The 50762-nt window shown below is 52.7% G+C and carries 49 protein-coding genes and 3 tRNA genes; 23 read left to right on the top strand and 29 right to left on the bottom strand.

From position 1 onward, the window contains the following. Positions 1-62 precede the first annotated feature (62 nt). Together OGV71_RS11025 and arcA are read left to right on the top strand one after the other, a co-directional pair. Complete coding sequence (locus OGV71_RS11025; RefSeq protein ID WP_001254932.1) at positions 63-1214, top strand: IS30-like element IS30 family transposase; 1152 nt, start codon at positions 63-65, stop codon at positions 1212-1214. A 120-nt stretch (positions 1215-1334) separates the two neighbouring features. Next, positions 1335-2051 (top strand): two-component system response regulator ArcA, encoded by a 717-nt coding sequence (gene arcA, locus OGV71_RS11020; protein ID WP_001194359.1) that lies wholly within the window; start codon positions 1335-1337, stop codon positions 2049-2051. Positions 2052-2111: 60 nt separating this feature from the next. On the opposite strand, the gene creD is transcribed toward arcA, so the two are convergent. From creD to creA, 4 genes are read right to left on the bottom strand one after another with little or no spacing between them, the layout of a single operon-like run. After that, positions 2112-3473 (bottom strand): cell envelope integrity protein CreD, encoded by a 1362-nt coding sequence (gene creD / locus OGV71_RS11015; protein ID WP_204584143.1) that lies wholly within the window; start codon positions 3471-3473, stop codon positions 2112-2114. A 57-nt stretch (positions 3474-3530) separates the two neighbouring features. Then, positions 3531-4955: a two-component system sensor histidine kinase CreC gene (creC, locus tag OGV71_RS11010; RefSeq protein ID WP_204584145.1), complete on the bottom strand. Its 1425-nt coding sequence runs from the start codon at positions 4953-4955 to the stop codon at positions 3531-3533. Beyond that, entirely contained in the window at positions 4955-5644 is a 690-nt protein-coding gene (creB, locus tag OGV71_RS11005; RefSeq protein ID WP_071685420.1) for a two-component system response regulator CreB, read from the bottom strand. The genes creC and creB overlap by 1 nt, the downstream gene beginning before the upstream one ends. A gap of 12 nt (positions 5645-5656) precedes the next feature. Then, positions 5657-6130 carry a protein CreA gene (gene creA / locus OGV71_RS11000; RefSeq protein ID WP_003018998.1) on the bottom strand — a complete coding sequence of 158 codons (474 nt, stop codon included), beginning with the start codon at positions 6128-6130 and terminating at the stop codon, positions 5657-5659. Positions 6131-6341: 211 nt separating this feature from the next. Between creA and robA the strand changes: the two genes are divergently transcribed. Then, positions 6342-7211: an MDR efflux pump AcrAB transcriptional activator RobA gene (robA, locus tag OGV71_RS10995; RefSeq protein WP_003837295.1), complete on the top strand. Its 870-nt coding sequence runs from the start codon at positions 6342-6344 to the stop codon at positions 7209-7211. Here the strand turns inward: robA and gpmB are convergent. Beyond that, positions 7208-7855 (bottom strand): 2,3-diphosphoglycerate-dependent phosphoglycerate mutase GpmB, encoded by a 648-nt coding sequence (gene gpmB / locus OGV71_RS10990; protein WP_003019006.1) that lies wholly within the window; start codon positions 7853-7855, stop codon positions 7208-7210. The genes robA and gpmB overlap by 4 nt on opposite strands. Positions 7856-7907: 52 nt before the next feature. Here gpmB and yjjX point away from each other — a divergent pair, with 52 nt between their 5' ends. Beyond that, positions 7908-8423, top strand: coding sequence for an inosine/xanthosine triphosphatase (yjjX, locus tag OGV71_RS10985; protein WP_003019009.1), 516 nt, complete (start codon positions 7908-7910; stop codon positions 8421-8423). Positions 8424-8478: 55 nt separating this feature from the next. Here yjjX and trpR read toward each other — a convergent pair whose 3' ends face one another. Then, a complete protein-coding gene (gene trpR, locus OGV71_RS10980; RefSeq protein ID WP_003019012.1) occupies positions 8479-8805 on the bottom strand; it encodes a trp operon repressor in 327 nt (108 codons plus the stop codon). Positions 8806-8894: 89 nt separating this feature from the next. After that, positions 8895-10832: a murein transglycosylase gene (sltY, locus tag OGV71_RS10975; RefSeq protein ID WP_204584147.1), complete on the bottom strand. Its 1938-nt coding sequence runs from the start codon at positions 10830-10832 to the stop codon at positions 8895-8897. A gap of 331 nt (positions 10833-11163) precedes the next feature. Between sltY and ettA the strand changes: the two genes are divergently transcribed. Then, the gene (gene ettA / locus OGV71_RS10970) at positions 11164-12831 is read left to right on the top strand and encodes an energy-dependent translational throttle protein EttA (RefSeq protein ID WP_204584149.1); all 1668 of its coding nucleotides are present in this window, start codon (positions 11164-11166) and stop codon (positions 12829-12831) included. A gap of 99 nt (positions 12832-12930) precedes the next feature. Here the strand turns inward: ettA and nadR are convergent, their stop codons facing one another. The 3 genes from nadR to serB all read right to left on the bottom strand — a co-directional run bounded on the left by nadR (position 12931) and on the right by serB (position 16611). Continuing rightward, positions 12931-14160, bottom strand: coding sequence for a multifunctional transcriptional regulator/nicotinamide-nucleotide adenylyltransferase/ribosylnicotinamide kinase NadR (nadR, locus tag OGV71_RS10965; RefSeq protein WP_003019021.1), 1230 nt, complete (start codon positions 14158-14160; stop codon positions 12931-12933). A gap of 88 nt (positions 14161-14248) precedes the next feature. Next, complete coding sequence (gene radA / locus OGV71_RS10960; RefSeq protein WP_001728171.1) at positions 14249-15631, bottom strand: DNA repair protein RadA; 1383 nt, start codon at positions 15629-15631, stop codon at positions 14249-14251. A gap of 11 nt (positions 15632-15642) precedes the next feature. After that, positions 15643-16611, bottom strand: a complete 969-nt coding sequence (gene serB / locus OGV71_RS10955) for a phosphoserine phosphatase (protein ID WP_003019027.1) — start codon at positions 16609-16611, stop codon at positions 15643-15645. A 115-nt stretch (positions 16612-16726) separates the two neighbouring features. On the opposite strand from serB, the gene OGV71_RS10950 reads away from it, so the two are divergent. Beyond that, a complete protein-coding gene (locus OGV71_RS10950) occupies positions 16727-17368 on the top strand; it encodes a YtjB family periplasmic protein (protein WP_003019032.1) in 642 nt (213 codons plus the stop codon). A gap of 37 nt (positions 17369-17405) precedes the next feature. Then, the gene (lplA, locus tag OGV71_RS10945; protein WP_257651257.1) at positions 17406-18422 is read left to right on the top strand and encodes a lipoate--protein ligase; all 1017 of its coding nucleotides are present in this window, start codon (positions 17406-17408) and stop codon (positions 18420-18422) included. A 100-nt stretch (positions 18423-18522) separates the two neighbouring features. On the opposite strand, the gene deoD is transcribed toward lplA, so the two are convergent. The 4 genes from deoD to deoC form a co-directional block, all read right to left on the bottom strand. Continuing rightward, positions 18523-19242 (bottom strand): purine-nucleoside phosphorylase, encoded by a 720-nt coding sequence (deoD, locus tag OGV71_RS10940; RefSeq protein ID WP_000224864.1) that lies wholly within the window; start codon positions 19240-19242, stop codon positions 18523-18525. Positions 19243-19345: 103 nt separating this feature from the next. Further along, on the bottom strand, positions 19346-20569 hold the full coding sequence (gene deoB, locus OGV71_RS10935; protein ID WP_003019037.1) for a phosphopentomutase: 1224 nt from the start codon (positions 20567-20569) through the stop codon (positions 19346-19348). Positions 20570-20620: 51 nt separating this feature from the next. After that, positions 20621-21943: a thymidine phosphorylase gene (gene deoA / locus OGV71_RS10930; protein WP_003845626.1), complete on the bottom strand. Its 1323-nt coding sequence runs from the start codon at positions 21941-21943 to the stop codon at positions 20621-20623. A 112-nt stretch (positions 21944-22055) separates the two neighbouring features. Then, complete coding sequence (deoC, locus tag OGV71_RS10925) at positions 22056-22835, bottom strand: deoxyribose-phosphate aldolase (protein WP_003019042.1); 780 nt, start codon at positions 22833-22835, stop codon at positions 22056-22058. Positions 22836-23096: 261 nt separating this feature from the next. Here deoC and OGV71_RS10920 point away from each other — a divergent pair, with 261 nt between their 5' ends. Both OGV71_RS10920 and OGV71_RS10915 read left to right on the top strand, forming a co-directional pair. Further along, a complete protein-coding gene (locus OGV71_RS10920; protein WP_204584153.1) occupies positions 23097-24647 on the top strand; it encodes a YjjI family glycine radical enzyme in 1551 nt (516 codons plus the stop codon). After that, a complete protein-coding gene (locus OGV71_RS10915; RefSeq protein ID WP_204584155.1) occupies positions 24619-25482 on the top strand; it encodes a YjjW family glycine radical enzyme activase in 864 nt (287 codons plus the stop codon). Before OGV71_RS10920 ends, OGV71_RS10915 begins: the two co-directional genes overlap by 29 nt. A gap of 36 nt (positions 25483-25518) precedes the next feature. On the opposite strand, the gene OGV71_RS10910 is transcribed toward OGV71_RS10915, so the two are convergent. From OGV71_RS10910 to holD, 8 genes are all read right to left on the bottom strand, one after another. Next, on the bottom strand, positions 25519-26295 hold the full coding sequence (locus tag OGV71_RS10910; RefSeq protein WP_204584157.1) for a metal-dependent hydrolase: 777 nt from the start codon (positions 26293-26295) through the stop codon (positions 25519-25521). Next, complete coding sequence (locus OGV71_RS10905; protein ID WP_003837277.1) at positions 26292-27365, bottom strand: patatin-like phospholipase family protein; 1074 nt, start codon at positions 27363-27365, stop codon at positions 26292-26294. The genes OGV71_RS10910 and OGV71_RS10905 overlap by 4 nt, the downstream gene beginning before the upstream one ends. Before the next feature lie 121 nt (positions 27366-27486). Continuing rightward, a complete protein-coding gene (locus OGV71_RS10900) occupies positions 27487-27648 on the bottom strand; it encodes a DUF1328 domain-containing protein (protein WP_003019081.1) in 162 nt (53 codons plus the stop codon). A gap of 127 nt (positions 27649-27775) precedes the next feature. Beyond that, entirely contained in the window at positions 27776-28393 is a 618-nt protein-coding gene (osmY, locus tag OGV71_RS10895; RefSeq protein ID WP_048216855.1) for a molecular chaperone OsmY, read from the bottom strand. 308 nt (positions 28394-28701) lie between these two features. Further along, on the bottom strand, positions 28702-30291 hold the full coding sequence (gene prfC, locus OGV71_RS10890; protein ID WP_003019086.1) for a peptide chain release factor 3: 1590 nt from the start codon (positions 30289-30291) through the stop codon (positions 28702-28704). Positions 30292-30383: 92 nt separating this feature from the next. Then, a complete protein-coding gene (yjjG, locus tag OGV71_RS10885; RefSeq protein WP_003019088.1) occupies positions 30384-31064 on the bottom strand; it encodes a pyrimidine 5'-nucleotidase in 681 nt (226 codons plus the stop codon). Positions 31065-31078: 14 nt separating this feature from the next. Continuing rightward, complete coding sequence (rimI, locus tag OGV71_RS10880) at positions 31079-31525, bottom strand: ribosomal protein S18-alanine N-acetyltransferase (protein WP_003019092.1); 447 nt, start codon at positions 31523-31525, stop codon at positions 31079-31081. Next, the gene (holD, locus tag OGV71_RS10875; RefSeq protein WP_204584159.1) at positions 31494-31907 is read right to left on the bottom strand and encodes a DNA polymerase III subunit psi; all 414 of its coding nucleotides are present in this window, start codon (positions 31905-31907) and stop codon (positions 31494-31496) included. The genes rimI and holD overlap by 32 nt, the downstream gene beginning before the upstream one ends. A gap of 103 nt (positions 31908-32010) precedes the next feature. On the opposite strand from holD, the gene rsmC reads away from it, so the two are divergent. The 4 genes from rsmC (at position 32011) to OGV71_RS10855 (ending at position 33582) form a co-directional block, all read left to right on the top strand. After that, the gene (rsmC, locus tag OGV71_RS10870; RefSeq protein ID WP_003829990.1) at positions 32011-33042 is read left to right on the top strand and encodes a 16S rRNA (guanine(1207)-N(2))-methyltransferase RsmC; all 1032 of its coding nucleotides are present in this window, start codon (positions 32011-32013) and stop codon (positions 33040-33042) included. A gap of 221 nt (positions 33043-33263) precedes the next feature. After that, a tRNA-Leu gene (locus OGV71_RS10865) sits at positions 33264-33350 on the top strand. A gap of 28 nt (positions 33351-33378) precedes the next feature. After that, positions 33379-33464, top strand: a tRNA-Leu gene (locus OGV71_RS10860). A gap of 32 nt (positions 33465-33496) precedes the next feature. Beyond that, a tRNA-Leu gene (locus tag OGV71_RS10855) sits at positions 33497-33582 on the top strand. Positions 33583-33622: 40 nt separating this feature from the next. Here the strand turns inward: OGV71_RS10855 and OGV71_RS10850 are convergent. Then, positions 33623-33898: a DUF1435 domain-containing protein gene (locus OGV71_RS10850; RefSeq protein ID WP_200054861.1), complete on the bottom strand. Its 276-nt coding sequence runs from the start codon at positions 33896-33898 to the stop codon at positions 33623-33625. 216 nt (positions 33899-34114) lie between these two features. On the opposite strand from OGV71_RS10850, the gene OGV71_RS10845 reads away from it, so the two are divergent. Beyond that, positions 34115-35191, top strand: coding sequence for a GGDEF domain-containing protein (locus OGV71_RS10845; RefSeq protein ID WP_003019105.1), 1077 nt, complete (start codon positions 34115-34117; stop codon positions 35189-35191). A 108-nt stretch (positions 35192-35299) separates the two neighbouring features. Then, positions 35300-36088: a siderophore-iron reductase FhuF gene (gene fhuF / locus OGV71_RS10840; RefSeq protein ID WP_003837247.1), complete on the top strand. Its 789-nt coding sequence runs from the start codon at positions 35300-35302 to the stop codon at positions 36086-36088. A 29-nt stretch (positions 36089-36117) separates the two neighbouring features. Here the strand turns inward: fhuF and OGV71_RS10835 are convergent, their stop codons facing one another. Further along, positions 36118-37461 (bottom strand): PTS sugar transporter subunit IIC, encoded by a 1344-nt coding sequence (locus OGV71_RS10835; RefSeq protein WP_204584161.1) that lies wholly within the window; start codon positions 37459-37461, stop codon positions 36118-36120. A 366-nt stretch (positions 37462-37827) separates the two neighbouring features. Between OGV71_RS10835 and OGV71_RS10830 the strand changes: the two genes are divergently transcribed. After that, positions 37828-38286 carry a YbaK/EbsC family protein gene (locus OGV71_RS10830; RefSeq protein ID WP_003019114.1) on the top strand — a complete coding sequence of 153 codons (459 nt, stop codon included), beginning with the start codon at positions 37828-37830 and terminating at the stop codon, positions 38284-38286. A gap of 57 nt (positions 38287-38343) precedes the next feature. Here the strand turns inward: OGV71_RS10830 and bglJ are convergent, their stop codons facing one another. Further along, entirely contained in the window at positions 38344-39021 is a 678-nt protein-coding gene (bglJ, locus tag OGV71_RS10825; RefSeq protein ID WP_016149510.1) for a DNA-binding transcriptional activator BglJ, read from the bottom strand. Beyond that, positions 38982-39707: a helix-turn-helix transcriptional regulator gene (locus OGV71_RS10820; RefSeq protein WP_003019119.1), complete on the bottom strand. Its 726-nt coding sequence runs from the start codon at positions 39705-39707 to the stop codon at positions 38982-38984. Before OGV71_RS10820 ends, bglJ begins: the two co-directional genes overlap by 40 nt. Positions 39708-40169: 462 nt before the next feature. Here OGV71_RS10820 and OGV71_RS10815 point away from each other — a divergent pair, with 462 nt between their 5' ends. The 6 genes from OGV71_RS10815 (at position 40170) to opgB (ending at position 45898) form a co-directional block, all read left to right on the top strand. After that, the gene (locus OGV71_RS10815) at positions 40170-40946 is read left to right on the top strand and encodes a threonine/serine exporter family protein (RefSeq protein ID WP_003019122.1); all 777 of its coding nucleotides are present in this window, start codon (positions 40170-40172) and stop codon (positions 40944-40946) included. Continuing rightward, positions 40937-41410 (top strand): threonine/serine exporter, encoded by a 474-nt coding sequence (locus tag OGV71_RS10810; RefSeq protein WP_003019127.1) that lies wholly within the window; start codon positions 40937-40939, stop codon positions 41408-41410. The genes OGV71_RS10815 and OGV71_RS10810 overlap by 10 nt, the downstream gene beginning before the upstream one ends. A gap of 123 nt (positions 41411-41533) precedes the next feature. Next, complete coding sequence (dnaT, locus tag OGV71_RS10805; protein ID WP_003019130.1) at positions 41534-42073, top strand: primosomal protein DnaT; 540 nt, start codon at positions 41534-41536, stop codon at positions 42071-42073. A gap of 2 nt (positions 42074-42075) precedes the next feature. Beyond that, positions 42076-42813 (top strand): replicative helicase loader DnaC, encoded by a 738-nt coding sequence (gene dnaC / locus OGV71_RS10800; RefSeq protein ID WP_003019133.1) that lies wholly within the window; start codon positions 42076-42078, stop codon positions 42811-42813. Positions 42814-42883: 70 nt separating this feature from the next. Beyond that, positions 42884-43375 carry a YjjA family protein gene (locus OGV71_RS10795; RefSeq protein ID WP_204584163.1) on the top strand — a complete coding sequence of 164 codons (492 nt, stop codon included), beginning with the start codon at positions 42884-42886 and terminating at the stop codon, positions 43373-43375. 231 nt (positions 43376-43606) lie between these two features. After that, positions 43607-45898 (top strand): phosphatidylglycerol--membrane-oligosaccharide glycerophosphotransferase, encoded by a 2292-nt coding sequence (opgB, locus tag OGV71_RS10790; RefSeq protein ID WP_204584165.1) that lies wholly within the window; start codon positions 43607-43609, stop codon positions 45896-45898. Between the two features lie 43 nt (positions 45899-45941). Here the strand turns inward: opgB and OGV71_RS10785 are convergent, their stop codons facing one another. Together OGV71_RS10785 and OGV71_RS10780 are read right to left on the bottom strand one after the other, a co-directional pair. Then, positions 45942-47387 carry a tagaturonate reductase gene (locus tag OGV71_RS10785; RefSeq protein ID WP_204584167.1) on the bottom strand — a complete coding sequence of 482 codons (1446 nt, stop codon included), beginning with the start codon at positions 47385-47387 and terminating at the stop codon, positions 45942-45944. A gap of 13 nt (positions 47388-47400) precedes the next feature. After that, positions 47401-48423 (bottom strand): zinc-binding alcohol dehydrogenase family protein, encoded by a 1023-nt coding sequence (locus OGV71_RS10780; protein ID WP_032948468.1) that lies wholly within the window; start codon positions 48421-48423, stop codon positions 47401-47403. Between the two features lie 136 nt (positions 48424-48559). Between OGV71_RS10780 and OGV71_RS10775 the strand changes: the two genes are divergently transcribed. Then, positions 48560-49474, top strand: coding sequence for a GntR family transcriptional regulator (locus OGV71_RS10775; RefSeq protein ID WP_086550806.1), 915 nt, complete (start codon positions 48560-48562; stop codon positions 49472-49474). Positions 49475-49713: 239 nt separating this feature from the next. Here the strand turns inward: OGV71_RS10775 and OGV71_RS10770 are convergent, their stop codons facing one another. Beyond that, the gene (locus tag OGV71_RS10770) at positions 49714-50694 is read right to left on the bottom strand and encodes an IS5-like element ISKpn26 family transposase (RefSeq protein WP_000019445.1); all 981 of its coding nucleotides are present in this window, start codon (positions 50692-50694) and stop codon (positions 49714-49716) included. Between the last annotated feature and the right edge of the window lie 68 nt (positions 50695-50762).

Here is a 50762-nt window from a genome sequence, read left to right as displayed (position 1 = left end):
TGTAGATTCAATTGGTCAACGCAACAGTTATGTGAAAACATGGGGTTGCGGAGGTTTTTTGAATGAGACGAACATTTACAGCAGAGGAAAAAGCCTCTGTTTTTGAACTATGGAAGAACGGAACAGGCTTCAGTGAAATAGCGAATATCCTGGGTTCAAAACCCGGAACGATCTTCACTATGTTAAGGGATACTGGCGGCATAAAACCCCATGAGCGTAAGCGGGCTGTAGCTCACCTGACACTGTCTGAGCGCGAGGAGATACGAGCTGGTTTGTCAGCCAAAATGAGCATTCGTGCGATAGCTACTGCGCTGAATCGCAGTCCTTCGACGATCTCACGTGAAGTTCAGCGTAATCGGGGCAGACGCTATTACAAAGCTGTTGATGCTAATAACCGAGCCAACAGAATGGCGAAAAGGCCAAAACCGTGCTTACTGGATCAAAATTTACCATTGCGAAAGCTTGTTCTGGAAAAGCTGGAGATGAAATGGTCTCCAGAGCAAATATCAGGATGGTTAAGGCGAACAAAACCACGTCAAAAAACGCTGCGAATATCACCTGAGACAATTTATAAAACGCTGTACTTTCGTAGCCGTGAAGCGCTACACCACCTGAATATACAGCATCTGCGACGGTCGCATAGCCTTCGCCATGGCAGGCGTCATACCCGCAAAGGCGAAAGAGGTACGATTAACATAGTGAACGGAACACCAATTCACGAACGTTCCCGAAATATCGATAACAGACGCTCTCTGGGGCATTGGGAGGGCGATTTAGTCTCAGGTACAAAAAACTCTCATATAGCCACACTTGTAGACCGAAAATCACGTTATACGATCATCCTTAGACTCAGGGGCAAAGATTCTGTCTCAGTAAATCAGGCTCTTACCGACAAATTCCTGAGTTTACCGTCAGAACTCAGAAAATCACTGACATGGGACAGAGGAATGGAACTGGCCAGACATCTAGAATTTACTGTCAGCACCGGCGTTAAAGTTTACTTCTGCGATCCTCAGAGTCCTTGGCAGCGGGGAACAAATGAGAACACAAATGGGCTAATTCGGCAGTACTTTCCTAAAAAGACATGTCTTGCCCAATATACTCAACATGAACTAGATCTGGTTGCTGCTCAGCTAAACAACAGACCGAGAAAGACACTGAAGTTCAAAACACCGAAAGAGATAATTGAAAGGGGTGTTGCATTGACAGATTGAATCTACAATTACGTACTTTAGTCATGTTACGCCGATCATGTTAATTTACGGCATGCATCAGGCAGGTCAGGGACTTTTGTACTTCCTGTTTCGATTTAGTTGGCAATTTAGGTAGCAAACATGCAGACCCCGCACATTCTTATCGTTGAAGACGAGTTAGTAACACGCAACACGTTGAAAAGCATTTTCGAAGCAGAAGGCTATGATGTATTCGAAGCGACAGATGGCGCGGAAATGCATCAGATTCTCTCTGAATATGACATCAACCTTGTGATTATGGATATCAATCTGCCTGGGAAAAATGGCCTCCTGTTAGCGCGCGAACTCCGCGAACAAGCTAACGTTGCGCTGATGTTCCTGACGGGCCGTGATAACGAAGTCGATAAAATTCTCGGCCTCGAAATCGGCGCAGACGATTACATCACCAAGCCGTTTAACCCGCGCGAACTGACTATCCGTGCTCGTAACCTGCTGTCGCGTACCATGAACCTGGGTACCGTCAGCGAAGAACGCCGTAGCGTCGAGAGCTACAAATTCAATGGCTGGGAGCTGGACATCAACAGCCGCTCTCTGATTGGTCCTGATGGCGAGCAGTATAAACTGCCACGCAGCGAATTCCGCGCCATGCTTCACTTCTGTGAGAATCCGGGCAAAATCCAGTCTCGCGCAGAACTGCTGAAAAAAATGACCGGTCGCGAACTGAAGCCGCATGACCGTACCGTTGACGTGACTATCCGCCGCATTCGTAAACATTTCGAATCAACGCCGGATACGCCAGAAATCATCGCCACCATTCACGGTGAAGGCTACCGTTTCTGCGGCGACCTGCAGGATTAATTCAATCCTCACAGGTAAAAAAACGGCGCAATATGCGCCGTTTTTCATTTCACCACAGCCCTATTTCCATAAGCGAAACTCGTCACTCTGCGCAGGCTGAGACTCCGAAATTTCTGTCGGCTTTGGTTTTGGCTGTGCCAGCGAGTGCCAGTCAAGATGACGCGTCAGGAACATCACGCCACACAACGCGACCAACAGCACGCCGGTTCCCAGCAGTAAAGAGCTGTCCTGTGAACGGAGCAACACCCACATCACACCGTCCAGCCCCAGCAGCGCTACGGTGAACAAAATACTCTTACGCCAACCCTGTAATATCGCCTGCAGATACACACCGTTCATCAACGCCCCCACCAGACTGGCCGTAATCCACGCGGCGGTAAAACCAATATGTTCTGACAACGCCAGCAGCAACAGATAAAACATCACCAGCGATAATCCCACCAGCAGGTACTGCATCGGGTGCAGTCGAAGGCTGGTCATGCTTTCAAGGACAAAGAAAGACATAAAGGTCAGCACAATTAGCAAAATGGCATATTTTGTCGCCCTGTCCGTCAGTTGGTATTGATCCGCAGGCGTGGCGACAGCGACGCTAAATGCAGGCATTCCCTCCCAGCCAATCTTTTCGCCATCAAAGCGTTCGCCGAGGTTATTGGCAAACCAACTGCTTTGCCACTGGGCATTGAATCCAGACTTACTGATTTCGCGCTTAGCCGGAAGAAAATCCCCAAGAAAGTTGGGATGCGACCAATTGCTGGTTAAGGTCATTTCACTGTTACGGCCAACCGGAACAACGGAGAAATCTCCTGTTCCGCTCAAATTCAGCAACAGCGTCATGCTCAGGTTTTGCTCCGCCCAGCTCGCGTCGTGTAACGGAATGTGAATCCCCTGCGCACGTCCATCCAGCCCCGTCCCCGGCTCAACCGCCAGCGACGTTCCATTGACCTGCGGCGCTTGCACCACACCAATCCCGCGCGCATCCCCCACGCCAACCACGATAAACGGTTTGCCGACGCTGACGTTGGGATGGTTTAAATCACGCAAACGTTCAGCGTTAAACTCGGCCTTCACCGAGAGGTCATTGTGCCAGACCTGGCCCTCATAAATACCGATTTTACGCGCTTCAACGTTCTGACTCCCCTCAACCAGCAACGACTCCGGCAGCCAGAAATGGATATAGCTTCGCTTACGCTGGATCTCTTTGCCATCCTCCAGCGAGGTATAAAGCTCTGTCACCGGAATGGCTATCAACGGGCCGACCATCTTTTGCGGTCCGCTGGTGCTCTGGCGGATTGCATCTTCAACGTCATTGCGATAATCCGATCGCTCTACGATTATCTGCCTGACCATTGTCAGGGGAATTAACAGCAGCAGCATGGCGCCACCCAGAGTGACGATTTTCCAGAACAGGGGTGATTTCAACATAGCGTTCTCCTTTGCAATATCAGCAAGGTAGAACAGCTATGTGCGGAGAATTTGAAGTTATGTGAAGTGACGGTGAAGCGTAAACGAAGCTTGTGCGCCGCCCTCTGGTCGGTTAGATAATGTCACCGCGCCTTCATGCAGTCGTGCAACTTCACTGACAAACGCCAGCCCCAAACCGCTGCTCTTGTGTCCATTCTCGCGGGGCAGCGAGTAGAAGCGCTCAAAAATACGTGGCAACGCAAAGTCAGGGATCCCGCTACCGCTGTCGGTAACCTGCAACGTGACCCGATCCTCGTGCTGATGTGCACTCAGCACAATCGTCCCGTCCAGTGGCGTAAAGTCGATAGCGTTGTCGAGTAAATTCCCCAATGCCTGCTCCAGTAACGCGGGATCGGCTGCGACGCTAAGCGATGAAGGCAAAATGGTCAGCGTGATATTTTTTGCCGCCAGCTGCACGCTACGCGCCTCTTTGAGCTGAGCAAACAGTACATCTACCGCCACTGGCGTCAACGTAATGTCCTGCCGATTCTCCAGTCGCGCCTGACGTAACAAGGTTTCAACCAGCGCCTGCATGCGCGCATTTTGCGTCAGAATATTATCGGTAAAGCGCGCTACCACGTTTGGCGGCGGACCTTCACGCAGTATCTCTGCCGCGCCACGAATGGCCGCCAGCGGGCTTTTCAGCTCATGCGTTAACGCGTAGACATACTGCTCAATGTAGTTCTTGCCTTCGAGCTTCAGACGCATACTTTCCAGCGCCTGCGCCAGTTTGCGTAACTCGCTACTGCCTAAATCAGGCAGTGGGACGGGGCGATTCTCAGTAACGGAGTCGGCATAACGCGCCAGCCGGGCAATGGAGCGGTTTATCCACCATACCATCCCGAAGCCAATCACCAGGGCAATACCCAGCAATACGGCGCTGGCCCACAGCATTCGCCGTTCACTGCGTTTAATCACCGGCGCCATCGCTGCATTTGGTTTGCCGACACTGAGCACACCGATAATACGACCACCGTCTACAATCGGCGCGGCAACGTACATCACCGAGCTTTCCGGATCATCCGGGTTTTGCGGCGTACTACGAGCGCCATACTGCCCACGTAACGTTAACCACACGTCGTTCCAGCGGGAGTAGTCCTGACCGACGGCCTGGTTAGCTGAATCAAACACCACCTTGCCCTGCGCGTCCGTCATGTAGACATGGTATTCATTACGTACTTTGTTAATGCCGCTGATATTGGCGCGGAATGGGCGGTTATGCAGTTGCGAAAAGGCCTGCGCCAGCTTGCCGTTGGCGGGGGTATCAGAGAGTAAGTCATCACGCGCCAGCACAGCCAGCAGCGTGGCGGTATCAATCAATGTGCCCTCAGTCGCTCGACGGACGCCTGGCTTAATTTCCTGCACAAAGATAGACAGAACGAACCAGGCAGCGACGGCAACAATCAGAAAATAGCCGAGCAGCAAACGCATGCCAATGCGCATCAGGCGCTCCTCAGGCTGTATCCCATACCGCGATGCGTATTGATGGGGGAAAGCTCGGGGTTGATGGCCCGCAGCTTGGCGCGCAGCGTTTTGATGTGGGTATCGACCGTTCTGTCAAAGGTATCCTGCGCATCGGCCCAGACTAAATCCATCAGTTGTTGGCGGGAGTAAATACGTCCCGGCGACATCAGGAATGTTTTAAGCAGCAGGAATTCATAGCGCGTCAGGTTCAACGGCATGCCGAACCAGGTAATCTGCGCGGCCAGCTCATTAAGTTCAAAATCCCCACAGCGCGTTGTCAATGAAGGCGTGGAGAATTTTTGCACCCGCCGCAGCAGCGTACGCACACGAGCGCACACTTCACGCGGCGAGAAAGGCTTGGCAACATAGTCATCCGCGCCAATTTCCAGCCCCAACAGGCGATCCACTTCATCGCTGCGTGCGGTCAGAAACAGGATCGGCAACGCCGGGTGGCGTTCAAGTAAACGTCGGCACAGTTCAAAACCGCTTATATCCGGTAGCCCGACATCCAGAATGATGGCATCAGGGCATTGCTGGCGAGATTTCTCCAACACGGGAAATCCGCGCTCAAACGCCTCTACGCTAAACCCCTCTTGCTGCAGCATGTAGATAAGCGTATCAGCGATTCCCTGCTCATCCTCAACCAACCAGATCAACGGCTGTTGCATTGTGCTTCCTTGTTATTGCCGCCACGGCATGATGGGTACCGCGCTAATGGCATTTTTGGGCGATCCATCGACGACTTTATCTGAATAAGCCAGATAGGCCAGCGCATTACGTTTCGCATCGTAAAAACGCACGACCTGTAAAGATTTAAACACCAGCGAGGTACGTTTTTTAAATACCACTTCGCCCTGAGCTTTACCGTTCTTGATTCTGTCGCTCAGTTCTACCGGCCCAACCTGCTGGCAGGAAATGGCGGCATCGGAGGTATCTTCCGCCAGCCCCAGACCACCTTTGATGCCGCCAGTCTTCGCCCGACTCACGTAGCAGGTCACGTTGGTAACATCCGGATCGTCAAACGCTTCGACCACAATTTTATGATCCGGGCCGAACATTTTGAACACCGTATCGACAGATCCAATCTGCTCCGCATGGGCAACCTGCGCCAACATCAGCAGAATTGAGGAAATGACTAAGCTCTTATATTTCATATTGTTACCATTTTTAAAAGTTACTCTGTGCAATTATTCGACATTCTAAGATAAAACGTATACAGATCACAGGATTACAATAATCACGCTTTCGTATGTCCGAAAAAAGCATTTATGAGCAAAAAAAACACTGAATGCTAAAACAGCAAAAAATGCTATTATCCTCATACCTGACGTCAGGTACTCGTTGTTGAAAGGATGAGGATATTTTATGGATCAGGCTGGCATTATTCGCGACCTATTAATCTGGCTGGAAGGTCATCTGGATCAGCCTTTGTCGCTTGACAATGTGGCGGCAAAAGCGGGCTATTCCAAGTGGCACCTGCAGAGAATGTTTAAGGACGTGACGGGCCATGCTATTGGCGCCTATATCCGCGCCCGTCGTTTATCGAAATCTGCAGTGGCACTACGCCTGACTGCGCGCCCAATTTTGGATATTGCGCTGCAATATCGCTTCGACTCTCAACAAACCTTTACTCGCGCGTTCAAGAAACAGTTTTCCCAAACGCCTGCGCTGTATCGTCGCTCCCCGGAATGGAGTGCGTTTGGTATTCGCCCGCCAATGCGCCTGGGTGAATTTGCGATGCCTGCGCACGAGTTTGTCACCCTGGAAGATACGCAACTACTCGGCACCACGCAAAGCTATTCCTGCTCGCTGGAACAGATTTCAGATTTTCGTCATGAAATGCGTATTCAGTTCTGGCGCGACTTCCTCAGTCAGGCTCCTGCGATCCCGCCAGTGCTGTACGGGCTTAACGAAACGCGTCCGAGCATTGAAAAAGATGACGAGCAGGAAGTGTTTTACACCACTGCACTGACGCCGGAACAGGCCAATGGCTATGTGCCGTCGGCGCAGCCTATCCTGTTACAGGGTGGCGAGTACGTGATGTTTACCTACGAAGGGCTGGGAACCGGCGTGCAAGAGTTTATCCTGACGGTTTACGGCACATGCATGCCAATGCTGAACCTGACGCGCCGTAAAGGACAGGATATCGAGCGATATTACCCGGCAGAAGATGCCAAAGCGGGAGATCGCCCGATCAACCTGCGCTGCGAATTCCTGATTCCGATTCGCCGCTAGCGCTGTAGCTCATCCAACGCAGGGGCGTCCAGATGTGAGATGTCCCCTGCCGTTTCAACGACCCATCCCGGCGCCAGCCATAAGCTTTCCTGGTAATCAACGCGAGAAATAGAACAGTTGCGCAGACGCAAGCGACGTTCAGCCCATGCCGGTAATCCAAGAATTGTACTCACCAGGCAACCCAGCGCGATACCGTGACTGACCAGCAGCGGACGACTTCCCGGCGGCAATTCCAGACAGGATGCCAGCGCTGCGTTGACGCGATCGCTCAATTCCTGCATCGATTCCCCTTCCGGGATACGACCATCCACCGTACCGTTCACCAACTGGCGACGCCAGCCCTCTTCCTCCGGCGTCAGCGTATCGATGTGACGTTTTTCCAGCACACCCATATTTAGCTCGCGCAGACGGGAGTCATAGGTGATATCACAGCCACAGGCCTGGGCGATGATTTCTGCGGTGCGTCGTGTACGACCAAGATCGCTACTGATGACATGCGTAATACCAAACGAGCGAGCACGTTCACCCACCTGCATGGCTTGCTGTTCACCTTTAGCGGTTAGTGGGCTGTCTGACTGGCCTTGAATACGTCGCTCGGCGTTCCACTGCGTTTCGCCATGGCGAACAAGGTATACCTGTAACATGCTTTTTTTCCGTTATACTGCGATGCGATGAATTTTCAAACTGAGCTTAATTATGCACAAGGTTATCTCTGCGACCACCAATCCTGCCAAAATTCAGGCAATTCTGCGGGCATTTGAAGAGATTTTCGGGGAAGGATCCTGCCATATTGAACCCGTCGCCGTCGAGAGTGGCGTGCCGGAACAACCTTTCGGAAACCAGGAAACGCGCACTGGCGCACGAAATCGCGTTGATAACGCTCGCCGCCAGCACCCACAGGCTGATTTCTGGGTCGCCATTGAAGCAGGAATTGACGACGATGCCACCTTCAGTTGGGTAGTAATTGATAACGGCATCCAGCGCGGTGAAGCCCGTTCAGCCACGCTGCCATTGCCTACTGTCATTCTCGACAGAGTCCGCAAAGGTGAAGCACTCGGCCCGGTGATGTCGGACTATACAGGTATTGATGAGATTGGCCGTAAAGAGGGCGCAATCGGCGTCTTTACCGCGGGTAAGCTGACGCGTTCGAGCGTCTACCACCAGGCGGTGATTCTGGCGCTCAGCCCGTTTCATAACGCGGTGTATTTATAGCATTGTGCCGGATGTTCAATCGTAGGCCGGATAAGGCAAAGCCACATCCGGCGGATCAATTTTTCCCGAGCAACACCTGTTCCAGCCACTGACGCAGATCCACCGGTGCGGATTTGAGGCTGTTCGACCCTCGCGTAATAGTAGCAATCCCAGCCCCGAGCTCGTTTTTAAGCTCACGCTGGCTCATCTCACCGCGCAGCAGCTCTTCAATGATACGCACACGCGTGCCCAACGCTTCACGCTCATCCGGCGTTAACATCAAATTGAGCAGTGGCAGGTGTAAATCTTGTTCGTAGGCGTGTTTAAGCAGATCGACAAAACGTAACCACTCCTGGTGACGTTGTTCTGCCATCGCTGCTGAATAGGGTGATTGCTGAGTCATATGATATCGCCATCGTTGCGGGGGAAGCGTGCTTGCCTCCCCCTTTTGTACTCTTTAACGAGTACGATAGCATAACACAATCGACACGATCAGTAACGACGTTGCCATTCTGCGTCGCTCATCAACTCCGGTTTATCGCCGAGGAAATAGCGATAGTACGCATCGTAAGCCAGCACGTTCTTCACATAACCACGCGTCTCTGAGAATGGAATGCTCTCGACAAACGCGACGGCATCAATGCGGCCAGCGCTATTGCCAAGCCAGGTGCGAACGCGTCCCGGACCGGCGTTATAGGCTGCTGACGCAAAGATGCGGTTATTGCCAAATTGCTGATACACGTACTGCAAATAGCTGGTTCCGATGTTGATGTTGGTATCAGGATCCAATAGCTGGCTCGGACTGCTGTAACCTGGAATCGAGAACATTTTCACCGTATGCGTCGCCGTACCCGGCATAATCTGCATCAGCCCGCTTGCGCCAACCGGTGATTTCACTTTCGGGTTCCAGGCGCTTTCCTGACGCGCTATCGCCATCGCATAGCTTGGCTGAATATCCTTGCCGCTGGTGTAACGGGTAAAAAGATCTTTATAGGCCAACGGGAATCGCTCTTCCAGATGATCCCACAACTTTCCGGCGATCGTCGCCTGAACGCTTAGATCCCACCAGTGATTGTTGAACGCGTAACGCGCCAACTGAGCCTGCTCGGACTTGGTACGGCTGGTGACCAGATTCGTCCATTCACTGCGCGCGGTATTATCCATGTTCCAGTACATTAGCTCGCGGACGCGTGCCATTTCCGGGCCCTGAGTCAGCGCAGAATCAACGTTCGCTGGTGCTTTATCCACTTTCAGCTCGTACTCTTCGCCCAGGCGCTGTGCCGCCACCATCGGATAGAAACCGCGCTGCTGCATGAGTTGGTGCAGGATCTCTTTGGCTTCCGCATCGCGTCCGCGCTCCAGCAGCAGATCCGCTTGCCAGTAGCGCCACTCATCTTTTTCTTTGGCTTCCATTGGCAGACGCGCCAGCCAGGTATTCAGGCCACGACGATCGCCGGTTCCCAGCGCCATGCGCACCCGGCGCTCCACAAGCGAGGTGGAGTTGGAGCGCATAATCGCATCATCACGCCATTTGGCCTGCTCGTCGGTAACGTCATTGCCCATCAGACGCCAGGCGACAATGTCGCGCAGCTCCTGGGTTTGCTCGTCATTAAGCTGTTGCGCCTGCACCAGGGAAGGGATCATCAGGCGGGCATTCTCCACATCCTGACGCGCCACGCTGGCAAAGGCGACCGCCGCCATCTGTCGGGTGAAATCCGTTGCGCCGGTGGTGCGAGCAAAGGTCATTACCGAATTCGGATCGTTGGCCAGCGCGATGATCGCTGAAGCAATGGTTTGGTATTGCGCGGGCATCTGTCCGGCCAACGCCGTGACCAGTCCGGTATTCCCGGCTTTCATCGCCAGACGAATACGTTCCAGATACGCCAGCGGATCCTGAGTGCCTGAGGCACGCCATACGCCGAATAATTTGTCACAGGCGTTCGGCTGACTTTTTCCGCTCAGCCACAGTTCTTTCGCCCCCTGCCAGGCTTCTTCAGTTTGTCCGGTACTCCATTTCGCGAAGTAATAGTTACATTGCGCTTCGGTGGTGCCCGGTTTTTCCGGACTGAACGCCAGCAGCCCACGCCAGTCTTCGCGGCGCGCCAGTTCATTCACGAAACGAGATTGCAGAGTACGCGCCGGGGGCAGCGTCGGGTTGGCGCGCACAAAATTGGTGACGGTAATGGTGGGCTGATTCATCAGATCGTCAGTGATCTGGCGATATTCCAGATAAGGATACAGAGGGTAGTTCTTCAGGCCAGGCATCATCTGCTCTACGACATCCATCTGTCGGTTATCCCAGGCCTGCTTAATTTGCGCATAGCGATTGCGCTGCTCATCCAGGGAATCCGCTCGCGCTACTTGACTGACCGTCAGCAGACATACGCTGGCAGCCAGCAGGCGCCAGGTAAATTGTTTGGCTTTGTCCACAAGCTCTTCCTCTTCTCATGTTACGTCTGTGCAGCATCATGCCGCTTAATTCATTCATGCTAACCAGACATTGCAGAATGCGCCACGTCACGGACACTTTTTTACTTTTGTTGCGAGTGGGATCTGCTGGCTGGGATTGGACAATGAAAAAGGCTACACTTCGCCTTTGATAACTATTTACCAATAATTAGCCCTAAATAATTCAAGTTGCAGCAAGGCGGCGAGGAAGTGAATCCCCTGAGCGTACAAAAGTACGTGACTGGGGTGAACGACACGGCCAACGCATCTGCGGCTTGAAGTATGACGGGATAAACATAGAGGCGAGTCCAACGTGGCCCAATTCGTTTATACCATGCATCGTGTCGGTAAGGTCGTTCCGCCGAAACGTCATATTCTTAAAAACATCTCACTGAGCTTCTTCCCTGGCGCCAAAATCGGTGTTCTCGGTCTGAACGGTGCGGGTAAATCTACCCTGCTGCGCATCATGGCCGGTATTGATACTGATATCGAAGGTGAAGCTCGCCCACAGCCTGGCATTAAAATCGGTTACCTGCCACAGGAACCAAAACTGAACCCGGAACATACCGTTCGTGAATCCGTGGAAGAAGCGGTTGCCGAAGTGGTTAACGCGCTGAAAGGTCTGGATGAAGTGTACGCCAAGTACGCCGAACCGGACGCTGACTTCGATAAGCTGGCCGCACAGCAAGGTAAGTTTGAAGAGATTATCCAGGCGCACGACGGCCACAACCTGAACGTGCAGCTGGAACGTGCTGCGGATGCACTGCGTCTGCCAGACTGGGATGCGAAAATCGCGAACCTGTCCGGTGGTGAACGCCGCCGCGTGGCGCTGTGCCGCCTGCTGCTGGAAAAACCAGACATGCTCCTGCTCGACGAACCCACTAACCACCTGGATGCAGAATCCGTGGCATGGCTGGAACGCTTCCTGCACGACTTCGAAGGCACCGTTGTGGCGATTACCCACGACCGTTACTTCCTCGACAACGTTGCCGGCTGGATCCTGGAGCTGGACCGTGGTGAAGGTATTCCGTGGGAAGGTAACTACTCTTCCTGGCTGGAGCAGAAAGATCAGCGTCTGGCCCAGGAAGCCTCTCAGGAAGCGGCTCGCCGTAAATCCATTGAGAAAGAGCTGGAGTGGGTTCGTCAGGGCGCGAAAGGCCGTCAGTCTAAGGGCAAAGCCCGTCTGGCACGCTTTGAAGAGCTGAACAACACTGAATACCAGAAACGTAACGAAACCAACGAATTGTTTATCCCACCTGGAGCACGTCTGGGCGATAAAGTTGTTGAAGTCACCAATCTGCGTAAATCCTACGGGGATCGCGTGCTGATTGACGACCTGAGCTTCTCGGTACCGAAAGGCGCTATCGTCGGCATCATCGGTCCGAACGGTGCGGGTAAATCAACCCTGTTCCGTATGATGTCCGGCCAGGAACAGCCTGACAGCGGTACCATCACGCTGGGTGAAACCGTCAAACTGGCCTCCGTTGACCAGTTCCGTGACGCCATGGACAACAGCAAAACCGTGTGGGAAGAAGTGTCCGGCGGGCTGGATATCATGAAGATCGGCAACACCGAAATGCCAAGCCGTGCCTATGTGGGCCGCTTCAACTTCAAAGGTGTGGATCAGGGTAAACGTGTCGGCGAGCTGTCCGGCGGTGAGCGTGGTCGTCTGCACCTGGCGAAGCTACTGCAAGTTGGCGGCAACATGCTGCTGCTCGATGAACCAACCAACGACCTGGATATCGAAACCCTGCGCGCGCTGGAAAACGCCCTGCTGGAGTTCCCGGGCTGCGCGATGGTTATCTCGCACGACCGTTGGTTCCTTGACCGTATCGCGACCCACATTCTGGATTACCAGGATGAGGGTAAGGTTGAGTTCTTCGAAGGTAACTTTACCGAATACGAAGAGTACAAGAAACGCACGCTGGGCGCCGATGCGCTGGAGCCGAAGCGTATTAAGTACAAGCGTATTTCTAAGTAATTAGCGTTAAGCGCCGGATGGCGGCGTCATGCCACATCCGGCCTACGAGGTTAGTGCGACTTGTAGGCCGGATAAGCGCAGCGCATCCGGCATTAAAACCTACCTCTGCTCGCCCATCAACTCTTTCACCAACTCCACGCAGCGCAGGAAGCGACCATCGTAGTCCGGCTCCTGAACGTGCACAAAATTGATATTGTTCTCCTGCAGCATCTCGACCAACAGCGTCTGAAACGCTTTTCTGTCAACCGAACTTCCAAGGCTGCGCAAGCCATCCGCTACCCACGGGGTGTTGTTTTCCAGCAGGATAACCAGGTCGAAGCGATACTCGTCAATCAGCGCTTGCACAAACGGGTGTTCACGCCCTTCATACTTTTTGCAGAAAGCCTGAGTGGTCACAAAATCGGTGTCGATGAACGCCACTTTATTGGCGTACTTAACAGCAAAATCAATGTATTGTGCTTGTCCCAGGGCGATTTTATCGTAGTCAGAATACTGTAATGCCATCTCGTCGCCGCCCAAATGGGAGAAGACGTAATCACGCCCATATTCCCACGCACTGGTGGTGTTAAAGATGTTGGCGAGCTTGTTCACCAGCGTCGATTTACCGCTCGACTCCCCGCCGAGGATCGCCACGGTGCGCACGAAAAACGGCTTCACTTCGGTCGGAATATACTCCCAGTAGCGAAACGGGTTTTCACGGATTTGCCCGCCGCTGATGCTCATAAACGTCCGTTTGGGATCCACCAGCACGGTTTCGATCCCCAGATGTTCGAGATACTGCGGGGCATCTGATTCTTCAGAGGTGTAGATCCAGTTTGGCTGGATCCCTTTCTCCTGCATAAACGTTTTGATCCCGTTGCTCCACACGTCCCAACCGTGTGGATACGGCTCCATGCCCTCTTCGTTGAAGGCATGAATACGGATATTTTTCTGATACTTAAAGGTTTGCAGCAGCCAGCGTAGACGATCGGGCACCGTAGGCTGTTGCGACATGGCACTGTCTTCAAACAGGCTGCGATCGCGCGTGTCGTCATAGCCCATGATGATATGCAGTTCATCAACCTGACTACAGGCGCGCTGGATAAGATAGATATGGCCGGTATGCAGCGGATAAAACTTACCAAATACCACACCGATATTTTTCTGCTGGCGCGGAAACTCCAGTCCGAGAAAACGGTGCAACGCCTCCAGCTTTTGCGCGCTGGGGCTTTTAATTTTGGCATTCAGAAGCTGGCTTAGATATCCCTTGGTCATGCCACTGGCATCTGCCACCTGTTGCAGGGTACAACCCTTTTTCTTAATGGCGGTTTTCAGATAATCAAATGACACAAGAGCCTCCTGCTGGAAAAATCGCGTAACACTGCCTGATGACGCATCGCTTATCAGGCCTACAAATTCAGTACGTACGGGTATTTGATTATAGGTCGTCAAACACGCTTAACGCATCCGCAAGCTTCTTAACGCCAAAGACCTGCATCCCTTCCGGTACTTTTTTCGGTACGTTAGCGGCAGGAACAATCGCCCGGCGAAAACCGTGTTTCGCCGCCTCCGAAATACGCTCCTGCCCGCTGGGTACCGGACGGATTTCTCCCGCCAACCCCACTTCGCCAAAGACCACTAAATCCTGTGGCAGCGGCCTGTCGCGCAGGCTGGAGACCATTGCCAGCAGCAACGCCAGGTCGGCGCTGGTTTCGGTGACTTTTACGCCGCCAACTACGTTAACGAACACGTCCTGATCCGCCATCTGCAAGCCGCCATGACGATGTAACACTGCCAGCAGAATCGCCAGACGGTTCTGTTCCAGGCCGACCGCCACACGACGCGGGTTCGCCATCATTGAGTGATCGACCAACGCCTGAATCTCGACCAGCAACGGGCGCGTGCCTTCCCAGACTACCATCACCGAACTACCGGAAGTGACTTCATCGCCACGGCTTAAGAAAATTGCAGAAGGGTTGCTGACTTCACGCAGCCCCTGTTCCGTCATGGCAAAGACGCCCAGCTCATTCACCGCGCCAAAGCGGTTTTTATGGCTACGCAGTGTACGGAAGCGGGAATCGGCGTCGCCGTCGAGCAACACCGAGCAGTCAATACAGTGCTCCAGTACCTTCGGCCCGGCCAGCGAGCCATCTTTGGTGACGTGGCCGACCATCACAATCGCCACGCCGCGCGTTTTAGCAAAGCGCGTCAGGTAAGCCGCGGTTTCACGCACCTGCGCCACGCTGCCCGGCGAAGACTGAATATCCGCCATGTGCATCACCTGAATGGAGTCGATCACCATCAGCTTCGGCTGTTCTTCTTCAGCAATCAGGCAAATTTGTTCGATACTGGTTTCCGACAGCATGTTCAGGTTCGCCGTCGGCAGGCCAAGCCGATGCGCGCGCATCGCCACCTGTTGCAGCGACTCTTCGCCGGTGACGTACAGGGTTTTCATCTGCTCGGCGAGCCTGCACAGCGTTTGCAACAGCAGCGTTGATTTGCCCGCGCCAGGGTTACCGCCAATCAGTATGGCGCTGCCGGGCACCACACCACCGCCGAGCACGCGATCAAACTCTTTAAATCCGGTAGAAAAACGCGGCAGTTCCTCAAGGCTGATGTCAGAGAGCTTCTGCACTTTTGCAACGCCCGCATTTCCGGCGTAGCCGCTGAGTCGCTCGTTGCGCGCCACCGTTGGCGATGCGGCAAGGCGCACCTCGGTAATGGTATTCCAGGCCTGACAGGCGCTGCATTGCCCCTGCCAGCGCGGGTAATCGGCCCCGCATTCATTACAAACAAAGGCGCGTTTAGGAGCTTTTGCCACGTTTTACCTCATTATTTCTGATTCATACTGCCAGAGAGAATGCAGAACACGCCCATCAGGTCAGCGTGACGGATAGTAATCTCCGTCTTTTCATTCACTTTGGGTTTCGCATGATACGCAATCCCCAGCCCGGCCGTTTTGATCATCGGCAGATCGTTGGCACCGTCGCCGATCGCCACCGTCTGCGCCATCGGGATCTCATATTCTTGCGCCAGGCGGGTCAGAGTACTGGCTTTGTACTGAGCATCGACGATATCGCCGATCACGTTGCCAGTAAATTTACCGTCCATGATCTCCAGCTCATTCGCCACAGCTGCCGTCAGGCGCAGCTTGTTACGCAGATAATCGGCAAAGAAAGTAAACCCGCCGGAAGCGATAGCCACTTTCCAGCCAAGCGTTTCCAGTTTTAACACCAACTGAGTCAGGCCTGGCATTAGCGGCAATGTTTCGCGCACCTGGTGCAGAATATTGGCATCAGCGCCCTTCAGCGTCGCCACGCGGCTGCGCAGGCTGGCGGTAAAGTCCAGCTCGCCGCGCATTGCGCGTTCGGTGACTTCGGCAACCATCTCGCCGGTTCCGGCCAGTTTAGCAATTTCATCAATGCATTCGATCTGGATAGCCGTTGAATCCATGTCCATCACCAGCAAACCCGGCGTGCGCAGATGCGGAATTTTACCCAGCGGCGCAACATCCAGTTTGGCGTCATGCGCCAGTTTTGCCGCACGCGGCGTTAACGAGCCCGCCAGACGAATTACCTGATAATCCTCAACGCACCACGCCGCCACGATCACCATCGCCGCGCCCAGTTTACTCTGGTATTGCGTTAACCGTTGTTTATCCAGCCCACGACCGTACAGCAGCCAGCCACTGCGGCCCGCGTGGTAATCTAGCGGCATCACTTCATCACCGCTTAAAGAGAGGGGCAGACCTGGCCACAGAGAGACATCTTCAGGTAGATCGCACCAGGTAATGTTAGGCATTAAAGCTCCTGTAAAATCGTTCGGGTCGGAATCATCAGGGGAAAATAACGCATGAGGCTACCCTGTAACCAGCGCTTCTGGCAACATTAAGTCTCAAATTTTCAGCAGGTGGAATATGGCTCGCACAAAACTGAAATTCCGACTTCATCGTGCAGTGATTGTATTGTCCTGCCTTGCGCTGCTCGTCGCGCTGATGCAGGGGGCTTCCTGGTTTAGTCAAAGCCACCAGCAGCAGCGTAATCCGCAGCTCGAAGAGCTGGCCCGCACGCTGGCCCGTCAGGTCGCGCTGAACGTCGCCCCGCTGATGCGTACCGAAACGCCGGATGAAAAGCGTATTAAGGCGGTGCTCACACAGTTGACGGAGAGTAGCCGTATTCTGGACGCAGGCGTGTACGACGAACAGGGAGACCTGATTACGCGCACCGGTGAGAGCGTCAATGTTCGTGATCGTCTGGCGCTCGACGGCAAAAAAGCCGGAGGCTATTTTAACCAGCAGATCGTCGAACCCATTCAGGGAAAAAATGGTCCGCTGGGCTATCTGCGCCTGACGCTGGATACCCACACTCTTGCCACTGAAGCCAAGCAGGTGGATAACACCACCAACATCTTACGCCTGATGCTGCTACTGTCACTGGCAATCGGTGTAGTGCTGACCCGTACCTTATTGCAAGGTAAGCGTACCCGCTGGCAGCAATCTCCTTTCCTTCTCACTGCCAACAAACCGGTGCAGGAAGAAGACAACGAGAAGATAGAGTAAAAGCTGTAAAAACTGTAAAACAGAAGGGAAATCAACCATGACAACACTACGCCTGCTTATCTCAGACTCTTACGATCCGTGGTTTAACCTCGCGGTCGAAGAGTGCATTTTTCGCCAGATGCCCGCCACGCAGCGCGTTCTGTTCTTGTGGCGTAACGCCGATACGGTGGTAATTGGCCGGGCGCAAAACCCGTGGAAAGAGTGTAATACACGCCGCATGGAAGAAGACAACGTGCGGCTCGCCAGGCGCAGCAGCGGTGGCGGCGCGGTGTTCCATGACTTAGGCAATACCTGCTTTACCTTTATGGCTGGTAAACCGGAATACGACAAAACCATCTCCACCGCGATCGTCCTCAATGCGCTGAATTCGCTGGGCGTAGAAGCTGATGCCTCCGGGCGTAACGATCTGGTGGTGAAAACGCCGGACGGCGATCGCAAAGTTTCCGGCTCTGCTTATCGGGAAACGAAAGATCGCGGATTCCACCACGGCACGCTGCTGTTGAATGCCGATCTCAGCCGCCTGGCAAACTATCTCAATCCCGATAAAAAGAAACTTGCCGCCAAAGGCATCACTTCGGTTCGCTCGCGCGTAGCGAATTTGACCGAGCTGTTACCGGGCATCACTCATCAACAGGTCTGTCAGGCCATCACGGAAGCCTTTTTTGCCCACTACGGCGAACGCGTAGAAGCCGAGATCATCTCCCCAGACAAAGCGCCGGATCTGCCGAACTTCGCCGAAACCTTTGCCCGCCAGAGCAGTTGGGAGTGGAATTTTGGGCAGGCGCCTGCCTTCTCGCACCTGCTGGACGAACGTTTCACCTGGGGTGGCGTTGAGCTGCATTTTGACGTCGAAAAAGGGCATATTACGCGTACGCAGGTGTTTACCGATAGCCTCAATCCCGCGCCATTAGAAGCGCTGGCGGGTCGTCTGCAAGGATGCTTGTACCGTGCGGATATGCTGCAACAGGAGTGCGAGGCTCTGCTGGTTGATTTCCCACAGCAGGAGAAAGAGTTACGCGAGCTGTCGGCATGGATTGCCAGAGCGGTGCGTTAAGCACTGGCCTGAAAAATGCCGGATGGCGGCTACGCCTTATCCGGCCTGCGAGAAGAATGGTAAGCCCGGCCAGCGCAGCGCCTCCGGGCCACAACAAAACTTACTCTTTATCGCCCAGCAGAACGGATTCCAGCGCGATTTTGATCATGTCGTTGAAAGTCGTCTGACGTTCTGCGGCAGTGGTCTGCTCGTGGGTACGGATATGGTCGGATACGGTGCAGATGGTCAGCGCTTTCGCACCGAATTCCGCCGCCACGCCGTAGATACCCGCCGCTTCCATTTCCACGCCCAGCACGCCGTATTTTTCCATCACGTCGAACATTTCACCGTCCGGAGAGTAGAACAGGTCAGCGGAGAACAGGTTGCCCACACGAGCGTCTACACCCAGCGCTTTTGCCGCATCAACTGCGTTACGCACCATGTCGAAGTCAGCGATAGCTGCAAAGTCATGATCTTTAAAACGGATACGGTTAACTTTGGAGTCGGTGCAAGCGCCCATACCGATAACCACGTCACGCAGTTTAACGTCCATACGCACAGCGCCGCAGGAGCCTACGCGAATGATTTTCTTCACGCCGAAGTCGGTGATCAGCTCTTTGGTGTAGATGGAGCAGGACGGGATACCCATACCGTGGCCCATTACGGAAATCTTACGGCCTTTGTAAGTACCGGTGAAGCCTAACATGCCGCGAACATTGTTCACTTCACGAACATCTTCGAGGAAAGTTTCAGCAATATGCTTTGCACGCAGCGGGTCGCCCGGCATCAATACGACGTCAGCGAAATCACCCATTTCTGCATTAATATGTGGAGTTGCCATCTTCAGTTCCTTTTATATTGTTGTTTTTGCCGGGTGGCGGCTGCACCTTACCCGGCCTACAAAACCGTAGGCCCGGTAAGCGAAGCGCCACCGGGCAATTGCATCAGAGCATATTTTTACCGTAGTCCATCGGCGACGTACCAAAGTAGCTCGCCAGCGTCTGACCGATATCCGCGAAGGTTTCACGGTGACCTAAAGAACCTGGTTTCACTTTCGGGCCGTAAACCAGTACCGGAATGTGCTCACGGGTGTGGTCAGTGCCGGTCCAGCTTGGGTCGCAGCCGTGGTCAGCGGTCAGGATCAGAATATCATCTTCACCCACCAGCTCCATCAGCTCAGGCAGACGGCGGTCGAACAGTTCCAGGCCCGCAGCATAACCGGCGATATCGCGACGATGTCCCCAGGAAGAGTCGAAATCAACGAAGTTGGTGAAGACGATGGTCTTATCACCGGCTTCTTTCATCTCTTTGATGGTGGCGTCGAATAGCGCGTCCAGACCGGTGGCTTTCACTTTTTTGGTGATGCCGCAGTTAGCGTAGATATCCGCGATTTTACCGACGGAAACCACGTGACCGTCTTTCTCGTCGACCAGTTTCTGCAACACGGTCGGTGCTGGCGGCTCAACGGCCAGGTCGTGACGGTTACCGGTACGCTGGAAGTTACCGGCTTTATCGCCGATAAACGGACGGGCGATAACACGACCGATGTTGTAACCACCTTCGGTCAGCTCTTCACGGGCGATTTCGCACAGCTCATAGAGCTTATCCAGGCCAAAAGTCTCTTCGTGGCAGGCAATCTGGAACACGGAGTCAGCGGAGGTATAGAAAATCGGCTTGCCGGTTTTCATATGCTCTTCACCCAGTTGATCCAGGATCACGGTACCGGAAGAGTGGCAGTTGCCGAGGTAGCCCGGCAGGTTGGCACGTTTTACCAGTTTATCCAGCAGTTCTTGCGGGAAGCTGTTTTCATGATCGGAGAAGTAACCCCAGTCAAACAGAACCGGAACACCCGCGATTTCCCAGTGGCCAGACGGCGTGTCTTTCCCGGAAGAAAGTTCATGCGCCCATGCGTAGGCACCAATCACTTCCGCGTTGCCGTCCATGCCAGCAGCAATTTTACCAGTAGAACCTTCGTGAGCTTTCACCAGGCCCAGACGGGTCAGGTTAGGCAGATTCAGTGGACCTTTGCGACCATTGTCAGCTTCACCTTTCGCACAGGCTTCTGCAATGTGTCCCATAGTGTCTGAACCTACGTCGCCAAAGCGATCCGCATCTTCAGTCGCACCAATACCAAAGGAGTCCAGCACCATAATAAATGCACGTTTCATCTTGTTCTCCATACATCTGCGCCGCAAAAAAGCGATCAGATCAGTATACAGTTATTCGGTAATACGACGATAGACTGTCGGTGTAATTTCTGGCGCTTTATCGTCAAGGCTAATTGCCGCTTTGACCGCTTTCGCCGCTTCCTGCCAGCTGGCTTCGTCTTTGGCGTGGATCACCGCCAGTGGGCGCTGTCCGTCTACGCTGTCGCCCAGACGCGCCATATCGCTAAAGCCAACGCTGTAATCAATGGTGTCCGATGCCTGACGACGACCGCCACCCATGGAAACAACCGCCATTCCCAGCGCACGGGTATCCATCGCGCTGACAAAGCCTTCGGTATCAGCATATACCGCTTTGCTGAGCATTGCCGTCGGCAGGTACTTCGCATAATTTTCGACGAAATCGGTCGGGCCTTTTTGCGCCGCCACCATGCGACCAAAAATCTCTGCTGCTTTGCCGTTATCCAGCACCGTCTGCAATTTCGCACGGGCTTCGGCGTCATCTTTCGCCAGGTTGCCGGAGATCAGCATTTCCACGCACAGCGCCATGGTGACGTCTAACAGACGTGGATTGCGGTATTCACCGGTCAGGAACTGCACCGCTTCGCGGACTTCTACCGCGTTACCTGCGCTGGAGGCCAACACCTGGTTCATATCAGTTAACAGCGCGGTGGTACGTACACCCGCACCGTTTGCCACGCCGACAATCGCTTCAGCAAGGGCTTCAGAAAGCTCGTAGGTCGGCATAAAAGCACCGCTGCCCACTTTCACATCCATCACCAGCGCATCCAGCCCTTCCGCCAGTTTTTTCGCCAGAATGGAACCGGTAATCAGCGGGATGGAATCCACCGTCGCGGTAATATCGCGGGTGGCATAAAAACGTTTATCCGCCGGTGCGAGCGAGCTGGTTTGCCCAATAATCGCCACACCCACGTCTTTAATAATTTCACGGAAACGCGCGTCGTCCGGGAAGATGTCAAATCCAGGAATCGCTTCCAGTTTATCGAGCGTACCGCCGGTATGCCCCAGGCCACGCCCGGAGATCATCGGAATATAGCCGCCGCACGCAGCAACCATCGGGCCTAACATCAGTGACGTTACGTCACCTACGCCGCCGGTAGAGTGTTTATCCACAATCGGGCCGTTCAGCTGCAGGCTTTTCCAGTCCAGCACGGTTCCTGAATCACGCATTGCCATGGTCAGCGAAACACGCTCAGGCATTGTCATATCGTGGAAAAAAATGGTCATCGCCAGGGCGGCGATTTGCCCTTCAGAGATGGTATTGTCGCGAATGCCATTGATAAAGAAACGAATTTCTTCATCGCTCAGCGCATGACCATCACGTTTTTTACGAATAATTTCTTGTGCGAGAAACACGGTAACCCCCGGGGAAAAAGAGTAGAAGGCCGTTGTAAGCCGGGTAAGCAACGCGCCACCCGGCTGTCGTCTTAATGCCGGATGGCGGCTGCGCCTTATCCGGCCTACGGGCTTAGTAGCTGCTTGCGCTCTTGCCGTCGCCGTGACCCAGCGCTTTCAGCAAGCTAGCCAGCAGGCTGGATGCGCCAAAACGGTAGTGACGAGAATCAGCCCAGTCAGCGCCAAACAGTTCATCGGCAATCGCCAGGAACTGCTGTGCATCTTCTGCAGTACGCACGCCGCCAGCCGGTTTGAAACCTACAGTTTTAGAAACACCCATGTCGCGGATCACTTCCATCATGATGCGTGCGCTTTCCGGCGTCGCATTGACCGGCACTTTACCGGTAGACGTTTTGATGAAATCAGCACCGGCTTTGATGGAGATTTCAGATGCTTTGCGAATCAGTGCTTCTTCTTTCAGCTCACCGGTTTCGATGATCACTTTCAGCAGCACGTTTGCCGCCGCACACGCGTCTTTGCAAGCTTTAACCAGATCAAAACCAATCTGCTCGTTACCGGCGATCAGCGCACGGTACGGGAACACCACGTCAACTTCATCGGCACCGTAGGCGATCGCCGCGCGAGTTTCCGCCAGCGCAATCTCGATGTCGTCGTTGCCGTGCGGGAAGTTGGTGACGGTTGCAATGCGGATGTCCGGCGTACCCTGCTCTTTCAGAGTCTTACGCGCAATAGGGATGAAACGCGGATAGATACAGATTGCGGCAGTGTTGCCAACTGGGGTCTTCGCCTGATGACACAGCGCGATCACTTTTTCATTGGTGTCGTCGTCATTCAGAGTGGTCAGGTCCATCAGTTTCAGTGCACGCAGGCTGCTTGCTGTTAAATCGGTCATAACATTCTCCAACGGCATCGCCGTATAAAATTTCACCTTGCGAGTTTGTTAGTATTCTAACATCCGCTCGCTATTACACTTCGATATACATCACAGTTAATGAAAACCACATACAGATTTGCATTACTCTAATGAGATCTACTTCAAATAAATTACCTTTTCTAAAGGGATGCGGTGGCATCAGGCGCATCCGGATCAAAGGTTGTGGCGGCGTTGCTTTCTACAATGGCGTTACACCTTCGGGACAAAAAGGAATCAACGATGCCCACTTCAAGCGAACTCGCGCTGCAACAGCGTTGCCAACAAATCGTGACCAGCCCGGTGCTCAGCCCTGAGCAGAAACGCCACTTTCTGGCGCTGGAAGCTGAAAACGCGCTGCCTTATCCGCAACTACCTGCACAGGCACGTCAGGCGCTGGATGATGGGGTAATCTGCGATATGTACGAAGGTCATGCCCCGTTCAAACCGCGCTACGTTTTACCCGATTACGCGCGTTTTCTGGCCAATGGTTCATCGTGGCTAGAGCTGGAAGGGGCAAAGGATCTTGATGACGCGTTATCCTTACTCACCATCCTGTACCACCACGTTCCGTCAGTGACGTCGATGCCGGTTTATCTCGGCCAGCTCGATGCTCTGCTGCAACCGTATGTTAGAATTCTAACACAAGAAGAGATCGATATTCGAATAAAACGTTTCTGGCGTTATCTCGACAGAACCCTGCCAGACGCGTTTATGCATGCCAACATCGGCCCCACCGATACTCCAGTTACCCGTGCAATTTTACGCGCAGATGCAGAGTTAAAGCAGGTTTCGCCTAATCTGACATTCATTTATGACCCGCAAATCACACCTGACGATCTGCTGCTCAGCGTGGCGAAAAATATCTGCGAGTGCAGTAAGCCGCATATTTCCAATGGCCCTGAAAATGATAAAATTTTCACAAAAAGTCAGTATGGCGTCGTCAGCTGTTACAACTCTTTGCCGCTCGCCGGGGGTGGTAGCACGCTGGTCAGGCTTAATCTGAAAGCCATCGCAGAGCGCAGCGCCTCTGTCGATGACTTCTTTACGCGCACCCTACCGCACTATTGCCAACAGCAAATCGTCATCATTGATTCACGATGTGAATTCCTCTATGAAAAATCACATTTCTTTGAGAATAGCTTCCTCGTGCAGGAAGGGTTGATTGATCCCGAACGTTTTGTGCCTATGTTCGGCATGTATGGTCTGGCGGAGGCGGTGAATCTACTGTGCGATAAGGCGGGACAAAATGCGCGCTACGGAAAAGATGAGTTCGCCAATCAGCTTGGCTATCGCATCAGCGCCCAACTGGCGGAGTTTGTCGAAAGCACCCCAGTGAAATATGGCTGGAAGCAGCGCGCGATGCTGCATGCACAGTCGGGGATCAGTTCTGACATCGGCACCACGCCGGGTGCACGCCTGCCTTACGGCGATGAACCAGACCCGATTACTCATCTGCAAACCGTCGCGCCACATCACGCGTTTTATCACGCGGGGATCAGCGACATTCTCACGCTGGATGAAACCATCAAGCGCAATCCTCAGGCGCTGGTGCAGCTGTGCCTCGGCGCATTTAAAGCCGGGATGCGTGAGTTTACCGCCAACGTGAGCGGCAACGATCTGGTTCGCGTTACCGGCTATATGGTGCGTCTGTCGGATCTGGAAAAATATCGCGCCGAAGGTTCTCGCACCAACACCACCTGGCTTGGCGAAGAAGCCGCGCGTAATACGCGCATTCTGGAACGACAACCTCGCGTGATTAGCCATGAACAGCAGATGCGCTTCGGTAAGTAAGATTATCCCTTTCTCCTGCGTCGACGGGCCGGGCAGTCGCCTGGCTCTGTTTCTGCAGGGATGTAATCTGCGCTGTAAAAACTGCCACAATCCGTGGACGATGGGACGCTGCAACGACTGCGGGGAGTGTGTGCTGCATTGCCCGCATGAGGCGCTGAGCCTGAGCGCGGGGAAAGTGTGGTGGCAGTCTGATTTATGTCAGCAGTGTGACACCTGCCTTCATATGTGCCCCCAGCAGGCCACGCCGATGGCGCAGACCATGAGCGTTGATGAGGTGCTGCAGCATATTCGCAAGGCAGCACTGTTTATTGAGGGAATTACGGTCAGCGGCGGCGAAGCGACAACCCAGCTACCGTTTATTGTGGCGCTGTTTCGTGCGATCAAAACCGATCCGCAACTGCAACACCTGACCTGTATGGTCGACAGCAATGGCATGCTGAACGAAACCGGCTGGCAGAAGCTGCTGCCGGTGTGCGACGGCGTAATGCTGGATTTAAAAGCCTGGGACAGCACGTGTCATCGTCAGTTGACCGGTCGCGATAACACGCTGATTAAACAAAGCATTACCTTTCTATCCGGGCAAGAGATACTTGCGGAACTGCGCCTGCTGGTTATCCCTGGTCAGGTGGATTATCTACAGCATATTGATGCGCTGGCGGCGTTTATCAGAGGTTCAGGTGACGTGCCGGTACGGCTGAATGCCTTTCATGCGCACGGGGTGTATGGCGAAGCGAAGGACTGGCCGAGCGCCACGCCGGAGGATGTGGAACACCTGGCGCAAAGATTGCGCGAACGTGGGGTGGATAATTTGATTTTTCCGGCGCTGTACCTGTGATAGCCGGATGCGATGCAATAGCGCCGCATCCGGAATTCAAAAATCAAACAACGCCGTGGTATTACGATACAGCGCGTCAGCGATCACGTCCGCAGGTTCCGGGCGCAGTTCGCATAAGACGTCAAAGACTCTGACTACCTGCTCCGGGCGATTAGGCTGCCCCTGAAAGCCGTTGAGCGGCATATCCGGCGCGTCTGTTTCCAGCAACAGCGACTCCAGCGGCAGCTGCGCCATTACTTCGCGGGTTTTACTGGCGCGCGGATAGGTAATGGTGCCGCCCACGCCAATTTTGTATCCCAGTTGCACAAAGCGTTCGGCCTGCTGCACGCTCCCGGAAAACCCATGCACCACGCCTGTTCGTGGCAAAGCATGGCGTTTAAGGTACATCGCCAGCTTGTCATGCGTGCGTCGCGAATGCAGGATCACCGGCAGTTCGTACCGCTTCGCCAGCTTAAGTTGCGCTTCCAGCACCCGCTCTTGCTTGTCGAATTGCGGATCGTCGCGATACAGATCCAATCCAATCTCACCTACCGCCACCAGCTTTTGTGGGCGCTTATCCAGCACCTGTTGCAACTGGTCCAGGCAGTCATCACTATGTTTTTCAATAAAAATGGGATGTAGACCAAGCGCGGCAAATAACGGAGGATAATTTTCCGCTAACGCCAGTACACGGGAAAAATTCGCCGCCTGGGTGGCCGGAACGATAATGCTCTGTACACCAACCTCCGCCGCGCGCTGAATGCTGGCAGGTTCATCGCCGGTAAACGGCGGGAAATCAAAGTGACAGTGCGTATCGATAAAACGATAACTCACGCCAAATCCTCATTATTAAACGTTGTATCGTTGGCCTGAGGCGCATTGGCCACCACCGGCGCGTGGGCATCGTTGGCCACCGGCGCGGGAGGAACCACCACCGGTCCCGGCACCACAATCTTCGGCGTCTGACGAGGCAGCGGCACGTTTTTCCCCAGCAGTTTGCCGACGGTAGCGAGGAAGTAACGACCGCACAGACGTCCGGTTTTGTAGTCTTCCCGCAAGGCCGGAATACGGCTTCCCAACGCCATGCTGTGGAGCGGTTTGGGAGGGTAGATCTCAAAGATACGCAGCTTGCCCGGCGGTTTCTCAATAAAGCTCTGAATCGCGCGATAGGTGGCCTCATGGTGCTGCACCAGATTCAACAGTGGTTGCAGGCTGCTTTCGCCCAGCCAGCGTTCCATACGCTTGAACCACTGCGGGGTGTAATACATTTGCGAAGGCACAGTGCGGATAACCACCAGCGTTTTCGCCCCCTGCTTCGCCGCTTCCTGCACAGGAATGGCGTCGCTGACGCCCCCATCCAGGTAATTCACGCCGTCCAGCACAACCCCTGTGCGGTAGAACCCGGGAATCGCGCTGGAGGCACGGATAAGATCGAGCCAGTTTTGCCGGTTCGGCGAAAAATAGCCCGGCGTGTAGTCATCACCCCGACAGGCGCACATATAAAACGCTTTCCCCGCGGCAAACAAGCGCTCAGCGTTGTCCATCGCCAGCGGCATTTGGGACGAGGTCGAATCCACCAGCCAGTCGAGATCGATTAAGTTTCCCCCGCGCACAAAGCGCACCGGGTCAAAAAACTCACGTCGGGTAGTGTAACGCATGATGACTTTACGACCGTAACCGGGCTGGTTACAGAGATAAGCTGAAAGGTTTTGCGCACCAGCGGACGTCCCGTAGAAGAGATCAAAGGGATTGAACTGCGCGCGCATGAATTCATCCAGTACGCCTGCGGTGAAGATGCCTCTTTGTCCCCCGCCCTCGCACACCAGCGCCATACTGCCTGGTTGAAACGGACGTAACGATAACGGCGCGATATTACCGAGCGTGACGGGTATTCTCTGCCCCACCTCTGCCTTCCTGTTGTTTTTGTAATAGGACAACAAAGTAACGCAAATTGCCTGCAGCTAAAACCGTAAAAGCCAGTCCGCTGGACTGGCTCAGTAGCAAGTTATCTTTACGGTTTACGTACTAGGGTCGTTTACGCCCGGTAAACAGGCTGACCAGAAACAGAATGATACCCACCACAAAAACAATTTTCGCTGCGCCTGCAGCGGTACCCGCCAGTCCACCAAAACCCAGTGCAGCGGCAATTAACGCGATAACCAGAAATATGATGCCCCATCGAAACATATGCTTCTCCTTTACCATAGTTAATTTCACCGCTTGATATGAGCGCTCAGGCTACCCATCGGCGATATTTTCAGTGTGGTGCACAATACGCCTCCCGACAAACGTCAGGAGGGCGAATTAAGTCTAATTAGTGAGTTTTGAGATCGTTTTTAACGCTTTTCACGCCATCAATCGCTTTGGCGATGCTCTCAGCGCGATCGCTTTGAGCTTGTGAATCGACAGAGCCTGAAAGTTGCACAACGCCATCGGTGGTCTCAACTTTCACCTTGCGTGAAGGGACAATATCATCGGCCAGCAGCTTGGCTTTTACTTCACTTGTGATTGCCGTATCGCCCGCATAGCCTTTAACGGAGGTTTCTTTACTATCACGCACGTGCAGTTTGTCGCTAACGGAGGTCACACCCTCAACGCCTTTCGCCACTTTCACCGCTTCTTCAGCCTGCGCCTGGCTTTCAACAAAGCCGCTTAGCGTTACTACTTTCTGATCGGTCTTGACGGAAATATCGGTGCTCTTAATGCTATCGTGGTCCACCAGCGCGGCTTTTACTTTCGCGGTGATGGTGCTGTCATCCATGAAATTACCGACTTTGTTCATAGAGCTATCGACTTTCTGCCCCGCACTTTCGACGCCGGATTGCGCTTTATCCATCGTGGCGTTTTCTGCATAAGCAGAACCCGTTGCAACAGCGGAGGTCAGCATCACGGCCAGCAGCGTTTTAGAAATCTTAAGTCCTGTCATTGTCATCGATGTATTCCTGTATGTTTTGCTAAAAGCCAGGCTCTGCCGTTACACGGCCTGAACCAGCAACTAATTTTGTAAGTGGAATAAATATCAGCAATAGAAGCTACAACAGGCAGCCTAAAAAGCATTAAACGCCGATATTTATGTCATCACATTGTTAAATATAGTTCAGGATTTCGTGATCGCTGCCCAACTTGACTAAAAAACAGGCAAACAAAAGAAAAACGCGAGGTTTTAAGAACATTCCGCAAGGGATTTAAAAGACAGGAAAAGTTGCAGGGCACGGCGGATACCGTGCCCTGGAAGGTCGATTAGTGTTCGCGCGTTTTACGGAACTGAACGTCCGGGTAACGTTCCTGGGTGAGATTCAGGTTAACCATGGTTGGCGCGATATAGGTGAGGTTATCGCCGCCATCCAGCGCCAGCTGAATTTCGTTCTTACGCTTAAATTCTTCGAATTTCTTCACGTCAGAACATTCTACCCAGCGCGCAGTCGCCACGTTGACGGATTCATAAATCGCTTCAACGTTGTACTCACTCTTCAGACGTGAAACCACCACGTCAAACTGCAGCACACCCACCGCACCGACGATCAGATCGTTGTTGGCGATCGGGCGGAATACCTGCACTGCACCCTCTTCTGACAGCTGAACCAGCCCTTTCAGCAGCTGTTTCTGCTTCAATGGGTCCTTCAGGCGAATACGACGGAACAGCTCTGGCGCGAAGTTCGGAATACCGGTGAACTTCATCATTTCGCCCTGGGTAAAGGTATCGCCGATCTGGATAGTGCCATGGTTATGCAGACCAAGAATATCGCCCGGATACGCTTCTTCCACATGAGAACGGTCACCGGCCATAAAGGTGAGTGCGTCGGAGATCACCACGTCTTTACCAATGCGCACCTGGCGCATTTTCATGCCTTTCTCATACTTGCCGGATACCACACGCATGAACGCCACACGGTCACGGTGTTTCGGGTCCATGTTGGCCTGAATTTTAAACACGAAACCGGTGAACTTCTCTTCTGAGGCTTCGACGACGCGGGTGTCGGTTTTACGCGGCATCGGCGCAGGCGCCCACTCCACTAAGCCGTCCAGCATATGGTCAACGCCGAAGTTTCCCAACGCGGTACCGAAGAAGACCGGGGTGATTTCGCCCGCAAGGAACAACTCATGGTCGAACTCGTTGGACGCGCCCTGCACCAGCTCCAGCTCGTCGCGCAGCTGCTGCGCCAGGTCTTCACCCACGGCAGTATCAAGTTCCGGGTTGTTAAGACCTTTAACAACACGCACTTCCTGAATGGTGTGGCCTTTACCAGTCTGATACAGGTAAGTTTCATCTTTATAAAGGTGGTAGACACCTTTGAACAACTTACCGCAGCCAATCGGCCAGGTGATCGGCGCACAGCCGATTTTCAGTTCGTTCTCAACTTCATCCAGCAGCTCCATCGGATCGCGGATATCACGGTCGAGTTTGTTCATAAAGGTCAGGATCGGCGTATCGCGCAGACGGGTAACTTCCATCAGCTTACGGGTACGATCTTCAACGCCTTTTGCAGCATCGATAACCATCAGACAGCAGTCCACCGCCGTCAGAGTACGATAGGTATCTTCGGAGAAGTCTTCGTGCCCCGGGGTGTCCAGCAGGTTAACCAGGCAGTCATGATACGGAAACTGCATCACAGAGGTGGTAATGGAGATACCACGTTGCTTTTCCATTTCCATCCAGTCAGATTTTGCATGCTGGCTGGAGCCACGGCCTTTTACCGTACCGGCGGTCTGAATGGCCTGTCCGAATAACAGTACCTTTTCAGTAATTGTCGTTTTACCGGCATCCGGGTGAGAAATAATGGCAAAAGTGCGGCGTTTGGCCACCTCTTGCAAATAAGGAGACAACGTCATAGTCAAATCTTCTTAGGTAAGCACGGCAACGGGCCGGGCAAGTTGAATACGAAAAATTGCGGCTATTTTACCCATCAACGGGGGGGAGGCAATCAGTGTTTACACAGGAGCTGCTCCAGTTCGCTTAATGACGCTACGGTCCAGGTCGGCTGAATGCCCGCTGGCTGCTCGCGGTGGTGCGTATTTAGCCAGCAGGTGGATAGCCCGGCGTTAATGCCGCCAAGAATATCGGACTCTGCGGTGTCACCCACCATTAGCACGCGAGAACGGTCAGGATTGCCCGCCTGCTCCAGCGCATGGTCAAAAATACGGGAATCAGGTTTTGCCACCCCAACCTGCTCAGAAATCACCAGCAGGTCGAAATAATCGCGCAGCCCCGTCCGCTCAAGGCGGATTTGCTGCAACGCGGTAAAGCCGTTAGTAATGATGCCGATTTTCGCTTTATCACGAATCGCATTGAGCAGAGAAACCGCCCCCGGCAACGGCGAGCAGATCTCCGCCATCGCATTGATGAATGCATCATTAAGCTGGCCCGGTTCAACCTTCAGGCGTTCGGCCCAGCTCTGAAAACGGGCATGCTGCAGTTGTAATGAGGTAATCGCGCCGTTTTGGTAATCCACCCACAGCGGTTTATTCACGGCCTGGTAGTCCTGAAAATCTTCAGCGGTAAAGGTAATGCTATAGTCGAGAAACATCCGCTGTAAGCCGGTAAACGAGTCAAATGTAAACAGCGTTTCGTCGGCATCAAAGAAAATCCAGTCCCACTTCTTCATCATTACACCTTGTCTTACATGCTGATTGGCAACGCCATGATGATGGCGTCTTCGTGACCATCGGCCGTTGGATAGTAATTGCGACGGATTGTCGCCTCGTTAAAGCCTAAGCTTTCGTACAGCGCGATAGCGGCCGCATTCGAGGCGCGCACTTCAAGCCACAGCGTCAAAATGCCACGCTTTTCCAGCTCATCGATCAAATGCTCCAACAGCTCACGCCCCAGCCCACGGCGCTGAAAGTCAGGATCGACGGCAATATTGAACAGCGTAGCTTCATCCAGCACGACCTGCGTAATCGCAAAAGCCGCCATCACGTCATCAACCCTCAACTGAAAATTGAGGTAGCGATCGCCCTGGTTGCTGGCAAATGTTTTTTCACTCCACGGAAAAGCGTGGGCGCGTTTTTCAATATGAAATGCTGCGGGTAAATCAGTCGGTTCGAGGGAAGAAATCGTGTTCATATGCGCAGATTTGTTGCCATAACGCGGCGCGTGCCGCTGGGTTTTCCCGTAATTCATTAAACGCAGGACTCTCGACCTGAGCGCCCTCCAGCAGCAGCGGCTCTTCGGTTCCCAGCCGCCAGCTATTACAGCGACTGCCTTGCGGCAGCATGGCGACACGGTCAGGCGTCAGTTGTAAAACCTGATCCGGGCTGACGGTTAATGCGCGTAAAATATCGCTCATCAATGGTTCGGTTAGCTCGGGTAACTGTACAGCAACCATCACCAAACGGACATGCGCAGGAATGGAAATCGCGATCTCGCCCTGCAGTGCGCCAGGACGACGCAACGACCATTGCGTAATGCCCAGTTGCTGTAACTGCCAGTCTCGTCGGGATGTCATAGCGAAACACTCCTGTCTATCAGGGGCGCAAATATAGCAAATTTGTCGAATCCGTGCCATCAAACAACTATAATCCCCCGCTGTACAATTTAAGGAGCATTCCATGTCTGCTTTTACCCCGGCAAGTGAAGTCTTGCTGCGCCACAGTGATGATTTCGAACAAAGCCGTATTCTGTTTGCCGGTGATTTGCAGGATGACCTGCCTGCCCATTTTGAAAGCGCCGCCAGCCGAGCGCACACTCAGCAACTTCACCACTGGCAGGTGCTTAACCGCCAGATGGGCGACAACGTCCGCTTCAGCCTCGTCGCGCAGGCCGATGATGTTGCCGATAGCGATACGCTGATCTACTACTGGCCAAAGAATAAGCCAGAAGCCCAGTTCCAGTTGATGAACATTCTGTCGCTGTTACCGGTTGGCACCGATATTTTTGTTGTCGGTGAGAATCGCAGCGGCGTACGTAGCGCAGAGCAGATGCTGGCCGAATACGCACCGTTAAACAAAGTCGACAGCGCACGTCGCTGTGGCCTGTACCACGGTCGTCTGGAAAAACAGCCGGTCTTTGATGCAGAAAAATACTGGGATGAATACCAGACAGAAAATCTGACCATCAAAACGCTGCCGGGCGTCTTCAGCCGTGACGGCCTGGATGTTGGCAGCCAACTGCTGCTCTCCACGCTGACGCCGCACACCAAAGGCAAAGTGCTGGATGTCGGCTGTGGCGCAGGCGTTCTCTCCGTCGCCTTAGCCAGCCACTCGCCGAAAGTGCGCTTAACCCTGTGCGATGTTAGCGCCGCCGCCGTTGAAGCCAGCCGTGCAACGCTTGCAGCCAATGGCATTGAAGGTGACGTCATCGCCAGTAACGTCTTTTCTGACGTAACGGGCCGATTTGATATGATCATCTCCAACCCACCGTTCCACGACGGAATGCAGACCAGCCTTGATGCCGCGCAAACGCTGATTCGCGGCGCCGTGCGTCATCTGAACAGTGGCGGTGAACTGCGTATCGTGGCAAACGCCTTCCTGCCTTATCCGAAGGTTCTGGATGAAGTGTTTGGCTTCCACGAAGTTATCGCGCAGACCGGGCGCTTCAAGGTCTATCGCACCATCATGACGCGCCAGGCGAAAAAAGCCTAACCACTGTAGGCCAGATAAGGCGTTTACGCCGACATCCGGCATGACATCGAGCAACGCCGGATGGCGCTATCGCTTATCCGGCCTGCATAAAACGCCAAAGCCGAAGAAACGCCTTTTTTTTCGGCAATCACGTTAAGTTCGATAATTAACAGTTGACGCCCTGCATAAAATCTCTAGAATTCGCCTCCGTGGTAACGATACTTTTTGAGTGTCGATGGTATGCGAAGGTGGCGGAATTGGTAGACGCGCTAGCTTCAGGTGTTAGTGTCCTTTCGGACGTGGGGGTTCAAGTCCCCCCCCTCGCACCATAATCCACGTTGATATTGCTCGCACTGGGCGAAGGTGGCGGAATTGGTAGACGCGCTAGCTTCAGGTGTTAGTGTCCTTAGGATGTGGGGGTTCGAGTCCCCCCCCTCGCACCAACGAGGCGATATCAAAAAAATAAGATGACTGTGCGAAGGTGGCGGAATTGGTAGACGCGCTAGCTTCAGGTGTTAGTGTCCTTAGGATGTGGGGGTTCGAGTCCCCCCCCTCGCACCAATTATCTTATTTCCCTCTCGATTTCCTTCTCTAGTTTTGTTCATCCCTGATTCCAGTTCATTATTACCAGAACAATGCCACCAATCAGCGCCGCGCATGAAGGTAACAAAACAAAGTGCCGTAAACGCTTGTGGTACAACATGAGCGAAGTCAGTAGTAATCCTAATACAATCATCACCTTCCATACGTAGACCGACAGGTCGCTATATGCCATCCCGGCAATCAGCATTCCCGGCAGCAAAACACCCCATCCACTGCCCAGCGTACGTTGCAACATGATTCCACCTATGACATTGATAATGATAACCAATATCATATGATAAAATTTCTCATTTGTCAGCCGTGAAGCACTATCAATTATATGAGTTTTACTTAACGATTGATGACATGAATAATCCAAGGTGATAAATTGCTCACCGGTTAGCTCTTCAACTAAAAACAATAAAAACCTCTGCGAATGATACCCCGTTCGTTATTTGTTTTATTTACCAACACACCTTCGTACATTGCAGATAACTAACAATATTTACCTATGACAGTACAATCCTGGCGAACTCTGCGCACCAAAAAATACCAACTCTCTTTACGACTGTTTCTGCTGCTCAACGCAGTCTCCGCGCTGTTTACGCTTTTTTTCCCACTGTTTGCGGTCAAAGCCTTATCAGTACCGGCGTTGCTGATGCTGGTGATGAGTACACTGCTGCTGGTATGGCATGGGAAATACGTGGATAAAAGAATTAATCTCCCTTTTATTTCAATCGTTTTTGGCTTGTTATGGGCGTTACACATATTATTGAAATATAATGCTCTAGGTCAGAATGATTATTATTTCCTGTTAATAGCGCTTCTCAGCGTACTGTTTATTGGCTCTATCGCTTTTGCCAATAATATCATCGCGTTTACGCTCCACTCACTTCCCTCCGTCGCCGTTTGTTTATGGCTTAACGGCAGCGAGCATGGTTTGCGGATTTTCTATTTTATGGCGCTGCCTATGGCCGGTATCGCCATCCAGCATGTGATACAAAAGCGCTACGATGGGTTCGCTCAGCAACTGATGTACAAACTGCTGGAGGAACGAGAAACCCTGAACGGGCTCAGCATGCTCGACCCGCTAACCGGTTTGTATAATCGCCGGGGGCTGCAACACCGGCTCGATACGCTGTTGGCCCTAAGTAATTCGAGACACTTCGTTCTGCTGCTGGATATCGACCATTTCAAATCCTATAACGATCATTACGGACATATGATGGGCGACCAGGCGTTGATCCGTGTTTCTGCCGCCATCCGAGACTCCGTCCGCTCCAGGGATGTGGTGGCGCGTTTTGGCGGTGAAGAGTTTATGATTTTGCTGACCGCGGTCGATCCACAGCAGGCCCAGGCAGCCGCCGAACGTATCCGCCAGAAAGTGTACGACCTTAAAATCCCTCACATGTTTAATGAGAGCGTGGCAACCAACGTAACCGTCAGTATCGGCATTGCGCCTCTGGTCGAACAGGATATTGATGCTGCTATTGCCAAAGCGGATAAAGCCCTTTACGAGGCTAAGAATCTTGGGCGTAACAATACTCTGGTCAGCGATGAGCTACGGGTAAACTGCCCTTCTACCTGAGTTTTCTGTGCGGTGCCACCCGAGATGGCGACAAAGATCTTGCTATCGCTTAACACCAATTATAGGATTAGCAATCATTATCATTAAGATTAACATCCTTATATCGACATGGCTTATCGTTCCGCACCGATCGTTGAAGATGTCATCTGGCGTAGCCATCTCCCCTCAGAGATGCCCTCGCTGGCTGCTGCCGTACGCGCAACGATAGCCAAAACTCGCGAGCACTTGCTGGACTTCATTCGTCTTGACGAAACGCCTGTGCCAGGTGCAATGACGCTGCATGAATGGACGCAACCGACGACGCTAAGTTCATTGCTCGCTGTTTATTCAGACCATATCTATCGCAACCAGCCCACGCTGCCCCGCGAAAATAAGCCCCTGATATCTCTTTGGGCGCAATGGTATATCGGCCTGATGATGCCTCCGTTAATGGTGGCCCTGCTGACGCAAAAAGAGGCTATAGACGTCTCTCCTGAACACATGCACGTAGAATTCCACGAAACGGGCCGAGCAGCCTGCTTCTGGATCGATGTCCATCAGGATCATCTGGCTACAGCACTGTCTCCTCAACAACGCATGGAAACACTGATTCTCTCAGCGCTAACGCCGGTTGTGCAGGCGCTGGAAGCAACGGGTGAGATCAACGCAAAGCTTATCTGGAGCAACACCGGATACTTAATTCACTGGTATTTAACGGAAATGAAGCCGTTGTTAGGTGAAGAACTGCTGACCACGCTGCGCCAGACCTGCTTTTTTGAGAAACAACTTTCCTGCGGTCAGGATAATCCTCTATGGCGTACCGTTGTTCCGCGTGAAGGGCTGTTAGTGCGCAGAACCTGCTGCCAACGCTATCGCCTGCCTGACGTTCAGCAATGCGGAGACTGCACACTGAAGTAAGCGAGGAGCCGTAGCCCCTCGCCAGATATTTATGCAACCTGCTGGTTTTCCTCTTCCATACGCTGCGCTTCTTCTTTTTCCTGCGCTAATAACTGCTTTTCGTAGACCTTAAAGAACGGGAAGTAGATAACGGCCGATACCAGCGCCAACAGCACCACCAGAATAGCCGCACGATAATCCCAACCTAACGCCCATGCTGCGCCAACCGGAGCCGGGGCCGTCCAGGGAACCACTGAAATTACCCGCCCAATTAAATCCAGTTTCATCGCCGCCCACGCCAGTACCGCATTCACCATCGGAGCCAGCAGGAAGGGGATAAAAAACACCGGGTTCATGACAATCGGCGTACCGAATATCACCGGTTCGTTAATATTAAAAATGCTGGGGACCACGCTCAGACGCCCAATCGAGCGTAGATGAGCGGAACGACTCCGCAGATAGCAAATCACCAACCCCATCGTCGCGCCGGAACCACCAACCACAATGAAGAACGTCCAGAACGCTTCCATAAAGATATGCGGTAACGGCGCACCCTGCGCCAGCGCCGACTGGTTCATCCCGAGATTGGTGAGCCAGAACATTTGCAGCATTCCCGACACAATAGCCGCGCCATGAATACCGGCAAACCACAGCAGATGGCCGATCAATACCGCCAGCAGGATCGCCGGGAGAGAATCTGCAGCCGACACCAGTGGTTTGAAAATGGCCATAATGGCCTGCGGGATCAGCATGTCAAACTGCGACTGTATCACCAGGCTTAGCGGGTACAGCGTCAGCACGACCACCAGCACCGGGATCAGCAGATCGAAAGAGTTTTTGATCATCGGCGGCACCTGATCGGGTAAACGGATGCCAATGTTGTGCGCCTTCAGGAAGCGCATCATTTCAACGCAGTAAATGGCTACCAGGATGGCGGTGAAAATTCCCGTTCCTCCCAGGCTATCAACCGGCATCGTGCCTTTGATTTTTGGCGCGGCAATCAGCAAAAAAGCCATGATTGATAGCATCGCACACATAAACGGATCTAACTGATGCGACTTCACATAGTGCTTGCCCAGGTTATAAGCAATAGCCGCACATATGTAGACCGACATGATCCCCATCGTCATATCAAACGGTGTGAGGATTTGGCCTTCAAACTGTTTTGCCAAATCCAGCCACGCACGGGCGAATCCCCAGGTGGTATCCGGAGAAAACGGCGGATAGGCAAAAACCAGCAGAAAAGAGCCTACAATCATAAAAGGCATCGCCGAAATAAAACCGTCACGAATAGCCATGACATGACGTTGTGAAGAGATGCGCCCGGCAACAGGGCTAACATAGTTTTCAACAAAGCGGAAAATCACGTTAAACACAGCATGGTTAGTAGACATAGCCGTTCTCCCGTTGTGCAAAATCCTGCAACCGTGTTGGCATCAACACCACCACGTAAAGCCCATTACCACTTTTCGCAACCGTGCCGGGAGGAACACCAGCACTACCGCTATTCGAGTTAAGTTTCATAGATGGCTCTTATTATGTGATACAGAGGAAGTGACAACTTCAGTATTAATCGTCATTTCAGCATTCTGCAACCGGTTACTGTAACCGGTTTCTTTGATTGTGAAGACGATCGAAAAACTGCTAATGTTGCTATGTTGTTACAATAAAATATTTACAGTGCGGTTGCCCCTATGACAAATTACATCCTGCATGTTTTCTGCTGTGCAGGGTTATCTGTAAGCGATAGGGAGAGAAGAATGAGTTTGCAATCAGTACGTCAATTCCTGGCGCAACATGCACCAGATATTGAGATTATCGAATTAGATCAGAGCACAGCAACCGTTGATCTGGCAGCAAAAGCCCATAACGTTGAACCTGGCCAGATAGCGAAAACACTTTCGCTAAAGGTGAAGAACGACATCATCCTGGTCGTGGCAAAAGGTGATGCCCGACTGGATAATAAAAAGCTAAAGAGTACGTTCGGTGCCAAAGCCCGTATGTTGAGTAGTGATGAGGTCGTGAGCGCGACGGGGCATCCCGTTGGCGGCGTTTGCCCCTTCGGATTAGAAACACCGATTTCAGTGTACTGTGATGTTTCTCTGAAGCACTACGCTGAAGTGTTGCCTGCCGCAGGTGCCATCCACAGCGCGGTTCGCATCACGCCTGAGAGGATGGCTGAACTGACTTCTGCCACCTGGGTTGACGTGTGTCAGTAATGCTTCACGCGCCAAACCGGCGACCAAACCCGGCACAAAGCACGTCAACGTTGCCTGTCACGAAGCCGCCTGCATAAAAGGCGCTGGCTCGCCAGCTCGCAGGTACAGCAGGATATCGGCAGCATCCAGTAATCCGGCATCTGAGCTTACTCCCAGTTTGGACATCACATTAAATTTGTGTGCCCGAATGGTTTTAATGTTCCGTTCAAGCTGAGCGGCAATCTGCGGCATCGAATAGCCATTTGACATAAAGCGCAGTATTTCTCGTTCTGTCGGACTGAGCATGCGGCTTTGATTAATATACCAATGGTTTTTCGTGCTTTCGGTTCCTCGGCTTGGGCTGCTTAACGCCGTAAATAAAGCGTCCTGTAGCACCGTTAACGAAGAAGCTTTACTCACAACGCCATCCAGCGGCAAGGGGGACAAGGAGCCAATTAAACGCGCTTCAGCGTCATCATCGGCAATCACCACACGGCGAATCCGTGGAAAATTTATCGCCAGTTCCGTTAAATAGGCCAACCCAGCTCTGCGATCGCTTCTGATTGCAGAGAGAGAAAAAATAACTGCCGAAAACGACATCTTTAACATTGCCTGACTAAAAGTGGGCTGGCTAGAAAAGAGATGAAGTTTATATTGGTCATCTGGCATGGTATTAAATAAACTATTAATACCTACACTGCTCATTGTACACTTTTCTACCAGTGCAACGTTTCTTTTGATGATTCTGCTTTCCATTCCGTGGTTTCTCCATAAACTGAAGGTAAATTAAGTTCTCGCGATCCTTGAGAACTATTTATCCAGGCATACATTTCTGCATTGCTATTTATCGACAAGCGACGCATAGCGCTATTCTTTTGGGCACTGATTGTTTTATTGCTTTTCTTCAGCAACATCGCAATCTGATTAATTCCCCAGCCTTTCCCAAGGAGGCGTAGCACTTTCCTTTCAGAGAGAGTAAGGACTATTGAGCGCGCGCTATGATCTAACAATTGCGGCATGGCAGGTGGAGAAAGTAGTGTCTTACTTATTCTTTCTGCTCGCGCATTTCCTGCGTGAATGACGCTCACTAAACTTTCTATCGGCTCTGCATCAGAGAGTAGCGAACTGACAGGACACATCAGTAGCTCAATAGCCAAAGGATAAAAAATGCGAGAGACGAGAAAGACCCAGTGAATATCACGGTATTGAGATAATAAAGAATAATATTGTTCGCAGACTGAACGAGGATAATTGCAGTCTCCAGTTAAATCAGCAATCACCAAATCAGCGTACCGTAGTTGTAATAATGTTAGTTCTTCAACAGAACGACAGTATGTGAGTTCGTAATCGGCAAACTGCGCCTGTATTATACCTTTAAGCCCGGTCTGTATAATCGGTGATTTACTAATAATAATTGCGTTTTTGCAGCGTCCTTGCAACATATCCCCTCCACACTCACCAGTCCGTAATCGTACTTAATTCAGTTTTCCCGAATAAATTAATAGCCATTAATTCACGAGAAAATACTCCGAACAATAAACGGGGTGAATTGCTTATCCTTGGCGTTTATTAAAATAAAAGTATTGGCACTACAATCCAGATAAAGCCAAACTGTCAAGCTATTATTACATGATTACGCATAAATACGTTATTTGTAAAATTAAAATAACTACAATAGGTCGTTAGCATGGCTTATGTATTTGCCATCCGGATAAATAACGCTACATTACAGTCATGCGCCCTCTCATACCTCGGCGGGTGGGGAGTGTTAATATGCCATAACCGTATCGTCGGTGTCTTTTTTCGACACAAAGATTGATCTTAGCCAGAGCCAGCGGGCTCATGCTTCATGATAAAAGTAAACATTCGTCACTCAAAGAGATCCTTTTCAGTCAGAGCGAACCATGCAAACAGAGCAGTCGTCACAGCGAACGGTTACACGGTTATGTATTCAATGCGGTCTTTTTTTACTTCAGCATGGGGCAGAAAGCGCGCTGGTTGACGAGCTTTCCACCCGCCTCGGGCTGGCGCTTGGCATGGATAGTGTAGAAAGCGCTATCTCCTCTAACGCTATCGTCCTGACCACCATTAAAGACGGGCAATGCCTGACATCAACGCGAAAAAATCAAGATCGCGGCATTAATATGCACGTCGTGACAGAAGTGCAGCACATTGTCATTTTGGCGGAACATAAACTGCTGGATGTTAAAGGCGTAGAGAAACGCTTTAGCCAGATTAAACCACTGCGCTATCCAAGATGGCTGGTCGCCCTGATGGTCGGTTTATCCTGCGCCTGTTTTTGTAAACTCAATAACGGCGGGTGGGATGGTGCGGTGATCACCTTTTTCGCCAGCATGGTGGCGATGTATATCCGCCAGATACTGGCATCCCGGCATTTGCATCCGCAAATCAATTTTTGCATCACCGCCTTTGTGGCGACCACCATTTCAGGCTTGCTGCTGACGTTGCCGACTTTTAGTAATACTCCGACTATCGCTATGGCCGCCAGCGTGCTACTGCTGGTTCCGGGTTTTCCGTTGATCAACTCCGTCGCGGATATGTTTAAGGGACACATTAATACCGGGCTCGCTCGCTGGGCTATTGCCAGTCTGCTTACGTTAGCAACCTGCATTGGCGTGATCGTGTCGATGACCTTATGGGGGCTGCGCGGATGGGCGTGATCGATTTCATACTGGCGCTGATGCAGGATATGATCCTGTCGGCGATCCCAGCGCTTGGCTTTGCCATGGTATTCAATGTCCCCCATCGGGCGCTCCCATGGTGCGCATTACTCGGCGCACTCGGTCACGGCTCACGAATGGTGATGATGACCGCAGGGTTTAATATTGAATGGTCAACATTTATGGCGTCGCTGCTGGTCGGCTGCATTGGGATCCAGTGGTCGCGCTGGTATCTGGCGCATCCGAAAGTCTTCACCGTCGCGGCAGTGATCCCTATGTTTCCGGGGATCTCCGCCTACACAGCCATGATCTCAGCAGTAAAAATCGGCCATTTTGGTTACAGCGAAGTGCTGATGATTACCCTGCTGACCAACTTCCTGAAAGCCTCATCGATTGTCGGTGCGCTCTCCATCGGTCTGTCCGTGCCAGGATTATGGCTGTATCGCAAACGTCCACGCGTTTGACGGTGCACTTTCTTTAATGCCGTGCAGAGAGGGGAATCTCCCCTCACCTGCTGCTCTCCTTCTTCTCTGTGTTACTATAAAAGCAGTCCCCTTCTCGGTTGTTGTTCAGTATTGAGAAACATTATGCCCTGCAAAATTTTGACGCCAGACGTCACGAGCATTGACGCCTTACTACACGATCACCACGCTGTGCTGGCCAAGTCTGCGGGTGGCGCCGTAGCCGTATTCGCTAACAATGCACCAGCGTTTTACGCGGTGACGCCTGCGAGACTGGCTGAGCTGTTGGCGCTTGAGGAGAAACTGTCACGCCCGGGAAGCGATGTGACATTGGATGATCAATTTTATGAAGAGCCGCAAACCGCTCCCGTTGCCGTGCCAATGGGGAAATTTGCGATGTACGCTGCCTGGCAGCCTGATGCCGACTTTCAGCGTCAGGCCGCTTTATGGGGCGTAGCGTTGCGAGAGCCGGTTACTGCTGAAGAACTGGCCTCATTTGTTGCCTACTGGCAGGCTGAAGGCAAAGTCTTTCACCATATTCAGTGGCAGCAAAAACTGGCGCGCAGCATTCAGATTGGACGGGCCAGCAATGGCGGAATGCCAAAGCGCGATGTGAACAGCGTCAGTGAACCTGACAGCCACATTCCACCGGGTTTTAGAGGATAACGATGAAAAACGTTGGCGACCTGATGAAACGTCTGCAAAAAATGATGCCACCTAATGTCGAGCCCGCCTTTAAAACGGGCGAGGAGCTGCTGGCATGGCAAAAAGAGCAAGGTGAAATTCGTGCCGCAGCGCTGGCCCGCGAAAACCGGGCCATGAAAATGCAGCGCACATTCAACCGTTCCGGTATCCGTCCGCTGCATCAGAACTGTTCGTTCGAAAACTATCGGGTAGAGTGCGAAGGTCAGATGAACGCCCTGAGCAAAGCCCGCCAATACGTTGAAGAGTTTGACGGCAACATCGCCAGCTTTATCTTCTCCGGCAAACCCGGCACCGGCAAAAACCATCTGGCCGCCGCCATCTGCAACGAACTGCTATTGCGCGGCAAGTCGGTACTGATCATTACCGTGGCCGATATCATGTCGGCGATGAAAGAGACGTTCAGCAATCGTGAAACCAGCGAAGAACAGCTGCTCAACGATCTGAGCAATGTGGATCTGCTGGTGATCGACGAGATCGGTATGCAGACCGAATCCCGCTATGAAAAAGTGATTATTAATCAGATTGTCGATCGCCGTTCATCCTCAAAACGTCCGACCGGCATGTTAACTAACAGCAATATGGATGAAATGAACAAGCTGCTGGGCGAGCGCGTGATGGATCGTATGCGCCTTGGCAACAGCCTGTGGGTCATTTTTAACTGGGAAAGCTACCGTAGTCGGGTCACCGGTAAAGAGTATTAACGTATTAGGACCACTCCTAAGACTGCCAGCGCTATACTGCGCTGAAAAGGCATAACACGAGTTGCATATAATGATGAAAACTACCAAACGTCTGCTGTGCTGTGCGCTTGTCGCCAGCACGCTCATCTCCACCAGCGTTTTCGCTGCCTCCTGGCAGGACTCGCTCTCCAGCGCGGCCAGTGAGCTGAGCAAACAAAGCTCCGGCTCGCAAAGCAGCTCGTCGCTCTCTTCCCTGACCAGCCTGCTGAATGGCAGTAATCAGTCGTTGACCTCCAGCAGCATGAATAACGCCGCCGGGATCCTGGAATATTGCGCGAAACAGAAGCTGGCCTCGGTCACCGACACGCAAAACGTCAAAAACCAGGTGCTGGATAAACTGGGGCTCAGTGCTCCTGAGCAGAAGCAAGACACCAACTATATGGACGGGATTCAGGGTCTGCTCAACGCCAAAGATGGTCAACAGCTGGACCTGAACACGATTGGCAACAGCTCGCTGGCGAAGCAGGTTAAAACCAAGGCCTGCGATCTGGTGTTAAAACAGGGCATGAACTTCATTTCCTGACGCACGACATGCCGCGTATAACCTGCGCGGCATCTATTTTTTACCCCATTACATTCACACGTTAAATAACCAGTAAATCCCCTGCAAAAAACTCACATATCTAAACCAATTCTGAATAACAACGTAATTTAATGTCACTACAATTGCAGCAATATAACATCGCTATTACATTGTGCTTTCCCCTAATGATTAGCCTGCCAGGCATGTGCCCGGTTTATTGAGGATCGACCGTTGTCAGAATTAATCTCCATCACTCTGTTTCTCGCTTCAGTGCTGATTTACGCCTGGAAAGCGGGTCGCAACACCTGGTGGTTTGCCGCCACGTTAACGGTGCTGGGGATTTTTATTGTCCTGAATATCACGCTGTACGCCAGTGACTATTTCACCGGCGACGGGATCAATGACGCGGTACTCTACACGCTGACCAACAGCCTGACCGGCGCGGGGATTGGAAAATATATTTTGCCGGGGGTCGGCATCGCGCTGGCGCTGACGACGGTTTTTGTCGCGCTCGGTTGGATCCTGCGCCGCCGTCGCCATCACCCGCATCATGTGGGCTACAGTCTGCTGGCCCTGCTGCTGGCGCTGGCCTCCGTTGACGCCAGCCCGGCGTTTCACCAGATAACCGAACTGGTGAAGTCGCAGTCGCGCGATGGCGATCCGGATTTCACGACGTATTATAAAGAGCCGTCGAAAACCATTCCCAACCCGAAGCTGAACCTGGTGTATATCTACGGTGAGAGCCTCGAGCGCACCTATTTTAATAACGACGCGTTCCCGGATCTGACCCCGGAACTCGGCGCGTTAAAAAATGAAGGTCTGGATTTCAGCAATACCATGCAACTGCCGGGTACCGATTACACCATCGCTGGCATGGTCGCCTCCCAGTGCGGTATTCCGCTGTTTGCGCCATTTGAAGGCAACGCCTCGGCGTCGGTTTCAAGTTTCTTCCCTAACAATATCTGTCTGGGCGATATCCTGAAAAACTCCGGCTATCAGAACTACTTTGTGCAGGGTGCCAACCTGCGCTTTGCCGGCAAAGACGTGTTCCTGAAATCTCACGGCTTTGACCATCTGTACGGTGCGGAAGAGTTAAAAAGCGTGGTGGCGGACCCGGCCTATCGTAACGACTGGGGCTTCTACGACGATACCGTGCTGGACGAAGCATGGAAAAAATTCGAAGAGCTTTCGCGCTCGGGCCAGCGTTTTTCACTGTTTACCCTGACCGTGGATACCCATCATCCGGATGGATTTATCTCACGTAGCTGCAACCGTAAACGTTATGACATCGACGGGAAGGCCAACCAGTCGTTCAGCGCGGTCAGCTGTAGCCAGGAAAACATTGCCGAATTTATCAATAAAATCAAAGCATCGCCGTGGTTTAAAGATACCGTTATCGTGGTTTCTTCCGATCATCTGGCGATGAACAACACAGCATGGAAGTATCTGAACAAGCAGGATCGTAACAACCTGTTCTTCGTGCTGCGCGGCGACCAACCGCAACAGGACACGCTGGCGGTAAAACGTAATACGATGGATAACGGCGCAACGGTACTGGATATTCTCGGCGGCGATAACTTTATCGGTCTTGGCCGTAGCAGCTTGTCGAGCGAATCCGTGTCGGAAGTATTCCTGAACATTAAAGAAAAAATGCTGGCGTGGAAGCCCGATATCATTCGCCTGTGGAATTTCCCGAAAGAGATGAAAGAGTTCACCGTCGACCAGGACAAAAATATGCTCTCCTTCTCCGGCAGCCATTTCCGCTTGCCGCTGCTTTTACGGGTATCGGACAAACGCGTCGAGCCGCTGCCGGAAAGCGAATACTCGGCCCCGCTGCGCTTCCAGCTGGCTGATTTTGCCCCGCGCGATAACTTTGTCTGGGTCGATCGCTGCTACAAAATGGCGCAACTGTGGGCGCCGGAGCTGGCGCTTTCTACCGACTGGTGCGTTTCACAGGGTCAGTTAGGCGGGCAGCAAATTGTGCAGCACGTCGACAAAGCCAAATGGAAAAGTAAAACCGTATTTAAAGATACGGTGATCGACATGGAGCGCTACAAAGGTAACGTCGATACGCTGAAAATTGTCGATAACGACATTCGCTACAAAGCAGATAGCTTCGTTTTCAACGTGGCGGGCGCGCCGGAAGAGGTGAAACAATTTAGCGGTATTTCACGCCCCGAATCCTGGGGACGCTGGTCCAATGCGCAGCTCAGCGAAGAAGTAACGATAGAGTACAAAGCCCCGTTGCCGAAGAAATTCGATCTGGTCATTACCGCGAAAGCCTTCGGCGACAATGCCAATCGTCCGATCCCCGTGCGCGTTGGCAACGAGGAACAGACGCTGGTGTTAGGCCATGACGTCAGCACCACTACCTTACATTTTGATAACCCGGCGGATGCCGATACGCTGGTTATTGTTCCACCCGATCCGGTCGCCACCAACGAGGGCAATATTCTCGGTCACTCACCGCGTAAGCTGGGGATCGGGATGGTTGAAATCAAAATAGTGGCTGCTCAGGGATAAAAAAAACAGCGCCCAACACCACACCGGGCGCTGCATGGCAACCTTATTCCAGACTGTTCACCGCCTGGCGCATACCCTGCACCAGAATCATCTCCAGGTTGGCCGTCACCTGCCCGGCAAGCCCAGGTAACAACGTCAAATCCTCTCCCCAGTGCGCCGCATCGCCAAGCACTGCATCCACCAGTTCACGCAGCGTTAAATCATTGCCAACTCGCGGCCACAGGCTGGCATAGAGGCTTACCCACTGCTCATCATCCTGTATCGGATAGCGTTCCCCGTTACGCTCTGCGCGATAAAACGCCAGCAGCGCAGCGAGGGCAAACGTTAACCGCACTGGCCAGCGTCCATTTTGCTCACCCGCCAACAGTTGCGGCAAAATTCGGGTGCGGAATTTAGTCATTCCGTTAAGCGCAATGGAAAGCAACTGGTGGCGAATGTAGGGGTTCTGAAAACGCCCGCTCACCGCGTCGGCAAATTCTCGTAGTTCGTCCGCCGGGAGATCCAACACCGGAATAATCTCCTCACTAATCGCCCGCTCGACAAAGCGGCGGATATCAGCATCCTGCATCGCCTCGCCAACGGTCTCCAACCCGCACAGCCACGCCACCGGCACCAGCGCCGTATGCGCGCCATTGAGAATAGCGACTTTGCGCTCTTTGTACGGTTTGATATCGCTCACTACACGTATATTCAGCGGGCACTGCGCCAGCTTCAGCTCCTCTGCCAGCCACTGCGGCCCCTGGATCACAAACAGGTAAAAATGCTCCGCGGTATCGAGAAACGCATCGTGATAGCCAAGTGTAGCCTCCAGCGCAGCGGCTTCTTCGCGCGGGTAGCCGGTGACAATACGGTCAACCAGCGTGGAACAGAACGTGTTTGCCGTCTCCACCCAGTCGGCAAATGCCGGAGGAATCTGCCACTCCTGCGCATACCGCAGCACCAGGGTTTTGAGCGCCTCACCGTTATAGTCGATAAGCTCGCACGGGATAATTACCCAGCCCTTATCCACCGCGCCCTCAAAGTGGTTAAAGCGCTCCAGCAGCAGGCGCGTCAGTTTGGCCGGAAAGCTCACTGGCGGCGCATCATCCACACAGTCTGCCGCGTGATAGCTAATTCCGGCTTCGGTAGTATTTGAAAACACAAAACGGATATCTGCATTGTGCGCCAGCGCCAGATACGCTGCGAAATCCTGGTACGGATTGATTTCGTTATTCACCGACCGGATAAGCCGCGCCTCACTCACCGCCTCACCCTGCTCGTTTAGCCCGCGAATCAGCGTGGTATACAGCCCGTCCTGGGTATTCAGCGACGGCGGGAAATTGGTATTAATTGGCCGAACGATGGTCACGCCAGCGTTCAGATCGGTATGCTCGTTAAGGATATCCAGTTGCCAGTCGACAAACGCCCGCAGAAAGTTACCTTCTCCAAACTGGATCACACACGTTGGGTAGCTGGCTCCCGGAAAATCACGTCGATTCAATGTTTTCATCCTGTTTTCCCTCTCAGAACGTGATCACGCCTTTAATCAGTTCACGGTTGTTGATCACATCCCGCTCGTAGATTTCAGCCAGTGTGGCAAACGCGTAACGGTGCGTAAGCATCATGTCGGCGGTCAATTTGCCTTCCGACATCAGGCGGCCCACTTTGGCGAAATCTTCCGGCGTGGCGTTGCGACTGCCCATCATGGTGGTCTCTTTCTTGTGGAACTCAGGGTCAGAGAACTGCAAATCGCCTTTAAACAACCCAACGAAAACGATGCTGCCACCATGACGAATCAAATTCACCGTGTTATTCATCGCATGCTGATTCCCCGTGGCATCAATTACCTTTTGCGCCAGCGAACCGCCAAACTGAGCGCGCAGCTGCGCATCAAAATCTTCAGCGGATGGGTCGATAACCGGGAGTCCCAGGCGGGAAACCACATGGTCTCGGCGCGCCGGACTGGTATCGGCGACCACCACCTGTGCGCCATCGGCTTTGGCAATCGCTGCTGCCCCCAAGCCAATCGGACCAGCGCCGACCACCAACACCTGCTCACCCGACGCCACCGCCGCCCGGCGTACCGCATGCGCGCTGATGGCATAAGGCTCAATCAGCGCCGCCGCCTGCGGGTCAATCCCCTGCGCATCCAGCAGGTTGGTCACCGGAACGGACAAATATTCACTGAAACCGCCATCCTGGTGCACGCCAATTACTGAAATCTTCTCACAGCAGTTGGTGCGCCCGCTCAGGCATGCCGGACACTGCTGGCAGGCCACGTAAGGAATAACCGCCACCTGCTGACCATTTTTCAGATTCTGTATATTCTTACCCAGCCCGACAATTTCCCCACATATTTCATGCCCTAATACACGTGGGTAGCTGAAAAAAGGTTGATTGCCACCCCAGGCATGAATATCGGTACCACAAATCCCTACCGATTTAATTTTTATTAATGCTTCACTCTCACCCGGAATAGGTATTTCGCGTTCTTTCCAGACTAATTTTTTAGGTTCCTGGCAAATCAACGTATTCATCGTAGACATGATTCTGCTCTCCTGTTTTTTGTTGCCTCAGATATCAACGAAAATAAAAAAGACGGAGAAAGCAGAAACACAATCTGTGAATCCCAGCGCATAAAAATGTTTTAAATCGGGTTTTAATAGATAAAAAGGAGAAGCCATGAGCCGTTCGCAGAACTTACGCCACAATGTGATTAACCAGATTATCGATGATATGGCGCGTGGTCATATCCCTTCCCCGCTCCCCTCACAAAGTGCACTGGCAGAGATGTACAACATCAGCCGTACCACCGTGCGCCATATGCTGAGCCACTTAGGCGAGTGCGGCGTGCTGACCCAGGTCGGCAGCCACTATGTTATCGTGCGTAAACCCGACCATGACGACGGTTTTGCCTGCACCACCGCCTCCATGACCGAGCAAAACCGGATTTTTGAGCAGGCGTTTTTCACCATGATCAACCAGCGCCAGCTGCGTGCAGGCGAGAGCTTCTCCGAACTGCAGCTTGCCAGAGCCGCGGGCGTCAGTCCGGTAGTCGTACGGGAATATCTTTTAAAATTCGAACGTTACAACCTGATCAAAAACGAAAAACGCGGTCAATGGAGCATGAAGCAGTTCGATCAGGCCTATGCGGAGCAGCTGTTTGAACTCAGAGAAATGCTGGAAACCCATTCCCTGCAACATTTTCTCAATCTGCCCGACGATGACCCACGCTGGCTGCAGGCGAAAACGCTGCTGGAACGCCACCGGATCCTGCGCGACAGCATCGGCAGCAGCTTTCGTATGTTCTCGCAGTTAGACCGTGAGTTTCATGCCTTGCTGCTCTCTGCTGCCGATAATATATTTTTCAATCAATCACTTGAAATCATCTCCGTGATTTTCCACTTCCACTATCAGTGGGATGAGAGCGACCTCAAGCAGCGCAATATCATTGCCATTGATGAGCATATGACCATCCTCAGCGCGCTGATCTGCCGCAGCGACCTGGATGCTACCCTGGCGCTGTGTAACCATTTGAATTCAGCCAAACAATCAATGATTCGTTCCATCAACCAGAGTCATCGCGCCGCACATTAAGTACCGATAAAAAACAGCAAATCATTACCGGGAGCACGATTTTATAAAAATAAAAACGCCTGAAAAATACCTCTTGCCTATGCTCACGCTAAGGAAGGTGCGAATAAGCAGGTCATTTCTTCCCAAGCTGACTCGCTGATTAAAATTTCGCGGATCTGGGCCGATTTTTTTCCCGCAAACACATCGAATCAGCCTATTTAGGCTATTTTTTCCACCATTTCTGGCGTTATTTCCGGTTTTTACTGAGATCTCTCCCACTGACGTATCATTTGGTCCACCCGAAACAGGTTGGCCAGGGTGAATAACATCGCCAGTTGGTTATCGTTTTTCAGCAGCCCCTTGTATCTGGCTTTCACGAAGCCGAACTGCCGCTTGATGATGCGAAACGGGTGCTCCACCCTGGCACGGATGCTGGCTTTCATGTATTCGATGTTGATGGCCGTTTTGTTCTTGCGCGGATGCTGCTTCAAGGTTTTTACCTTGCCGGGACGCTCGGCGATCAGCCAGTCCACATCCACCTCGGCCAGCTCCTCGCGCTGTGGCGCTCCTTGGTAGCCGGCATCGGCTGAGACAAATTGCTCCTCTCCATGAAGCAGATTACCCAGCTGATTGAGGTCATGCTCGTTGGCCGCGGTGGTGACTAGGCTGTGGGTCAGGCCACTCTTGGCATCGACACCAATGTGGGCCTTCATGCCAAAGTGCCACTGATTGCCTTTCTTGGTCTGATGCATCTCCGGATCGCGTTGCTGCTCTTTGTTCTTGGTAGAGCTGGGTGCCTCAATGATGGTGGCATCCACCAAAGTGCCTTGGGTCATCATGACGCCTGCTTCGGCCAGCCAGCGATTGATGGTCTTGAACAATTGACGGGCCAGTTGATGCTGCTCGAGCAGGTGGCGGAAATTCATGATGGTGGTGCGATCCGGCAGGGCGCTATCCAGGGATAATCGGGCAAACAGGCGCATGGAGGCGATTTCGTACAGGGCATCTTCCATGGCACCGTCGCTCAGGTTGTACCAATGCTGCATGCAGTGAATACGCAGCATGGTCTCCAGCGGATAGGGCCGTCGGCCATTGCCCGCCTTGGGATAAAACGGCTCGATGACAGCGGTCATATTCTGCCATGGCAGAATCTGCTCCATGCGGGAGAGGAAAATCTCTTTTCGGGTCTGACGGCGCTTAGTGCTGAATTCACTATCGGCGAAGGTGAGTTGATGGCTCATGATGTCCCTCTGGGATGCGCTCCGGATGAATATGATGATCTCATATCAGGAACTTGTTCGCACCTTCC

The sequence above is a fragment of the Citrobacter sp. Cf088 genome (genome assembly GCF_030334295.1).
GTDB classification, from domain to species: Bacteria; Pseudomonadota; Gammaproteobacteria; order Enterobacterales; family Enterobacteriaceae; genus Citrobacter; species Citrobacter freundii.
This window is presented reverse-complemented; position numbering and strand designations above follow the sequence as displayed.

Coding starts and splice junctions, on each gene's coding strand:
- OGV71_RS11025 (WP_001254932.1), top strand. CDS start 63: ATGAGACGAACATTTACAGCAGAGGAAAAAGCCTCTGTTTTTGAACTA.
- arcA (WP_001194359.1), top strand. CDS start 1,335: ATGCAGACCCCGCACATTCTTATCGTTGAAGACGAGTTAGTAACACGC.
- creD (WP_204584143.1), bottom strand. CDS start 3,473: ATGTTGAAATCACCCCTGTTCTGGAAAATCGTCACTCTGGGTGGCGCC.
- creC (WP_204584145.1), bottom strand. CDS start 4,955: ATGCGCATTGGCATGCGTTTGCTGCTCGGCTATTTTCTGATTGTTGCC.
- creB (WP_071685420.1), bottom strand. CDS start 5,644: ATGCAACAGCCGTTGATCTGGTTGGTTGAGGATGAGCAGGGAATCGCT.
- creA (WP_003018998.1), bottom strand. CDS start 6,130: ATGAAATATAAGAGCTTAGTCATTTCCTCAATTCTGCTGATGTTGGCG.
- robA (WP_003837295.1), top strand. CDS start 6,342: ATGGATCAGGCTGGCATTATTCGCGACCTATTAATCTGGCTGGAAGGT.
- gpmB (WP_003019006.1), bottom strand. CDS start 7,855: ATGTTACAGGTATACCTTGTTCGCCATGGCGAAACGCAGTGGAACGCC.
- yjjX (WP_003019009.1), top strand. CDS start 7,908: ATGCACAAGGTTATCTCTGCGACCACCAATCCTGCCAAAATTCAGGCA.
- trpR (WP_003019012.1), bottom strand. CDS start 8,805: ATGACTCAGCAATCACCCTATTCAGCAGCGATGGCAGAACAACGTCAC.
- serB (WP_003019027.1), bottom strand. CDS start 16,611: ATGCCTAACATTACCTGGTGCGATCTACCTGAAGATGTCTCTCTGTGG.
- OGV71_RS10950 (WP_003019032.1), top strand. CDS start 16,727: ATGGCTCGCACAAAACTGAAATTCCGACTTCATCGTGCAGTGATTGTA.
- lplA (WP_257651257.1), top strand. CDS start 17,406: ATGACAACACTACGCCTGCTTATCTCAGACTCTTACGATCCGTGGTTT.
- deoD (WP_000224864.1), bottom strand. CDS start 19,242: ATGGCAACTCCACATATTAATGCAGAAATGGGTGATTTCGCTGACGTC.
- deoB (WP_003019037.1), bottom strand. CDS start 20,569: ATGAAACGTGCATTTATTATGGTGCTGGACTCCTTTGGTATTGGTGCG.
- deoC (WP_003019042.1), bottom strand. CDS start 22,835: ATGACCGATTTAACAGCAAGCAGCCTGCGTGCACTGAAACTGATGGAC.
- OGV71_RS10920 (WP_204584153.1), top strand. CDS start 23,097: ATGCCCACTTCAAGCGAACTCGCGCTGCAACAGCGTTGCCAACAAATC.
- OGV71_RS10915 (WP_204584155.1), top strand. CDS start 24,619: ATGAACAGCAGATGCGCTTCGGTAAGTAAGATTATCCCTTTCTCCTGC.
- OGV71_RS10900 (WP_003019081.1), bottom strand. CDS start 27,648: ATGTTTCGATGGGGCATCATATTTCTGGTTATCGCGTTAATTGCCGCT.
- osmY (WP_048216855.1), bottom strand. CDS start 28,393: ATGACAATGACAGGACTTAAGATTTCTAAAACGCTGCTGGCCGTGATG.
- prfC (WP_003019086.1), bottom strand. CDS start 30,291: ATGACGTTGTCTCCTTATTTGCAAGAGGTGGCCAAACGCCGCACTTTT.
- yjjG (WP_003019088.1), bottom strand. CDS start 31,064: ATGAAGAAGTGGGACTGGATTTTCTTTGATGCCGACGAAACGCTGTTT.
- rimI (WP_003019092.1), bottom strand. CDS start 31,525: ATGAACACGATTTCTTCCCTCGAACCGACTGATTTACCCGCAGCATTT.
- holD (WP_204584159.1), bottom strand. CDS start 31,907: ATGACATCCCGACGAGACTGGCAGTTACAGCAACTGGGCATTACGCAA.
- rsmC (WP_003829990.1), top strand. CDS start 32,011: ATGTCTGCTTTTACCCCGGCAAGTGAAGTCTTGCTGCGCCACAGTGAT.
- OGV71_RS10850 (WP_200054861.1), bottom strand. CDS start 33,898: ATGATATTGGTTATCATTATCAATGTCATAGGTGGAATCATGTTGCAA.
- OGV71_RS10845 (WP_003019105.1), top strand. CDS start 34,115: ATGACAGTACAATCCTGGCGAACTCTGCGCACCAAAAAATACCAACTC.
- fhuF (WP_003837247.1), top strand. CDS start 35,300: ATGGCTTATCGTTCCGCACCGATCGTTGAAGATGTCATCTGGCGTAGC.
- OGV71_RS10835 (WP_204584161.1), bottom strand. CDS start 37,461: ATGTCTACTAACCATGCTGTGTTTAACGTGATTTTCCGCTTTGTTGAA.
- OGV71_RS10830 (WP_003019114.1), top strand. CDS start 37,828: ATGAGTTTGCAATCAGTACGTCAATTCCTGGCGCAACATGCACCAGAT.
- bglJ (WP_016149510.1), bottom strand. CDS start 39,021: ATGGAAAGCAGAATCATCAAAAGAAACGTTGCACTGGTAGAAAAGTGT.
- OGV71_RS10820 (WP_003019119.1), bottom strand. CDS start 39,707: ATGTTGCAAGGACGCTGCAAAAACGCAATTATTATTAGTAAATCACCG.
- OGV71_RS10815 (WP_003019122.1), top strand. CDS start 40,170: ATGCAAACAGAGCAGTCGTCACAGCGAACGGTTACACGGTTATGTATT.
- OGV71_RS10810 (WP_003019127.1), top strand. CDS start 40,937: ATGGGCGTGATCGATTTCATACTGGCGCTGATGCAGGATATGATCCTG.
- dnaT (WP_003019130.1), top strand. CDS start 41,534: ATGCCCTGCAAAATTTTGACGCCAGACGTCACGAGCATTGACGCCTTA.
- dnaC (WP_003019133.1), top strand. CDS start 42,076: ATGAAAAACGTTGGCGACCTGATGAAACGTCTGCAAAAAATGATGCCA.
- OGV71_RS10795 (WP_204584163.1), top strand. CDS start 42,884: ATGATGAAAACTACCAAACGTCTGCTGTGCTGTGCGCTTGTCGCCAGC.
- OGV71_RS10785 (WP_204584167.1), bottom strand. CDS start 47,387: ATGAAAACATTGAATCGACGTGATTTTCCGGGAGCCAGCTACCCAACG.
- OGV71_RS10780 (WP_032948468.1), bottom strand. CDS start 48,423: ATGTCTACGATGAATACGTTGATTTGCCAGGAACCTAAAAAATTAGTC.
- OGV71_RS10775 (WP_086550806.1), top strand. CDS start 48,560: ATGAGCCGTTCGCAGAACTTACGCCACAATGTGATTAACCAGATTATC.
- OGV71_RS10770 (WP_000019445.1), bottom strand. CDS start 50,694: ATGAGCCATCAACTCACCTTCGCCGATAGTGAATTCAGCACTAAGCGC.